The organism is Pseudarthrobacter sp. GQ63, assembly GCF_059758765.1.
This window is the reverse complement of sequence record NZ_JCAXEF010000018.1, coordinates 1-56,400: the sequence shown is the minus strand read 5'-3', so window position 1 is coordinate 56,400 and position 56,400 is coordinate 1. Positions and strand designations below refer to the sequence as shown.

The 56,400-nt window shown below is 66.8% G+C and carries 52 protein-coding genes (1 of these 52 only partly in view); 27 read left to right on the top strand and 25 right to left on the bottom strand.

Annotated elements, in window-relative coordinates:
* The 3 genes in view from AC6CHP_RS19430 to AC6CHP_RS19420 are tightly spaced (each overlapping or abutting the next) and all read right to left on the bottom strand, a layout consistent with a single transcriptional unit that may run on beyond the window.
* Nucleotides 1-2,040 carry the 5' portion of an ATP-binding protein gene (locus AC6CHP_RS19430; protein WP_498231693.1) on the bottom strand. Its footprint begins 1,449 nt before the window's first position, so the window shows 2,040 of its 3,489 coding nt (coding positions 1-2,040); its start codon is at nt 2,038-2,040; its stop codon lies beyond the left edge, outside the window.
* Nucleotides 2,037-2,795, bottom strand: a complete 759-nt coding sequence (locus AC6CHP_RS19425; RefSeq protein ID WP_498231691.1) for a DUF4194 domain-containing protein — start codon at nt 2,793-2,795, stop codon at nt 2,037-2,039. The genes AC6CHP_RS19430 and AC6CHP_RS19425 overlap by 4 nt, the downstream gene beginning before the upstream one ends.
* Nucleotides 2,788-4,245 carry a DUF3375 family protein gene (locus tag AC6CHP_RS19420; RefSeq protein ID WP_188732434.1) on the bottom strand — a complete coding sequence of 486 codons (1,458 nt, stop codon included), beginning with the start codon at nt 4,243-4,245 and terminating at the stop codon, nt 2,788-2,790. Before AC6CHP_RS19420 ends, AC6CHP_RS19425 begins: the two co-directional genes overlap by 8 nt.
* 240 nt (nt 4,246-4,485) lie before the next feature.
* Here AC6CHP_RS19420 and AC6CHP_RS19415 point away from each other — a divergent pair, with 240 nt between their 5' ends.
* From AC6CHP_RS19415 to AC6CHP_RS19405, 3 genes are all read left to right on the top strand, one after another.
* Nucleotides 4,486-4,788, top strand: a complete 303-nt coding sequence (locus tag AC6CHP_RS19415) for a hypothetical protein (protein WP_104189940.1) — start codon at nt 4,486-4,488, stop codon at nt 4,786-4,788.
* Between the two features lie 61 nt (nt 4,789-4,849).
* The gene (locus AC6CHP_RS19410) at nt 4,850-6,892 is read left to right on the top strand and encodes an acyl-CoA dehydrogenase family protein (RefSeq protein WP_498231688.1); all 2,043 of its coding nucleotides are present in this window, start codon (nt 4,850-4,852) and stop codon (nt 6,890-6,892) included.
* A gap of 64 nt (nt 6,893-6,956) precedes the next feature.
* The gene (locus AC6CHP_RS19405; RefSeq protein WP_188732433.1) at nt 6,957-7,793 is read left to right on the top strand and encodes a TIGR04086 family membrane protein; all 837 of its coding nucleotides are present in this window, start codon (nt 6,957-6,959) and stop codon (nt 7,791-7,793) included.
* On the opposite strand, the gene AC6CHP_RS19400 is transcribed toward AC6CHP_RS19405, so the two are convergent.
* A complete protein-coding gene (locus AC6CHP_RS19400) occupies nt 7,794-8,192 on the bottom strand; it encodes a YchJ family protein (RefSeq protein WP_188732432.1) in 399 nt (132 codons plus the stop codon).
* Nucleotides 8,193-8,356: 164 nt separating this feature from the next.
* Here AC6CHP_RS19400 and AC6CHP_RS19395 point away from each other — a divergent pair, with 164 nt between their 5' ends.
* From AC6CHP_RS19395 to AC6CHP_RS19370, 6 genes are all read left to right on the top strand, one after another.
* Nucleotides 8,357-9,142: a hypothetical protein gene (locus tag AC6CHP_RS19395; RefSeq protein ID WP_188732431.1), complete on the top strand. Its 786-nt coding sequence runs from the start codon at nt 8,357-8,359 to the stop codon at nt 9,140-9,142.
* Between the two features lie 27 nt (nt 9,143-9,169).
* On the top strand, nt 9,170-10,174 hold the full coding sequence (locus AC6CHP_RS19390; protein WP_188732430.1) for an aldo/keto reductase family protein: 1,005 nt from the start codon (nt 9,170-9,172) through the stop codon (nt 10,172-10,174).
* An 8-nt stretch (nt 10,175-10,182) separates the two neighbouring features.
* Nucleotides 10,183-11,052, top strand: a complete 870-nt coding sequence (locus AC6CHP_RS19385) for an SDR family oxidoreductase (RefSeq protein WP_498231685.1) — start codon at nt 10,183-10,185, stop codon at nt 11,050-11,052.
* A gap of 91 nt (nt 11,053-11,143) precedes the next feature.
* On the top strand, nt 11,144-12,271 hold the full coding sequence (locus AC6CHP_RS19380; RefSeq protein ID WP_377195771.1) for a sulfite oxidase: 1,128 nt from the start codon (nt 11,144-11,146) through the stop codon (nt 12,269-12,271).
* Nucleotides 12,272-12,350: 79 nt separating this feature from the next.
* Nucleotides 12,351-12,734 (top strand): RNA-binding S4 domain-containing protein, encoded by a 384-nt coding sequence (locus tag AC6CHP_RS19375; protein WP_498231683.1) that lies wholly within the window; start codon nt 12,351-12,353, stop codon nt 12,732-12,734.
* Nucleotides 12,731-14,194, top strand: coding sequence for an amidohydrolase (locus tag AC6CHP_RS19370; protein WP_498231681.1), 1,464 nt, complete (start codon nt 12,731-12,733; stop codon nt 14,192-14,194). The genes AC6CHP_RS19375 and AC6CHP_RS19370 overlap by 4 nt, the downstream gene beginning before the upstream one ends.
* Before the next feature lie 14 nt (nt 14,195-14,208).
* On the opposite strand, the gene AC6CHP_RS19365 is transcribed toward AC6CHP_RS19370, so the two are convergent.
* Nucleotides 14,209-14,715, bottom strand: a complete 507-nt coding sequence (locus AC6CHP_RS19365) for a hypothetical protein (RefSeq protein ID WP_188732427.1) — start codon at nt 14,713-14,715, stop codon at nt 14,209-14,211.
* 106 nt (nt 14,716-14,821) lie between these two features.
* Between AC6CHP_RS19365 and AC6CHP_RS19360 the strand changes: the two genes are divergently transcribed.
* The 3 genes from AC6CHP_RS19360 to AC6CHP_RS19350 all read left to right on the top strand — a co-directional run bounded on the left by AC6CHP_RS19360 (nt 14,822) and on the right by AC6CHP_RS19350 (nt 17,990).
* Nucleotides 14,822-16,234 carry an HNH endonuclease gene (locus AC6CHP_RS19360; protein WP_188732426.1) on the top strand — a complete coding sequence of 471 codons (1,413 nt, stop codon included), beginning with the start codon at nt 14,822-14,824 and terminating at the stop codon, nt 16,232-16,234.
* Between the two features lie 163 nt (nt 16,235-16,397).
* Nucleotides 16,398-17,015 carry a uracil-DNA glycosylase family protein gene (locus AC6CHP_RS19355; RefSeq protein ID WP_104189932.1) on the top strand — a complete coding sequence of 206 codons (618 nt, stop codon included), beginning with the start codon at nt 16,398-16,400 and terminating at the stop codon, nt 17,013-17,015.
* A gap of 15 nt (nt 17,016-17,030) precedes the next feature.
* Complete coding sequence (locus tag AC6CHP_RS19350; RefSeq protein ID WP_188732425.1) at nt 17,031-17,990, top strand: prenyltransferase/squalene oxidase repeat-containing protein; 960 nt, start codon at nt 17,031-17,033, stop codon at nt 17,988-17,990.
* Here the strand turns inward: AC6CHP_RS19350 and AC6CHP_RS19345 are convergent.
* Nucleotides 17,987-19,234, bottom strand: a complete 1,248-nt coding sequence (locus tag AC6CHP_RS19345) for a type II toxin-antitoxin system HipA family toxin (protein ID WP_498231678.1) — start codon at nt 19,232-19,234, stop codon at nt 17,987-17,989. The genes AC6CHP_RS19350 and AC6CHP_RS19345 overlap by 4 nt on opposite strands.
* Nucleotides 19,231-19,494, bottom strand: coding sequence for a helix-turn-helix transcriptional regulator (locus tag AC6CHP_RS19340; RefSeq protein ID WP_188732423.1), 264 nt, complete (start codon nt 19,492-19,494; stop codon nt 19,231-19,233). Before AC6CHP_RS19340 ends, AC6CHP_RS19345 begins: the two co-directional genes overlap by 4 nt.
* A gap of 346 nt (nt 19,495-19,840) precedes the next feature.
* Between AC6CHP_RS19340 and AC6CHP_RS19335 the strand changes: the two genes are divergently transcribed.
* The 5 genes from AC6CHP_RS19335 to AC6CHP_RS19315 all read left to right on the top strand — a co-directional run bounded on the left by AC6CHP_RS19335 (nt 19,841) and on the right by AC6CHP_RS19315 (nt 26,320).
* Nucleotides 19,841-21,397, top strand: coding sequence for an alanine/glycine:cation symporter family protein (locus tag AC6CHP_RS19335; RefSeq protein ID WP_188732422.1), 1,557 nt, complete (start codon nt 19,841-19,843; stop codon nt 21,395-21,397).
* Between the two features lie 130 nt (nt 21,398-21,527).
* Nucleotides 21,528-22,229, top strand: coding sequence for a FadR/GntR family transcriptional regulator (locus AC6CHP_RS19330; protein WP_188732421.1), 702 nt, complete (start codon nt 21,528-21,530; stop codon nt 22,227-22,229).
* Nucleotides 22,230-22,255: 26 nt separating this feature from the next.
* Nucleotides 22,256-23,326 (top strand): asparaginase, encoded by a 1,071-nt coding sequence (locus AC6CHP_RS19325; protein WP_188732420.1) that lies wholly within the window; start codon nt 22,256-22,258, stop codon nt 23,324-23,326.
* 6 nt (nt 23,327-23,332) lie between these two features.
* Nucleotides 23,333-24,772, top strand: coding sequence for an aspartate ammonia-lyase (locus AC6CHP_RS19320; protein WP_498231674.1), 1,440 nt, complete (start codon nt 23,333-23,335; stop codon nt 24,770-24,772).
* A 33-nt stretch (nt 24,773-24,805) separates the two neighbouring features.
* Nucleotides 24,806-26,320, top strand: a complete 1,515-nt coding sequence (locus tag AC6CHP_RS19315; protein ID WP_498231672.1) for an amino acid permease — start codon at nt 24,806-24,808, stop codon at nt 26,318-26,320.
* Nucleotides 26,321-26,411: 91 nt separating this feature from the next.
* Here AC6CHP_RS19315 and ggt read toward each other — a convergent pair whose 3' ends face one another.
* On the bottom strand, nt 26,412-28,259 hold the full coding sequence (gene ggt, locus AC6CHP_RS19310; protein WP_498231670.1) for a gamma-glutamyltransferase: 1,848 nt from the start codon (nt 28,257-28,259) through the stop codon (nt 26,412-26,414).
* Between the two features lie 166 nt (nt 28,260-28,425).
* On the opposite strand from ggt, the gene AC6CHP_RS19305 reads away from it, so the two are divergent.
* The 3 genes from AC6CHP_RS19305 (at nt 28,426) to AC6CHP_RS19295 (ending at nt 32,153) form a co-directional block, all read left to right on the top strand.
* On the top strand, nt 28,426-29,373 hold the full coding sequence (locus AC6CHP_RS19305) for an L-lactate dehydrogenase (RefSeq protein WP_188732450.1): 948 nt from the start codon (nt 28,426-28,428) through the stop codon (nt 29,371-29,373).
* 150 nt (nt 29,374-29,523) lie between these two features.
* Complete coding sequence (locus AC6CHP_RS19300) at nt 29,524-30,849, top strand: ATP-binding protein (protein ID WP_188732451.1); 1,326 nt, start codon at nt 29,524-29,526, stop codon at nt 30,847-30,849.
* Nucleotides 30,850-30,893: 44 nt separating this feature from the next.
* Nucleotides 30,894-32,153 carry a low temperature requirement protein A gene (locus AC6CHP_RS19295; RefSeq protein WP_498231667.1) on the top strand — a complete coding sequence of 420 codons (1,260 nt, stop codon included), beginning with the start codon at nt 30,894-30,896 and terminating at the stop codon, nt 32,151-32,153.
* Here AC6CHP_RS19295 and AC6CHP_RS19290 read toward each other — a convergent pair.
* Both AC6CHP_RS19290 and gluQRS read right to left on the bottom strand, forming a co-directional pair.
* Entirely contained in the window at nt 32,131-32,805 is a 675-nt protein-coding gene (locus AC6CHP_RS19290) for an HD domain-containing protein (protein WP_498231665.1), read from the bottom strand. The genes AC6CHP_RS19295 and AC6CHP_RS19290 overlap by 23 nt on opposite strands.
* A 9-nt stretch (nt 32,806-32,814) precedes the next feature.
* Entirely contained in the window at nt 32,815-33,696 is an 882-nt protein-coding gene (gene gluQRS, locus AC6CHP_RS19285; protein WP_498231663.1) for a tRNA glutamyl-Q(34) synthetase GluQRS, read from the bottom strand.
* 340 nt (nt 33,697-34,036) lie between these two features.
* Between gluQRS and AC6CHP_RS19280 the strand changes: the two genes are divergently transcribed.
* The gene (locus tag AC6CHP_RS19280) at nt 34,037-34,495 is read left to right on the top strand and encodes an Lrp/AsnC family transcriptional regulator (protein WP_104187029.1); all 459 of its coding nucleotides are present in this window, start codon (nt 34,037-34,039) and stop codon (nt 34,493-34,495) included.
* Nucleotides 34,496-34,546: 51 nt separating this feature from the next.
* Here AC6CHP_RS19280 and AC6CHP_RS19275 read toward each other — a convergent pair whose 3' ends face one another.
* Nucleotides 34,547-35,002, bottom strand: a complete 456-nt coding sequence (locus AC6CHP_RS19275) for an Lrp/AsnC family transcriptional regulator (RefSeq protein ID WP_498231661.1) — start codon at nt 35,000-35,002, stop codon at nt 34,547-34,549.
* 105 nt (nt 35,003-35,107) lie between these two features.
* Here AC6CHP_RS19275 and AC6CHP_RS19270 point away from each other — a divergent pair, with 105 nt between their 5' ends.
* Nucleotides 35,108-35,764, top strand: a complete 657-nt coding sequence (locus AC6CHP_RS19270; RefSeq protein WP_498231659.1) for a LysE family translocator — start codon at nt 35,108-35,110, stop codon at nt 35,762-35,764.
* A gap of 6 nt (nt 35,765-35,770) precedes the next feature.
* Here AC6CHP_RS19270 and AC6CHP_RS19265 read toward each other — a convergent pair whose 3' ends face one another.
* The 6 genes from AC6CHP_RS19265 to AC6CHP_RS19240 form a co-directional block, all read right to left on the bottom strand.
* Complete coding sequence (locus AC6CHP_RS19265; RefSeq protein WP_188732458.1) at nt 35,771-36,748, bottom strand: hypothetical protein; 978 nt, start codon at nt 36,746-36,748, stop codon at nt 35,771-35,773.
* A 71-nt stretch (nt 36,749-36,819) separates the two neighbouring features.
* Nucleotides 36,820-37,194, bottom strand: a complete 375-nt coding sequence (locus AC6CHP_RS19260; protein WP_498231657.1) for a nuclear transport factor 2 family protein — start codon at nt 37,192-37,194, stop codon at nt 36,820-36,822.
* Between the two features lie 41 nt (nt 37,195-37,235).
* Nucleotides 37,236-37,739 carry a DUF456 domain-containing protein gene (locus AC6CHP_RS19255; protein WP_188732460.1) on the bottom strand — a complete coding sequence of 168 codons (504 nt, stop codon included), beginning with the start codon at nt 37,737-37,739 and terminating at the stop codon, nt 37,236-37,238.
* A gap of 98 nt (nt 37,740-37,837) precedes the next feature.
* Nucleotides 37,838-39,037, bottom strand: coding sequence for an NAD(P)-dependent malic enzyme (locus tag AC6CHP_RS19250; RefSeq protein WP_427118360.1), 1,200 nt, complete (start codon nt 39,035-39,037; stop codon nt 37,838-37,840).
* Nucleotides 39,038-39,317: 280 nt separating this feature from the next.
* On the bottom strand, nt 39,318-39,926 hold the full coding sequence (locus tag AC6CHP_RS19245; protein ID WP_498231708.1) for a TetR/AcrR family transcriptional regulator: 609 nt from the start codon (nt 39,924-39,926) through the stop codon (nt 39,318-39,320).
* A gap of 138 nt (nt 39,927-40,064) precedes the next feature.
* On the bottom strand, nt 40,065-41,342 hold the full coding sequence (locus AC6CHP_RS19240; RefSeq protein WP_498231654.1) for an MFS transporter: 1,278 nt from the start codon (nt 41,340-41,342) through the stop codon (nt 40,065-40,067).
* 120 nt (nt 41,343-41,462) lie between these two features.
* Here AC6CHP_RS19240 and rraA point away from each other — a divergent pair, with 120 nt between their 5' ends.
* The 3 genes from rraA to AC6CHP_RS19225 all read left to right on the top strand — a co-directional run bounded on the left by rraA (nt 41,463) and on the right by AC6CHP_RS19225 (nt 45,366).
* Nucleotides 41,463-41,963, top strand: a complete 501-nt coding sequence (rraA, locus tag AC6CHP_RS19235) for a ribonuclease E activity regulator RraA (RefSeq protein ID WP_498231652.1) — start codon at nt 41,463-41,465, stop codon at nt 41,961-41,963.
* 106 nt (nt 41,964-42,069) lie between these two features.
* The gene (locus AC6CHP_RS19230; RefSeq protein ID WP_498231650.1) at nt 42,070-43,722 is read left to right on the top strand and encodes an MDR family MFS transporter; all 1,653 of its coding nucleotides are present in this window, start codon (nt 42,070-42,072) and stop codon (nt 43,720-43,722) included.
* A 204-nt stretch (nt 43,723-43,926) separates the two neighbouring features.
* Nucleotides 43,927-45,366: a sugar porter family MFS transporter gene (locus tag AC6CHP_RS19225; RefSeq protein ID WP_104187002.1), complete on the top strand. Its 1,440-nt coding sequence runs from the start codon at nt 43,927-43,929 to the stop codon at nt 45,364-45,366.
* Nucleotides 45,367-45,447: 81 nt separating this feature from the next.
* Here the strand turns inward: AC6CHP_RS19225 and AC6CHP_RS19220 are convergent, their stop codons facing one another.
* On the bottom strand, nt 45,448-45,939 hold the full coding sequence (locus AC6CHP_RS19220) for a GNAT family N-acetyltransferase (protein ID WP_498231706.1): 492 nt from the start codon (nt 45,937-45,939) through the stop codon (nt 45,448-45,450).
* 146 nt (nt 45,940-46,085) lie between these two features.
* On the opposite strand from AC6CHP_RS19220, the gene AC6CHP_RS19215 reads away from it, so the two are divergent.
* Nucleotides 46,086-46,370 carry a hypothetical protein gene (locus AC6CHP_RS19215; protein ID WP_498231648.1) on the top strand — a complete coding sequence of 95 codons (285 nt, stop codon included), beginning with the start codon at nt 46,086-46,088 and terminating at the stop codon, nt 46,368-46,370.
* Here the strand turns inward: AC6CHP_RS19215 and AC6CHP_RS19210 are convergent.
* The 7 genes from AC6CHP_RS19210 to AC6CHP_RS19180 form a co-directional block, all read right to left on the bottom strand.
* Nucleotides 46,358-47,116 (bottom strand): iron ABC transporter ATP-binding protein, encoded by a 759-nt coding sequence (locus tag AC6CHP_RS19210; protein WP_188732466.1) that lies wholly within the window; start codon nt 47,114-47,116, stop codon nt 46,358-46,360. The genes AC6CHP_RS19215 and AC6CHP_RS19210 overlap by 13 nt on opposite strands.
* A gap of 40 nt (nt 47,117-47,156) precedes the next feature.
* On the bottom strand, nt 47,157-48,212 hold the full coding sequence (locus AC6CHP_RS19205; RefSeq protein WP_498231646.1) for an iron chelate uptake ABC transporter family permease subunit: 1,056 nt from the start codon (nt 48,210-48,212) through the stop codon (nt 47,157-47,159).
* Nucleotides 48,205-49,212 (bottom strand): ABC transporter permease, encoded by a 1,008-nt coding sequence (locus AC6CHP_RS19200; RefSeq protein WP_188732467.1) that lies wholly within the window; start codon nt 49,210-49,212, stop codon nt 48,205-48,207. The genes AC6CHP_RS19205 and AC6CHP_RS19200 overlap by 8 nt, the downstream gene beginning before the upstream one ends.
* Nucleotides 49,213-49,238: 26 nt before the next feature.
* Nucleotides 49,239-50,186, bottom strand: a complete 948-nt coding sequence (locus AC6CHP_RS19195; protein ID WP_498231643.1) for a siderophore ABC transporter substrate-binding protein — start codon at nt 50,184-50,186, stop codon at nt 49,239-49,241.
* A gap of 261 nt (nt 50,187-50,447) precedes the next feature.
* Nucleotides 50,448-51,611, bottom strand: coding sequence for a mannitol-1-phosphate 5-dehydrogenase (locus tag AC6CHP_RS19190; RefSeq protein WP_188732469.1), 1,164 nt, complete (start codon nt 51,609-51,611; stop codon nt 50,448-50,450).
* Nucleotides 51,611-53,713, bottom strand: coding sequence for a PTS mannitol transporter subunit IICBA (locus AC6CHP_RS19185; protein ID WP_188732470.1), 2,103 nt, complete (start codon nt 53,711-53,713; stop codon nt 51,611-51,613). Before AC6CHP_RS19185 ends, AC6CHP_RS19190 begins: the two co-directional genes overlap by 1 nt.
* Before the next feature lie 79 nt (nt 53,714-53,792).
* Nucleotides 53,793-54,521: a TetR/AcrR family transcriptional regulator gene (locus tag AC6CHP_RS19180; RefSeq protein ID WP_174177640.1), complete on the bottom strand. Its 729-nt coding sequence runs from the start codon at nt 54,519-54,521 to the stop codon at nt 53,793-53,795.
* 162 nt (nt 54,522-54,683) lie between these two features.
* Here AC6CHP_RS19180 and ptsP point away from each other — a divergent pair, with 162 nt between their 5' ends.
* Nucleotides 54,684-56,369, top strand: coding sequence for a phosphoenolpyruvate--protein phosphotransferase (ptsP, locus tag AC6CHP_RS19175; RefSeq protein WP_498231641.1), 1,686 nt, complete (start codon nt 54,684-54,686; stop codon nt 56,367-56,369).
* Nucleotides 56,370-56,400 lie beyond the last annotated feature (31 nt).

The window sequence follows — 56,400 nt, the reverse complement described above, 5'->3', positions numbered from 1 at the left end:
GTCCTCAGCGATGCGGCGCAGGGCCTCAAGCTGCCGGGCCATGCCCTGGTGCGAGTCTTCCCGGCTCTGCGCCAGCTCTGCCGCCTTGGCCACTTCCTGCCGCAGGTCCTCCGCCTGCCCGGCAACAAGTTCCAGCTTGGCGGCGTTGTCGAACCCGAGGACGTAATCCTGCCGGCTGGTGAAACGGTCGTCCTTTTCCACGGTGTGGCGGTTGCGCTTCACCACGCCGCCCAGGCTGAGGCCGCGGTCCAGTGAGGCCAGCTCGTCCGGGTCCTCTACGCAGGGGTAGGCGAAGTCCAGTGCGATGCGCTCACGGATCCAGGAGCCTGCCTCGGCCGCGACGCCCGTGGTGAGGATGTCCAGCTTGGTCAGCAGGTCGCCGTCGCGCACGTCCTCAAGCGCCAGCGCGCCGCCGGACAGTGGCTTGGACACGTCCACGGCCCGCAGCGCGCCGCGCACGGCGTGACCGTTGAGGTACCGGGTGACTGCCGCGAAGTGCTCGCCCGGCACCAGCAGCGTGGTGGCCAGGTTGCGGAGCGCCCGCTCGGCGGCCGGGCGCCACTTCTCCTGCCCCTCGGCGAGGTCCATCAGTTCACCGGCGAACGGCATCCGGTCCTCCGGGATGCCGGTTGCGGCGGCAATCGCGGCCCGGTTTTCAATGCTCGACGGCGGCAGCAGCGACTTGCGCGTCTTCAGGGACACGAGTTCCTGCTCAGCCGCGGCCAGTTCGCGCTTCTTGGTTGCGTGCGCGTCGAAGGCCTCGAAGCGGAGTTCCTGGAGGGCCTGGGAGTCGCTGTTGAGCTCCGCGGACCTTGCTGCCGCCTGCTCGTGCGCCTGCTCCCAGCCGCCCTCGGTCCAGTCAAGCTGCAGGCCGGCGTCAGCCAGCGCCTGGCGCGCCGTCTCCTCCACCTGCTGGCGGAGCTTCAGCCCAACACGGGCGTTTTCCAGGGACTGCTCGATCGCGGAGATGGCGTTGCCGCCCTGGTTGTTGTAATCCGCTTCCAGCTGGCGCAGGTCCTTGGCCAGGCCGTCCCGGACAGTCCGCTCAGCACCCAGCTCCTTGGCCTTCGCCTGGGCCAATCCCTTGAAGCGCTCAAGCAATCCCTGGTGGACCGTGACGGCCAGCTTCTGCTTGTAGGCCTCGAACTCCTCGCCGGCGAGGTCCCGCAGCCTGTTTGCGTCCAGCAGCGCCTGCGCATACTCCCGGTTCAGCCCGGGAACCGGGGCCAGCTGGTCCCGCTGCTGCCGGACGTCCTCCAGCCGCTGCCGGATGGACATCAGGTTGCTGAATTCCTCCACCACGTCGTCCGCCGCCGCGAGGGTGGCCGGGGCGTCCAGGACCTGGTCGCGGAAGAACGTGTTGACGCTGCCGCCCAGGCCCTTGCCGGCCTGGATGACGCGCAGGAGCGGAAGGGCCTGGTCCGAGTTGATGCCCAGCAGCCGGCGGAACCGCTCGGCGAAGGCCTTGTGGACGTCGAAAACCTGCGCATCGGGAAAGATCGTCTCCAGCGCAGCCTTGGTGAACCGCTTGTCCGCGATGCCTTCGAGGGCTTCCAGGTCCAGCGGGTCATGGTCGATGACGTAGAAACGTCCGACGCTCGACTCCGTGCCGTTCTTGGGGAGATCGAACAGTGCCGAGACGGTCACCCGCGTGCCGGCCGCGTTATCGAACGTCAGGGCGACGGCGGACCACGTGGCGCCCGGTCGCTGGAAGGCACTCGCCGAGCCCTCACCCACAGCCTTGTCCCCCACCTTGCCCCGCATGTAGGTGAAGGTGGTCCGCTTGTCCTCAACGGCTCCGCCCGAACGCTGGGCAGCGGCCTCGTTGGACCTGGGCCGGGCATCGAAGACCCGCAGCATGGCATCGAACAGCGTGGACTTGCCCACGCCCGAATTACCCGTCAGCAGCGTGCCGTTGCGGTCCACGTGCATCGTGTGGGCTCCGTGGAACGTGCCCCAGTTGACCACCTGCACCAGGGCAAGGCGCATCTGGCCGGGATTTATCAGCTCACCCATCGGGAGCATGGAAGCGATGCTCACTGGGCGTCCTCCGTGTCCGTGTCGCTGTCCGGGGACGCGGCTGCTCCGTTGTCGAACTCCAGGAGCGCCTCCGTGCCCGCGGGGTCTGTGGTTGCTGCCACCAGGGCCTCTATCTGGGCGGGGATGTCGCCGATGTTCTCGAACGGGAGGGCCAGGGGCAGGGCGTTGGAGATGGTGTAGACGTCGTCCAGTCCTGTGGGGAGGAGGAGCTGGCGGGCCAGGAGCTTGGTGATGGCCCTGTTCACCACGTCCGAGTCCCGCAGGGCGTCCTGCTGGCCGGCGGGCTGGTAGTGCGCCACCAGGTCGGCGATTTCCTCGCGGGTGATGGTGGGGTCGGTCTGCGCGGTGACGTGGCGGTCCAGCAGCAGGCGCAGGCGGAGCAGCACGATGGTCTCCACCCGGCTGAGGGCGCGCTGCTGCCGCAGGATGCTGGAGCGGGTGCTGCCGCCGATTGCGTCGGGGTCCACCGGGCGCAGGACGGCGATCTTGCGCTCATGGTCCAGCTCCATGGTGAGGAACAGCTCGGACAGCCGGCTCCGCAGGATCACCTGGTTGTCCAGCAGGACAGTCCAGAGCTTTTCGTCCCGGCCGCCGTCCACATAGGGGCCCTTGAGGAGCTTCACCAGCGCCTGCCGCACCTTCATGAACAGCACTCCGGTATCGCCCGGGAAGAGCGCGGCGCCGTCAACGAACGTGTCGCGGGGCATGACGGCGAAAGGCCGCTCCGCCGTCGTCGTCGTTGTCTCTTCAGTCATCAGGATCCTTTGGAAGCGTGACCAGCGGCAGGTAGGCCCTGCGCGTGGTGCCGTCTATCTGTTCGTAGTCCAGTGCCTCAAGGCCCTGCTTGTCGAAGCCAGCGCCGGCGTGGAGGGCGTGCGAGAGGAGCGCGCGGATGGTGTTGATGTGCTGTTCCCCGGGCGGCAGCTGCTGCCACGCCTCGGAAAGGGTGGAAGCGCCGGCCAGGGCGGCCCGCACCACTTCCGGCTTCGCCTTGCCGGTCCTCGGCGAGCGCACCCGGTCGGAGTCGCTGAAGGCGATGGGATCGGCCAGTTTGGGCGGGGCGGCGAACTCGTCGGGATCGAAGAGCTTCACCATGGACAGCGATTCGAACCCCGCGTTGAACAGGACCGGACCGGGGACCAGGCCAGGGCGTTCCCGCTCATACGGAAGGGACCTGATGGCCTGCTCGGCCTCCCGCAGGACCTGGCGGAGCCGGACGGACTGGCGGAAGTCGTCACTCTGGACGTAGGTATTGAGGCTTTCGCTGAGCTTGCCGTAGATCCGCTGGATCTGGCTGTGCTGCTGGCGCAGTTCCGCCACCAGGTTCTTCAGGGTTTCCCGGTCCTCCGGCGACAGGTCGTCGGCGAACTGCCGGCCCAGGACCTCCCCGATGGCGGACCTAAACCGCAGTTGCTGCTGCGGATCCTCGAGGAAGGCGGTGAAGGACCGGAACGTCCTGCCCTCCGGACTTTGCCGGAGGCGTTTGTCCGCCTCCAGCACCTGGGCCATGGTGGCGCCCTTGGTCAGCGACTCCTCGATGATCTGGTTGCGCAGTTCGCCCACCAGTTCCTCGATCCGGTCACGCATCTTCTTGTAGTCGGCGGGCAGGCTCGCCGCCAGGTCCAGAATGTTTCCCGCGGCCTCCACCGCCTCGTCGTCATCCAGCAGTCCGTCGAACTCGCCGCTGCTGATGTCCTGGATCAGCTGCTGGCGTTCTTCGATCTCCTCTTCCAGGGACTCCAGCCGGGCGCTCTGGTCCGGGTTGGTCTCGTTGGCAAGCTTTTCGACGTCCCCCAGCAGCGTGCCCAGGCGGGACCCGTTGAGCGTGGACCGTTCGCTGGAGAGGCTGTCCAGGAACGCCAGCACGCGTGCCGCGGGTTCCGTCACCTCGTAGACGATCTGGCCGGACTGGTTGCGCCGCGTCAGGAACTGGCGGCGCGTCCATTCGTCGCCAAAGGACTTCCCGTTCGCCCCTCCACCCAGCCCGGGGTCCTGGCGGCGGAGCTCCTCAAGGAAGGAGTCGACGTCGGCATGGAATTCCTCCAGCGGCAGCTGCGGCCGGGTGCGGGTAAAGGATGCCTGCAGTACCGCGATCACCCAGGGGGCCGAGCGCGTCAGCGCCCAGGCAGGTCCTTTAGTGAGGAGTTCGAGGTCCCGAAGCCGGGCGCTGATGGCATCAGCGGATGACCTGGCGGAGCGGGGCACGCACTCTCCTTGGACTGTTTGCGGGGGCTGGGCGGCGGCCTGGATCGGAAAACCGCCAACTACAAGGTTAACGCAGGCGCCGCGACCACTCCGTGACCTACTTGGCGGTAGTGTTTCGATCCCATATCAACAGGGCTTCCGGGCGGCTGTGGCTCTGGCTGGAAAGGGAGGCTCCCCCTACGCTCGTGCTACTGGTCTCAACCAACTCTTAACACATGCAACGTCGCAGCAGGGGGACTCATGCCGTTCGATCTGACAGCAGTGGACAACGCCACTTTGGTGTTCGTGGGCACGCTCGTATTCGGGTTTATCCTGGCCGCTTTCGTCCTGGTCTCGGGACTGGTGGCACTAGTCCTTCTGGGGGCCGGAAAGTTGAGCTGGACGCTGGCGTCCAAAACGCTCCTGGCCGTGGTCCACGGGATCAATGCAGGGTGGGACAGGCTGGTGCACCACGCTGCCACGGTGGACGTTGCAGGCGATTTCCAGGCCCAGGCATCCCCTAGCACCGGAACCTACCCGCGGGTAATCTTGAGGGACAGCTGAAGGGTTCTCCAACCCGGCGGATCCATGGCTACACCGGCCAATCCGGCCAAGGAGATGACCCATGAGCTCCGCCACTGACAGCCCCGCAACAAGCCCTGCCACCGGCCTCCCCACCTCCACAGGTCCGGCAACAGACTCCCCCGCAGAGGAAACCCCCGTACCCGCCGGCAAGATCGGCGCCGGCGTCACGGCTGATGAGGCCCGCGCCGTGGCCGAGGCCGCGCGGGAATCCGGCTGGGAGCGGCCCAGCTTCGCCAAAGGCCTCTACCTGGGCAGCTTCGACCTCAGCCTGGTCCACCCCTGGCCCACCCCGGACCCGGCCTCCGTGGAACGGGGCGAAGCGTTCATGGCCCGTTTGCTGGAGTTCGCCGGCACCTTGGACGGGCGGGTGATCGAGCGTGAGGACAGGATCCCCGACGACTACATCCGGGGCCTGGCGGACCTGGGTGTTTTCGGGATGAAGATCCCCCGGGAATATGGGGGCCTGGGCCTGTCCCTGGTGTACTACGGCCGCGCACTGGCGCTGCTGGGCAGCGTGCACCCGAGCCTCGGCGCACTCCTCTCGGCACACCAGTCAATCGGGGTGCCCGAACCGGTGAAGGTATTTGGCACCCCGGAACAAAAGCGCGAGTACCTGCCACGATGCGCCGCCGGTGCCATCACCGCCTTCCTGCTGACGGAACCTGACGTGGGCAGCGACCCCGCCCGGCTGGGCAGCACTGCAACGCCCACGGACGACGGCGAGGCGTACCTTCTGGACGGCGTCAAGCTGTGGACCACCAACGGGGTGATTGCGGAACTGGTGGTGGTGATGGCCGTGGTGCCGGCCCACACGGATGCTGACGGCACCCGCCACAAGGGCGGCATCAGCGCCTTCGTGGTGGAAATGGACTCGCCGGGCATCACGGTGGAAAACCGGAATGCGTTCATGGGCCTGCGGGGCATCGAAAACGGCGTGACCCGGTTCCACCAGGTCCGGGTGCCGGCCGCCAACCGGCTGGGCCGCGAGGGGCAGGGCCTGAAGATCGCGCTTACCACCCTGAACACCGGACGGCTCTCCATTCCGGCGCTGTGCGTGGCGTCGGGCCGCTGGAGCCTGAAGATCGCCCGGGAATGGTCCAACGCCCGGACCCAGTGGGGCAGGCCGGTGGGCGAGCACGAGGCCGTGGGCAAGAAAATCGCATTCATCGCCGCCTCCGCCTTCGCCCTGGACGCGGTCTTTGAGCTCTCCGCCGAACTCGCCGACGCCGGCCAGAAAGACGTCCGGATCGAAGCCGCCCTGGCCAAGCTCTGGGCCACGGAGATCAGCTGCCGCATTGCCGATGAACTGGTCCAGATCCGGGGCGGCCGCGGCTATGAGACCGCGGAATCGCTGGCGGCACGCGGCGAGCGCGCCGTTCCGGCGGAGCAGCAACTGAGGGACCTGAGGATCAACCGGATCTTCGAGGGCTCATCGGAAATCATGCGGCTGCTGATCGCCCGGGAGGCGGTGGATGCGCACCTGGCCGCCGCGGGCGACCTTGCGTCGCTGGACGCGAGCCTGTCCGACAAGGCGAGGGCCGCCGTCGGGGCTTCCGGCTTCTACGCCCGGTGGCTTCCCAAGCTGGTGGCCGGTGCCGGCATGGACCCGCGCTCCTACAGTGAGTTCGGGCGGCTGGCCAAGCAGCTGCGCTTCGTGGAGCGTTCGTCACGGCGCCTGGCGCGCCAGACGTTCTACGGGATGGGCCGCTGGCAGGCGAAACTCGAACGGAAGCAGGCGTTCCTGGGCAGGGTGGTGGACATCGGCGCCGAGCTGTTCGCCATGACCGCCTGCTGCGCCCGGGCAGAGATGCTGCTGCACACCGCACCCGAAAAGGCCGCCAGTGCTTATGAGCTCGCGGAAGCATACTGCGAGCAGGCCAGGGTGCGTGTGGACGAGTACTTTGACCAGCTGTGGCGGAACACGGACGACGCGGACCACTCCCTCACGCGGAAGGTCCTCGCCGGGGACTACGCCTGGCTGGAGGAAGGCGTCCTGGACCAGTCCGAAGGGACCGGTCCGTGGATCGCTGACGCCTCCCCCGGGGCCTCCCGGCGGGAAAACCTGCACCGTAAATACCGGTGACGCCACAGGTCACGACATAGTAAGCATCCTTGCTATCACTGGTGGGTGATGCTTGAGTGGAGCCATGAGTAGCTCAACAGACCCAGAGAACCTGCCCCCGAGGCGTGCCCGCGAGGATGTTGACCGAACCGGGAACCGCCGCGACGATGCCGTTGGCGGCGAGCCCACCCGCTCCTACCCGCAGGTGCCGGCAAGCGATGCCACGCCGACCTCCACCTATGACCGGGTGCCGGACCGCACAGGGCGGGCCGGTGCCTCCGCCGAGCGGGAGTACGTTCCCACAGCTTCCGCGCCGGCTGTTGATCCCAACCTGACCGACCGGCAGACCGCCGTGGCCCGGGAAAAGGAACAGTTCGGCGGCATCAAGGTGGGGTCCGCGTTCTTCGGCTGGCTGACTGCCACCGGCATGGCCGTCCTGCTCACCGCCTTTGTAGCGGCGGCGGGAACGGCTGTAGGCCTGGCCACCAACACCGATGTCAATGAAGCTGTCAGCCAGGCAGCCCAGAACCAGGGCACGGTGGGACTGGTGGGCATTATCGTCCTCCTGGTGATCCTGTTCCTGTCCTACTACTCCGGCGGGTACGTGGCAGGCAGGATGGCGCGCTTCAATGGCGCCAAACAGGGCCTCATGGTGTGGATCTGGGCGCTGATCGTGGCGATCCTTGTGTCCATCCTGGGCCTGGTGGCAGGGCAGCAGTTCAACGTGCTGGCCAACCTCAACAGCTTCCCGCGGATCCCCATCAACGAAGGGCAGCTGACCACCACCAGCATCATCGCCGCCGTTGTGGTGGCTGCGGTTGCCCTCATTGGCGCCGTCCTCGGCGGACTCGCAGGCATGCGGTTCCACCGCAAAGTTGACCGGGCCGGCTTCACGCCGGACAGTGCCTACGACGACGAGTAGTCAGGCGTGGACGTCTCCGTCCACGTAGAACCAGCGGCGGTTTTCCCGCACGAACCGGCTGGTCTCGTGGAGGACCCCGCGGCTGCTGCCGTACCGGTAGTGCGCTGTGAACTCCACGATGCCCTCGGTATCCAGCGGTCCTCCGCCAGATGTGGAGAGGATGTCCAAGCGCCGCCACTCCATCCCCGGATCCAGCTCCAGCTCCGCAGGCACTGTACGGGGGTGCCAGGTGCGCATCAGGTAGTCCGCGTCCAGCAGTGCGAAGGCACTGTAGCGGGAGCGCATGAGTTGCTCTGCGGTGGCAGCATCCGCCGCACCCCGGTGGAAGCGTCCGCAGCACTGCCCGTATTGCTCCCCGGACAGGCACCGGCAGTTTTCCTGGTCCATGGATACCGTCATGCAAAAGATGCTGTCACACGCGGTAACAGCTTTGCTACAACCCGGGGCGCGCCCCTGCGTCCGGCGGCACTGCACCCCAAAAATCCGTAAGGTGGAGAGGGAGCGGGCGCTTTGGCGGTGATGGGCCCGGGTGGGCCCTGCTGCCGGCAGAGAGGAGAGATGACGTGGAGAATCCGGATACGCTCATCCTCAACCTGACGTTCCTGGGCACCGTGGGCGTTGCATTCCTGATGTTCCTTGTCCTCTTTCTGCTGGGGGTCATCACCCTGGTCCTGGCGGGGCTTGGCCGCCTGGCGGCCGCGGTGCTGATGGCCTTGTTCGGCCGGCGCTCGCGAAAAGAATCCCTTCCCCTGGTGCGCTTCACCGGACCTGCCGGGAGCCAGCAGCAGGCGTCCGACGACGGCGCTGGCGCGGCGTCCGCAGCAGGCCCGGCACGCGCCGGGCTGCTTGCACGCGCCTTCCGCAAGCGGGCCGGGAAGACTCCCCGTGACTGGCGCGCGGCGCTGCAGCCCACACACCTGAAAACGACGCTGCGCACCGCCGTCGAACACCACCCCGCGCTGACCGCCGCCCGCCGCGAACCGCCGGCCCTCGCGGAGGACTGGGCCAACGCCGTTGCGGACGCGGACGCCCGGGCAAAGGCCAAGGCACGCGCGGCTGCGCCGGACATCAAGCTTTCAGTGCGGGATTTGCCCGATCCCCAGGTACCGGCAGAAGAAGTTGCGGAAGTGGCCCCGCTGGTGGAGTCCGCACTGGATAACAGCCGCCCCTCGCGGGAGCTGCCCCGGTCATTCAAGAAGCCACAGGTCCCCCACGTCCTGGCGCCGCTGGACACCGGATCGCTGGTGTCCCTGTCCGGCCCGGCGCAGATCAGCAGGGCCGCAGCGGAGGCAGCCAGGGAAACCGGTTCCAAAGGGTCTGCTTCGAAGGGCAGACAGCCCTTACCCTGAGCAACCATCTGGGTTAGCGTGAAACCCATGGAATTCAGATACCTCGGAAACAGCGGATTCAAAGTCTCGGAAATCACGTTCGGCAACTGGCTGACGCACGGGTCGCAGGTGGAGAACGACGTCGCCACCCAGTGCGTGCGGGCAGCGCTCGACGCCGGCATCAGCACGTTCGATACAGCTGACGTCTACGCCAACACGGCAGCGGAAACGGTCCTGGGTGCAGCGCTGAAGAACGAACGGCGTGAATCCCTGGAAATCTTCACCAAGGTCTATGGACCCACCGGCCCCAAGGGCAAGAACGATCTTGGCCTGTCCCGCAAGCACATCATGGAATCCATCAACGGCTCGCTGCGCAGGCTGCAGACGGATTATGTGGACCTCTACCAGGCCCACCGGTACGACTTCGAGACGCCGCTGGAAGAGACCATGCAGGCGTTTGCGGACATCGTCCGGCAAGGCAAGGCCCTGTACATCGGTGTCAGCGAGTGGACCGCAGACCAGCTCCGGGAGGGGCACAAGCTGTCCAGGGAGCTAGGTTTCCAGCTGATCTCCAACCAGCCCCAGTACTCCATGCTGTGGCGGGTTATCGAGGCCGAGGTCGTGCCGGCGTCGGAGGAGCTGGGCGTGTCCCAGATTGTCTGGTCCCCCATGGCGCAGGGCGTGCTCAGCGGCAAGTACCTGCCCGGCCAGCCTGCACCTGAAGGCAGCCGCGCCACGGATGGCAAGGGTGGCGCGAAGATGATCGAGCGCTGGATGCGCGACGACGTCCTGGCCGGCGTGCAGGACCTCAAGCCCATCGCCGAGGAAGCGGGCCTGTCCATGCCGCAGCTGGCCGTGGCGTGGGTGCTGCAGAACCCGAACGTTGCCTCGGCCATCGTCGGCGCCTCGCGGCCGGAGCAGATCGCGGACAGTGTGGCGGCGGCAGGCGTGAAGCTTGAACCGGAGATCCTGAAGAAGATCGACGACGCCATCGGATCGCTGGCTGAGCGGGACCCTGCACAGACCAAGTCCCCCGCTGCGCGGGAAGCCTAGGACGGCCTGTGACGTCCGCAGCGGAACTGCCTGACTTCACTGGCCTCGGCGTCACCGGGTCCACCGGCGGACTGGGCGGGATGGTGGCTCGGGAACTGGCCGCGCTGGGTTCCGCCCAGCGGCTGCTGGTCCGGGATCCTGCCCGCGCACCCGAGTTGGACGGTGCCACGACCGCCGTGTGCAGCTACATGGACTCCGCGGCGGCCCGGCAAGCCCTGGACGGCGTGAAAGTCTTGTTTATGGTGTCCGCCGCAGAAACGGAGGACCGCGTGCAGCAGCACACCACCTTCATCGACGCCGCGGCAGGCGCCGGGGTGCAGCATGTGGTGTACACGTCCTTCTACGGCGCGGCGCCCGATGCCACCTTTACCCTGGCCCGGGACCATTACGCCACGGAGGAGCACATCCGGGCGTCCGGCATGGACTTCACGTTCCTGCGGGACAACGTCTACCTGGACTTCCTGCCGCTCCTGGCCGGGGAGGACGGCGTGATCCGCGGACCTGCCGGCAAGGGCGCCTTCTCGGGGGTGGCCCGCGAGGACGTCGCCCGCTGTGCGGTGGCCGTCCTGCGCGACCCCGCCATCCACAAGGGCGCCACCTACAACCTGACGGGCCCCGAGGAACTTACCCTGGCCCAGGCCGCGGACATCATCACGGAGAGCACGGGCCGCACCGTCACCTACCAGCCGGAGACGGTGGAGGAGGCCTACGCTTCGCGGGCCTCCTACGGCGCACCTCCCTGGCAGGTGGACGCGTGGGTAAGTACCTATACCGCCATCGCGGCGGGGGACATGGCGGGGATTTCACCGGATGTCCACGGGCTCACCGGCGAGGACCCCATCAGCCTGCGCGAGTTCCTGGCCAGGCCTGTCCTCTGACTCCCCCGGGAGGGGCGTTGACGTGCCGGCAGGGCGGGCGTAGACCTGTGGACAGGGGACGTTCGAGCCGGCCGGCAGGAGTGGCACCACCATGAAACAGATCTTCACGCACCAGCAGTCCGCGGGCCCAGCCGCAGCGGCGGAAAGCCCCGCTGGGCACACGGCCGGGCCCACCACCGGCCCGATCACCCGGGAGGAACTCCAGCTGGGGGCCCGCAACCACTCCATGCCGCTCGAGGCCCTCCGCCGGGACATCACCCCACCGGGGCTGCACTACGTCCTGACCCACTTCGACATCCCGGACATTGACGAGTCCTCCTGGCACCTGCGGATCAGCGGTGCGGTGGACATGGCCATGGAGCTGACCATGGCCGCCCTGCGCAGGGACCCCGTCATCACCGTGCCCGTCACCCTGGAGTGCGCCGGGAACGGACGGTCGCTCCTGGAGCCGCGGCCGGTCAGCCAGCCGTGGCTCCTGGAAGGCGTGGGCACCGCGCACTGGACAGGCGTACCCCTGGCCTACCTCCTGGGAAAGGCGGGCGTCCACCCGCACGCCGTCGAAGTGGTGTTCACCGGGGTGGACGAGGGCGTCCAGGGCGGCGTCCCCCACCGCTACGCACGCAGCCTGCCGATCCATGAGGCGCTGCGTCCCGACGTCGTCCTTGCCTACGCGATGAACGGCAGCGAACTGCCGCCCCAGCACGGCTACCCGCTGCGGCTGGTGGTACCCGGCTGGTACGGCATGGCCAGCGTGAAATGGCTGCAATCCATCGAAGTGGTGACCACCCCGTTCAAAGGCTTCCAGCAGGAGGTCGCCTACCGCTACCAGGAATCAGCGGACGACGCCGGCACGCCGGTTTCGCGGATCAGGGTGCGTTCGCTGATGGTTCCGCCGGGCATCCCGGACTTCCTGACCCGCAACCGGATGCTGAAACCCGGGCCGGTGCTGCTGCAGGGCAGGGCGTGGTCCGGCGGGGGTGCCGTCACGTCGGTGGAGGTGGGCGTCGACGGCGCGTGGCTGCCGGCCCAGCTCGACAAGCCTGCGGGCGGATACGCGTGGCGGAAGTGGACCATGCCGTGGGTGGCGGACGCGGGCGAGCACGTGCTGTCCTGCCGTGCCACGGACTCAACCGGTGCCACCCAGCCCCTGGAGCAGAACTGGAACTACCAGGGAATGGGCAACAACGTGGTGCAGCGCATCAGTGTAACGGTTGGGTAGCCGGGCGGCCCGGCTGGTGCTGGAGCCGCCAACAGGTCCGGCGCCGGGAAAGCGGGCCGGGCTATACTCGGTGCCAGCCATGACCAGCCTTCCTTCCTCCCCCGCCAGTGTCCGCATCGACGCGTGGTTGTGGGCTGTGCGCGCCTACAAAACCCGCTCCGCGGCTACCGCTGCCTGCCGGGCGGGCCACATCCGGCTCAACGGCAGCCCGGCCAAGGCATCCGCGACGCTGGTCACCGGCGACACGGTCACCATTCGGATGTCAGGCTACGAACGCATCCTCGAGGTGCGCCGGCTGATCAACAAGCGCGTCGGGGCTGAACCGGCTTCGCACTGTTTCACCGACCACACGCCGCCGCGCCCGGTCGCCCCCGCGCTTGGCCTGCCGCAACGCGACCGGGGTGCCGGCCGGCCCACCAAGAAGGACCGCCGCGAGATGGAACGGCTCCGCGGTTCGGCGTGACGGGCCTGGTCCTTGCCAACGTGCGGATACCCGGGGGCGCCGCACTGTACAGCGTGCACATCAGTGACGGCCGTGTAAGCCGGCTCGGCGCAGGTGGTGAGGCCCCGGGCGGCGCGCACGTCATCGACGCCGGTGGACGCTGCCTGATTCCGGGGCTGTGGGACGAGCACGTCCACATGACCCAGTGGGCGCTGCATGCGAACCGCATTGATCTCTCCGGTGCCGTCAGCGCCCAGGATGCGGCCGCCGTCGTACGTTCTTCGATGCCCGGCGCCGATCCGGCGGTGACCGCCGTTGGCGTCGGCTTCCGTGACGCCCTGTGGCCGGACACGCCCTCCCTGGCGCTGCTGGATGAGGCAACCGGCAGCCGGCCCACCGCACTGGTCAGCCACGACCTGCACAGCGTGTGGCTCAATACCGCTGCGGCCAGGCGGTACGCGGTTCAGGTGGACGCCTCCGGGCTGCTGCGCGAGGACCCGGCCTTTGCCCTGACCCGGGAGCTGGGCCGCCTGCCCGACGCCGTGGTGGATGCCTGGGTGGCCGGAGCCGCCAGGGCGGCTGCTGCCCGCGGCGTGGTGGGCGTGGTGGATTTCGAGATGACATGGAACCGGGACCCGTGGCTTCGGCGCATTGCCGGCGGCTTCGATGCCTTCCGGGTGGACGCCGGTGTCTACCCTGCCGACCTTGAGCGCGCCGCGGCCGTGGGCATGAGGACCGGGCAGGAGGTCGACGGCGGCAAGGGGCTGCTGCGGGTGGGGCCGCTCAAGGTGCTTATTGATGGGGCGTTGAACACCCGCACCGCCTATTGCGTGGATCCCTACCCCTTTGGCGGGCATGGGCTCCTGACGGTGGAGCCGGAGGAGCTCCTGGCGCTGCTGGAGCGGGCCAGGGACACCGGATTCCTTCCCGCCGTCCACGCGATCGGGGATGCGGCCAACCAGGTGGCCCTCGACGCTTTCGCACGGGCCGGGGTTGGCGGGCGGATCGAGCACGCCCAGTTTGTCCGCCGGGAGGACCTGGCGCGTTTCGGTTCCTTGGGGGTGCTGGCCAGTGTCCAGCCTGTCCATGCCCTGGATGACCGTGATGCCGCGGAGACCAACTGGCCCGGGCGGACTGACCGCGCCTTCCCGCTGCGTTCCCTGCTCGACGCCGGGGCATCGCTGCTGCTGGGCTCGGATGCACCCGTGGCCCCGCTCGATCCTTGGGCTGCCATGGCGGCGGCCACCGTGCGGGCCCGCGATGACGGGCGCGGGCCGTGGCATCCCCAGGAAGCCATTACCCGCCGGCAGGCGCTGCTGGCTTCGAGCCGGGGGCGTTCGCGGGTGCGCGTGGGTGATCCTGCCGACCTGGTACTTCTTGACGAGGATTCCATTGCAGCGCCGACCGACGTGTTCGCTGCGATGCCGGTGGCTGCCACGCTGGTCGCCGGGCGTTTTACGTACGACGGCGGCCTGGCGTAGGTCGGGCTGCGGGCTCACGCCTTGGTGCGTGCCCTCACGAGGTTGGCAAACGGGAGCCTTCCGTGTTCCTCAACGAAGGCCGTGTGGTAGTCCGCTTCTGCCTTGGTGAGGTGTTCCGCCGGCAGTTCCTTCCAGGCGATCAGCAGCTGGTCCGCGTCCGCGAGCTGCCAGACCAGCCGGCCGTCCCAGTGCCCCGGCGGCTTGCCCTGCCCGAAGTCCAGGAACTCCTGGACCTGCCGCCGGAGGCCGCGGTTGCCCTTGCTGCCGGGACCTGCCTTGCCCAGGTAAAGGACGACGGCGGCGTCCACCCATTCGGCGGCGAGGGCGGGCCCGGGCAGCGACGGGTCCTTCTTCTTGAAGACGCCCGCGGTGCTCTTCTTCAGGAAGCGGGGCTGGAACCCTTCCGGCGCCAGGACGGCGAAGACGCCTGTACCCTGCGGGATCCGCATGGCCTCGAGCGACCCGACGGGACGGAAGCCCGCGAACCCCTCGGCTTTCAGGCCCTTTCTGGTGAACTGCATTCCCTCATTCAACAGCACGCGTGACGGCCACTTGGCTTATCCCGGCTTATCCACATACCGCCCTTGGCAGCGGGTCATTGTCAGACCGTGCTGGAAGACTTTGCTTATGGAAGCGGTTCAGGGGCTGTCAGAGGCACTGCCAACAGCGCAGGTGGCGGGAAGCCCCGGGGTGCCACCGGTTTCTGGAGTCCTGTCCGTGGCTGACGTCTCGCGCTCCTTGTCTTCGGTTCCGGTTGCGGCTGACGGCCCCGGGATGATTGACCAGTTGCGAGAGCTTGAGGATCTGAAGTCCCTGGCGGCTGCGAAACAGGCCCGGATCGCTGTGGCTTTTGATCTATCCCAGCGGCGGGAGCAGGCCGCTGCCGGTGTCCCGGCCAAGGAACAGGGCGCCGGTGTGGGAGCTGAAATCGCGTTGGCGCGGCGGGAGTCCCCGGCCCGCAGCGGCCGGCTCCTGGGCCTGGCCAAAGCCCTCGGCACCGAGATGCCCCGCGCCCTGGCCGCCCTGGAGTCCGGGGAGCTGAACGAATGGCGCGCCACCCTGATCGTGAGGGAGACAGCGTGCCTGTCCGCCGAAGACCGGTGTGCGGTGGACGAGGAACTCGCCGCCGACGCCGGCACCCTGGCAGGGGCCGGGGACCGGGCCATCATTGCCGCGGTCCGGGCTGCCGCGTACCGGCGCGACCCGCACTCGGTGGCCAAACGCGCCAGTCATGCGGTGAACGACCGGACCGTGACGCTTCGCCCGGCGCCGGACACCATGGCCCGCCTGACCGCCCTGCTGCCGGTCGCGCAGGGCGTCGCCGTTTACGCTGCCCTGACCCGCCACGCCGACACCGCCCGATCAAACGGTGATGAACGCTCCAGGGGTGCGGTCATGGCCGACCAGCTCGTCGAAAACATCACCGGCACCCCCGGAGGGGTCAGCAGCATCGAAGTCCAGCTGGTCATGACCGACCGCACCCTCTTCCAGGGCGACAGCGAACCCGCACGGCTCGCAGGCTACGGCATCGTCCCCGCCCACTGGGCACGACAAACAGTCCTCGGAGAAGAAACTGACACCGCGGAGCCCACCACGTGGCTCCGCCGGCTCTACACAACCCCCGGCACCGGCGAACTCCTCGCCATGGATTCGAAAGCCCGGATCTTCCCTCCCGGGCTCCGCCGGTTCCTTCAGGTCCGCGACGACACCTGCCGCACCCCCTACTGTGATGCGCCCATCCGGCACCACGACCACATCATCCCCTGGCACCAGGACGGGCCCACCACCAGTCACAACGGCCAAGGCCTCTGCGAAGCCTGCAACCACACCAAAGAAACACCCGGCTGGACAGCCCGCACACTCCCAGGCCCCCGACACACGGTGGAACTCCAAACCCCCACCGGCCACACCTACCACTCCACCGCACCACCACCACCCGGCACGGGTACTCCGTCCCGCCGCCGTGAAAAACGCCCAAAGCACCTGCGGCAGGCCAAAGCACGCAAATGCGCGCGCCTCCGGCATTCCCTCGCGGCCTGAGGACAGAAGCCGCTTCGGGAGTATCGGCTGCCCGGGTTCCAGCTGACCCAACTGCCGATCCAACAGAAGGGAGAGAGAACTTCACCTGCCCACCCATCAGCGTGGAAGCGTAGAGTGGCCTAAGACGCCTGATTCTGGACGCCTTGCTGCTGAGGGAGAAATCGTGACGATTGATTGGGACGAGAAAAAGGCCCTGCTACAGGAACCGAACATTGCGAAGGTCACCCAGCTTTGCGATGAACTGATGGAGAAGAAGCCAGGGTCTGTCGTCCCTTATATCGACCCTGTGCACGACGAGGATGAGTGCCGGATCGTCAGCCTGCAGGTCAGCCCCGGCAAGGGCACCGTGTCCGGCTTTGTCTCGCACTACAACGACGATGAAGCCGCCCGCCGCGCCACCCAGATCTACGAGTTGGCCGAACTTGATCCCCGCTACGTGATGCCGTGGCACGCCTACCCCTGGGTCCGCGATGCCGATATGCCGTCCGCCCTGAACGTGCAGGAGAAAACTGACGGCCTCCGACCTTTCCGGCAGTTCCTGAAGATCAACTCCCGGGTGTCCGCGGTCATCGCCCACGGCACCGACGCTTCCACTTTCCTCACCCTCTTCGAGAAGACCTACCACCAGTCGCTGAAGAACAGCGGCATCAAGGTGTACAAGGCCACCGCGCTCGGAGGCCGGGCCTTCGCCGTCTCGGAAGCGAAGCAGGAAGAGCTCCTGGCCAAGAACGTGGACATCTACAAGGACGCCATGCAAAGGGCAGGAATCCAGCACCTCTAATATTCCGTCCAAGGCATGGATGTCATCGCTTGGCTGCTCGAGTCCGATCCAGCCCTCCGCTGGCAGGTCCTGCGCTACCTGACCGGCGCGGCACCTGAGACAGTGATTGCTGAACGGAACCTGGTTGCCACCAGCGGCTGGGGCGCCCGCCTTCTTGCGCTGCAGGGAGCAGACGGGCAATGGGACGGCGGCACCTACTGGCCGGACCATGACGACGACCCCCACGGCCAGCCTTGGACCGCAACCACCTACACCCTTCTGCTCCTGCGTGATTTCGGCCTGAACCCTGCCAGCCGGGAAGCCCGGCGGGCGGTCAGCCTGGTGAGGGACAACAGCCGCTGGGAGGAAGGCAACCAGCCTTTCTTCGACGGCGAAACAGAGCCCTGCATCAACGGCATGGTGGTGGGGCTGGGCGCCTACTTCGGAGAAAGCGTTGACACTGTGGTGGAGCGGCTGATCAGTGAACAGCTTCCCGACGGCGGGTGGAACTGCGAAGCAGAACGGGGATCCGTCCGTTCTTCGTTCCACACCACCATCTGCGTGCTGGAAGGACTGCTGGAGTACGAACAGGCCACCGGCGGGACCGGCTCATCACGGGAGGCCCGCCACCGCGGCGAAGAATACCTGCTGGAACGGAGGCTGCACCGGCGGAACAGCACGGGAGCGGAGGTCAATCCTGAATGGCTGCAGTTCTCCTACCCCACCCGCTGGTTCTACGACGTACTCCGCGGGCTGGACTACTTCCGCTCCGCCGTCGGCTCGCCCGACGAACGGCTGGAAGAAGCCGCAGAGGCAGTCCGCTCAAGGCAGCAGCCGGACGGCTCATGGCTGCTGGAAAACACCCACCCCGGCAAGGTGCACTTCGCGCTGGAGGACGGCGACGGGCAACCCAGCCGGTGGAACACCCTCCGCGCACTCCGGGTCCTCAAGTGGTACGGGGGCCACCAGAAGGGACCGGCCACTGAACCGGCTTAGCCCTCAAGCAGCCGCCGCCGGTGCTTCAACTCCTTGACCCATGCCCTGGTGACCATGTCCGGGAAGGGAGAGCCGCCGTCGTCCGTCCTTTGCCCGGACCCGCCCAGACCGCCGAAGGCGGTCCCGGACTCCAGGTCCGCCAGCAGCGGACCCGCCGCTTTCAGGGCAATCTCCACCACCTGGGCGGCCGCGCGCTCCGTCAGCCCGAGTCCCGTGGCCCAGCCCACGAAATGGCGGCGTGAGACGCCGGTCCGTTTGCCGTCCATGGCCAGCGCAAGCGTCTTGTCGCCGTAGACCACTGTGGAGGGAATGTCGTAGACCGGCGCGATGGTCCACTCCCCGGACGGTTGCTGGACCATGGACACGTTCTTGGCGTGCAGGTCACCGTTGCCGGCAAGCCATGCATAGGCTCCCTGGATGGCAAGGTTCCTCAGGGCAGGAAGGGGCGCAGCACAGTGGTCCGCCAACGCATGGCAGACCTGCCCGTAGCCCACGTTGCACTTGTCCGCCGGATAAAGCTTCAGCACCTGCGCCCCGTCCTCGACCGCCAGCCGCTGCACCCTGCCCGGCTGGCCCGCGCCCGTGGGAACCCGGTCGAAACGCTCAACCAGCAACCCGGGCCTGCCGGCAACGTCCCGGATCAACCTGACCTTGCCCAGCGGGATCCTGAGCTTGGCCGCGTAACGGAACATCACCAGCTCGTTCTCCACCACATGAGGAAATTCTGGAGCGTTGAGCTTAAGGATGAATTGCCGCCCGGTACCGGTCACAGGAACCGAGATCATGCCGGCGGAGAGCTTGTCCTGCACGCCGGCCAGGGCCACCGGGTCAATCAGGTCGGGGTCCCCCAGCAGCTGGTCGAAGTCCACCGGCTTTTTCGGATCGAGCCGGACCGCATGATCATCCGGGTCCAACGGCTCCCCGTGGCCCACGATCTGAACGTCGCCCACAGGATTCGCGCCGGCGGCGATGAGCAGGGACAGGTCGTCATCAGCGCTGGTCTTGATGGAACGCCGCAGCGCATTAAGCCGGCGGCCCTCAGGCAGCAGCCCGGTGAAATAGGGCGGCGCGGCCCCCGCGGCGGACAGCACCGGTTCGCGGCTGAGCGGCAGGGAAGTCGCGACGGCGGGCCCGGCCGCTTGGAAGTAGGCGGGCAGGTAGCTGAAGCGGGTACCGCCATCGTGCCGCTCCAACCGTGCTGCCAGAACGCCCACTTTGTAGATGTCCGCGATGCGGTGCCTCATTGTTCAGGGCTGTTCTCAGCCGGCTGCCCGGCCGCGCGGGCCGCCTGGCTGGTCCGTGCGGCGACCTTCAGTTCCAGGCCCAGTGTTTCAAGGACGGCGACCAGGGAATCCAGCTGGACGCTCGGCTTGCCCTGCTCGACGAAGCGGACAAAGCGCTCGGAGACGCCGGCCAGCTGGGCGAGATCGTGCTGCGTCAGGCGGAGGACTGCGCGGCGGGCGCGCACTTCGCCTGCCAGCACCGCTGCAAAGCCCTGGGCCATAGGACTCCCCTAGGTACGATCGTGCCGTTTCATGCTTAATGGCAAGTGTAACGACGGCCAAGGACCAATGACTAGTGGGGAATCGGCACGAACCTACCGATGTCGCAGCAGGGACTCCCCGCCGACTCCAAATCCGGCGCCCTCCGGCGCAGCCCCGTCAGCGCGCAGGCGCGTTCCATAGCAGATTAGTCCGGCAAGCCCAAGGTCGAGTTTTCAGCCCAGTTGACATAAGTTGGGTCGCATATGTCGCAGCTCACATCCGTGCGGGGGGTCAGGCAGCATCTTCGGTTGTCCTGAAACAGAGGCGGGCAGAACGCAGGCCCTCAACGAAAAGAGTATGGAACCAATGCAATCAATTCCTATGGCCGTGACGGACGACGTCGGCTGGCTCGCATCAATAGAAGAAGCGATCGATGCGGTGTTCCGCCCGGTCGCTGAGGTATTTTCGACGATCGTCTTCTTCCCCATCACGATTGGCGATGTCAGCTTCCCGGCTGTGGTGGCCTGGCTCATCGCCGCCGGTGTCATCATCAGCATCTACTTGGGCCTGATCCAGTTCCGCGGCCTCAAGGTGTCCTACGAAGTGGTGCGCGGACGGTACTCCGCCCACCACGATCCCGGCGAGGTGCCGCACTTCCATGCACTGACCTCCGCCTTGTCCGGCACTGTCGGCCTGGGAAACATCGCTGGCGTGGGCGCCGCCATGGCACTTGGCGGACCCGGCGCCACTTTCTGGATGATCCTGGCCGGCCTGCTGGGCATGGCTTCGAAATTCGCTGAGTGCACGCTCGGCGTCAAGTACCGCCAAATCCATGAGGACGGCACGGTAACGGGCGGGCCGTTCAAGTACCTGCCCGTCGCCTTCCATAAGTTCGGCAAATGGCCCGTGAAGATCCTCACCGGAATCTTCGCCGTTTCCATCCTCATCTTCGCGGTGGCCGGTGGAAACATGTTCCAGGCCAACCAGACGTTCGCCCAGATGCGGAACGTCACCGGCGGTGACGAAGGTTTCCTCGGCAGTGCCGGAGCGGCCCTGATCTTTGGCCTCATCCTCGCGGCACTGGTCGCCGCCGTAATCCTCGGCGGGATGAAATCCATCGGCGCCACCACCAGCAAACTCGTTCCGGCGATGGCAGCCGTCTACGTGCTTGCCTGCCTCTTCGTGATCTTCGTGAACATCGGCCAGGTTCCGGCCGCGTTCAACGCCATCATTACCGGCGCCTTCAACCCGTCGGGCATGGCCGGCGGCCTCGTGGGCGTCATGATTGTCGGCTTCCAGCGCGCAGCGTTCTCCAATGAGGCAGGCTTGGGATCTGCTGCCATCGCGCACTCAACCGTGAAGACCCGCCGCCCTGTCAGTGAAGGCTTCGTTGCCATGTTTGAACCCCTCGTTGACACAGTCATCATCTGCACCATGACCGCCCTTGCAATTGTTATCGCAGGTGCACCGAGTCTGCAGGCAGGCATCGACCAGGTGCAGGCCGGGGAGGGCGCACCCGACGGCGTCATCCTCACGTCCGACGCCTTCGCCACAGTCCTGCCCTGGTTCCCCGTGGTCCTGGCCGTAGCTGTGGCGCTGTTCGCCTTCTCCACCCTGATCACCTGGTCCTACTACGGCCTGAAGGCATGGGAGTACCTGTTCGGTCGCAGCAAGGCCTCTGAAATTTCCTACAAGTTCGTCTTCCTGTTCTTCACCGTTGTTGGAACCGTCCTGACGTTCGGACAGGTGCTGAACTTCGCCGATGCTGCCCTGTTCATTTGCGCATTCATTAACTTGCTGGGCGTCTACATGTTGCTGCCGGTGATCAAGCGCGAGATGAAGGCCTATCTTGCGGAGCGGAAACGCGGCGACCTTCACAAGCTGGGCGCTGAGATTGACGAGGTGGAGAGCCCCCGCTCCTAGCACTGGAGCATCAGTAGAGGGCTTCTTCCCTCCACCCGGAGGCCAGGGAGGTTGGCGCCGTCACGGCGCCAACCTCCCTTTTGCGTTGATCCGCATTGACACCGCGTGTGACGCCTGCCATATTTAAAGCGTGAACCTGTCAGACAGCCGGACAGCAGGACAGCCTGCACCCCTCGCGCGGCTCAGTGCCGCCGAAGCGGTCTTCAATGCGATCCGGCAGGACATCGAGTCAGGTGCCGTTCCCGTTGGCAGCAAGCTCAGCTCCGAGTCCACGCTGTCCCAGCAGTACGGGGTGAGCCGCTCGGTGATCCGCGAGGCCCTCCGCTCCTGCACGGCCCTGGGGCTGACCGTCACCAAAACCGGCAAAGGCACGTTCGTCGTGGCGGACAAGGTGGCCAACGACCTCTCCCTCGGCCAGTACTCAGCACGGGACCTCACGGAAGCCCGCCCCCACATCGAGGTTCCCGCAGCCGGCCTGGCCGCGGAGCGGCGCAGTGACGGGGAGCTGGAAACACTCCGCCACCTCGTGGCCGCCATGCGCACCGAAACCGATCCCGAATCCTGGGTTGCCCTGGATTCCAGTTTCCATGCAGCCATCGCCCGGGCCAGCGGCAACAGGGTGTTCGCCAGCGTGGTGGCGGACATCCGCGGCGCCCTGGCCCACCAGTCCGAAACCCTGAACATGGTGGCGGACAGGCAGCACGCCTCGGACATCGAACACCAGGACATCCTCGCCGCCATCGAGGCAGGCTCCGCCGAGGATGCACGCGCCGCGATGGCCCACCACCTGCAGGCCGTGGGCCTGGCCCTCGATTCCATCCTCAATACATAGCCCCGCCAAATCCAGCCAAGGAATCCATGCTTTCCCCTGCCCTTTCACCTGCACTCAGTGCTGCCGCCCTCCCGCAGCACACACCCCTGGTCGCTGCCACCCGCGACGGAATGGTGGAAAGCATCCACTACGGATCAGCCATCGCGCTGGACGCTGACGGCACCACAGTGGCAGCCGCAGGTGATCCGCTTGCACCGTTCTACCCCCGCTCCTCGCTCAAGCCGCTGCAGGCCGTGGCCATGGTCCGGGCCGGGCTCGAACTTCCCACGGAGCTCCTCGCCCTGGCTGCCGCAAGCCACTCCGGCAGCGCAAAGCACCGCCAGGGAGCCCTGCGGATCCTGGAACTGCACGGGCTCAGTGTCAGCGATTTCGAGAACAGCAGGGACCTCCCCTACGGCCCGGGCGAACGGGAGGAGTGGCTGCGCAACGGGGGCCGTTCCACCCAGCTCACCCAGAACTGCTCTGGCAAGCATGCCGCCATGGCGGCCACCTGCGCTATCAACGGCTGGCCGGTCAAGGGCTACCTGGATCCCTCGCACCCGCTGCAGCGGCTCGTGGCCACGACCGTCACCGAGCTCACCGGCGAAGAACCCCTCGCCCTCAGCACCGACGGCTGCGGCACTCCCCTGTATGCCCTGACCCTGCCGGGCATGGCCCGCGCCTTCGGTGCGATCGCCCGCGCCGCCGCGGACAGCAGCGGCAGGAACGACGACGACGGGCCGGCCCAGCTGGGCGCGGAAGCCGCCGTCGGCCTCGCCATGCAGCAGCACCCGGACATGGTGGCCGGGGAAGGCCGTGACGTCACCGAGCTGATGCGCCTGCTCCCGGGCGCGGTGGCGAAGGACGGCTTTGAAGGCGTCCAGCTGGTGGGCCTTGCGGACGGCCGCTCGGCAGCCGTGAAGATTTCCGACGGCGGCGACCGCGCCCGGATGCCCGCCACCGTCAAGCTGCTGGAGGCGCTGGGCGTGGACACCGCCCCGCTCGCCGGCATTGGAACGGCGCCCGTCCTGGGCGGCGGCCATCACGTGGGCCTGCTGCAGGCCACGGATTTCCTGACCCACACTTTCCCGTCCGCACCCGTCAACGAAGCCCTGTAAGGACACATGACCATCATCGATACCCCCGCCTCCGCAGCTGCAACCACACCTGCGCACACCCGGTCCGAGCACGACCTGCTCGGCGACCGCGACATCCCCGCCGTGGCCTACTGGGGTGTGCATACGCTCCGGGCCGTGGAGAACTTCCCCATCACCGGCCAGAAGCTGTCCTCCAACATGCACCTGGTCCGCGGCCTCGCTGCGGTCAAGCTGGCCGCCGCCCGCACCAACCGGGAACTGGGCCTGCTGGACGCGGAACGCTCGGACGCCATTGAGCAGGCCTGCCAGGACGTGCTCGACGGCAAGCTCGCCGACCAGTTCGTGGTGGACGTCATCCAGGGCGGTGCCGGGACGTCGTCGAACATGAACGCCAACGAGGTCATTGCCAACCGCGCCCTCGAAATCCTTGGCCACCCCAAGGGCGACTACGCCCGCCTGCACCCCAACGACCATGTGAACCTCAGCCAGTCCACCAACGATGTCTACCCCACCGCGGTGAAGCTGGGCACCATCTTCGCCGCGCGGGAACTGCTGGATGCCCTGGCTGAACTGGAGGAAGCCTGCGCAGCCAAGGCGCTGGAATTCCGCACGGTGGTGAAGATGGGCCGCACGCAGCTGCAGGACGCGGTGCCCATGACCCTGGGGCAGGAGTTCGGCAGCTACGCCATCACCATCGGCGAGGACCGGCTCCGCCTGGCTGAAGCAGATCTGCTCATCCACGAGATCAACCTCGGCGCCACCGCCATCGGCACCGGCCTGAACGCCCCCGCGGGCTATGCGGAAGCTGCCTGCCGGCACCTCGCCGAAGTGACCGGCCTGCCGCTGGTGACCGCGCCGGACCTGATCGAAGCGACCCAGGACGTTGGCGCCTTCGTGCACCTGTCCGGCGTGCTTAAGCGGGTGGCCGTGAAGCTCTCCAAGATCTGCAACGACCTGCGCCTGCTCTCCTCCGGACCGCGCGCCGGCTTCGGCGAAATCAACCTGCCGGCCGTCCAGTCCGGCTCGTCCATCATGCCCGGCAAGATCAACCCGGTGATCCCGGAAGTGGTCAGCCAGGTGGCCTACGAGGTCATCGGCAACGACGTCACCATCACCATGGCGGCCGAAGCCGGGCAGCTCCAGCTGAACGCGTTCGAGCCGGTCATCGTCCACAGCCTCCACAAGAGCATCTCCCACCTGGAAGCCGCCTGCCGCACCCTGACGGCGCGCTGCATCCGGGGCATCACCGCGAACACCGAGCACCTGCGCCGCACAGTGGAGCAGTCAATCGGCCTGGTCACAGCCCTCAATCCCCATCTGGGCTACGCCACCGCCACCGCCATCGCCAAGGAAGCACTGGCAACCGGCAAGGGCGTGGCCGAACTCGTCCTGGAACACGGACTCCTCACCAACACGCAGCTCCAGGAACTCCTCAGCCCTGAGCGCCTCGCCAACCTGAGCAAGTAATCCCCCATGCCAACGGATACCCCTAGGACCCCCATGTCTAATCCCACGCTCCCTGACCACGTGATCGACGGTGGTCATGCCCATGCTTCTGAGTCGGCGTTGCATGCCGAGGACCAGGGCTACCACAAGAATTTGAAGCCCCGGCAGATCCAGATGATCGCGATCGGCGGCGCGATCGGTACCGGCCTGTTCCTGGGCGCCGGCGGCCGGCTGAACGCCGCGGGCCCGTCCCTGGTGATCGCCTACGCCGTGTGCGGGTTCTTCGCGTTCCTGATCCTCCGCGCCCTGGGCGAACTGGTCCTGCACCGGCCATCCTCGGGCTCGTTCGTCTCCTACGCCCGTGAATTCTTCGGCGAAAAAGCCGCGTTCGTCTCCGGCTGGTTCTACTGGATCAACTGGGCCACCACCACCATCGTGGACATCACCGCCGCCGCCCTCTACATGAACTTCTTCGGCAACTACATCCCCTGGATGGCAGCCGTCCCGCAATGGGCCTGGGCCCTGACCGCCCTCATCGTGGTCCTCGCCCTGAACCTCGTCTCGGTCAAGGTCTTCGGCGAAATGGAATTCTGGTTCGCCCTGATCAAAGTCGCAGCCCTGGTCATCTTCCTCATCGTCGGCACCTACTTCGTCATCTTCGGCACCCCCGTCGAGGGCCAACAAGTCGGCCTCAGCCTCCTGACGGACAACGGCGGGATCTTCCCCAACGGCCTGCTCCCCATGATCATCCTCATGCAGGGCGTCCTCTTCGCCTACGCCTCCATCGAACTCGTCGGCACCGCCGCCGGCGAAACCGAAAACCCCGAAAAAATCATGCCCAAAGCCATCAACTCCGTCGTCTTCCGCATCGCCGTGTTCTACGTCGGCTCCGTCATCCTCCTGGCCCTGCTGCTGCCCTACACCTCCTACGAAAAAGGCGTCAGCCCCTTCGTGACCTTCTTCGGCTCCATCGGCATCCAGGGCGTGGACGTCATCATGAACCTCGTCGTCCTCACCGCCGCCCTCTCCTCCCTCAACGCCGGGCTCTACTCCACCGGCCGGATCCTGCGCTCCATGTCCGTCAACGGCTCCGCCCCCCGCTTTGCCTCCCGCATGAACAAAGCCGGCGTCCCCTACGGCGGGATCGCCATCACCGCCGGCGTCTCCCTCCTCGGCGTCCCCCTGAACTACCTCGTCCCCGCCCAAGCCTTCGAAATCGTCCTCAACGTCGCCTCCGTCGGCATCATCATGACCTGGGCCACCATCGTCCTCTGCCAGATCCAGCTCCACCGCTGGGCAGACAAAGGCTGGCTGACCCGCCCCTCCTTCCGCATGATCGGCGCCCCCTACACCGGCTACCTCTCCCTCCTCTTCCTCGCCGGCGTCCTCATCATGGTCTTCATCGAATCCCCCCTCACCATGCTCGTCACCGCCATCGCCTCCATACTGATGGTGCTCGGCTGGTACGCCTGCCGCACCCGCATCCGCGACATCGCCCAAACCCGCGAAGGCCACACCGGACTCTCCCCCGTCATCGCCAACCCACCAGCAACCACCTTCATGAAATAGCCCCGCTTTAACGTTCGACGGCGGCACCCGGGTTCTGTGGCTGCAGAACCCGGGTGCCGCCGTCGGGGTTTAACGAAAGGTCCGGCGTTGGCTACTTCCGCGAAGGTTTGACCACCATCGCCGATCCACCGCCGCGGCGCGTCGGTTCGGCGACGGCAGTGACCTTCTTCCCGTCCTCGCTGAACTCGATGGCCGTCGCTGCGCCGATCTCCGCTGCAGAGGTGAACGCATCACCGGCCGGCACCAGCTTGTGGCCATACTTCGTCCCCAGCGTCGGGAAGGCGTCGATGAACGCCGGCTCGGCCGTTACGTTCGCGGTGTTCCGCTGGGACGCGCGCGGGGCGGCGAGCGCCTCCTCGATGGCCATGCCGAGGTCGATGCGGTTGATCAGCGTCTGCAGCACCGTGGTGATGATGGTGGAGCCGCCCGGAGAGCCAAGGGCCAGGAACGGCTCGTCGTCCTTGAGCACGATGGTGGGTGACATGGAGGACCGCGGCCGCTTGCCGGGCTGGATCCGGTTGGGATCTGTTTCGCTGAACACGGGCGAAAAATCGGTGAGTTCGTTGTTCAGGATGAACCCGCGGTCCGGCACAACGATTCCCGATCCGCCGGTCTGCTCGATGGTCAGGGTGTATTCCACCACGTTGCCCCACCTGTCCGAGACCGTGAGGTTGGTGGTGTTAATGTTCTCGGTGTCCTTCTCATCGGCGAGTGCCGCGGGCTCAATGTCACAGGTGCCGTCGTAGTCCGCTGCGTCACCTGCCGCCACAGGCTTCGTTGCTGCCTGGAGCGGGTCGATTTCACAGGCCCTCTCCTTGCCGAAGACCGGATCCAGGAGTTTTTTGGTGGGAACCTTGACGAAGGCAGGGTCCCCCACGTACTTGGCGCGGTCCGCGAACGCCAGCGCAGTCGCCTCGAGATAGTGGTGCAGGGCGGCAGGCTGGTCTTTCTTCAGGCTTGGAAGGTCGAAGACCTCCAGGATGTTCAGTGCCTCTCCCACGGTGGTGCCGCCGCTGCTGGAGGGCGCCATGCCGTAGACGTCGTAGCCCCGGTAGTTCACATGGGTGGGGTCCTGGTCCAGTGCCTCGTAGTCGTCCAGGTCCTCGGTTGTCATCACGCCTGCGGGGCCGGGCAAAGCATCCGTTCCGGGCGCTGAGGGGGCGTTCCGCACTGTCCGCACAATGTCCTCGGCCAGTTTGCCCTCATAGAAGGCGTCCATGCCCTTGCGGGAAAGAAGCTTGTACGTTTCGGCCAGGTCCGGGTTCTTGAAGACAGTTCCGACGGCCGGAGGGGCGCCACCGGGCAGGAACAGCTCCCTTGTTGCCTCGAACGGAGCAAAACGGTCCTGGTTGTCCGCCGTTTGCTGGCGGAAGGTCTCGTCCACCAGGAACCCGTCCGTGGCCACGTCTATGGCGGGTTCCAGGACGTCGTCGAGGCTGAACCGTCCCCAGCGCTCCAGAGCCCGCTCCCACGTGGCCGGTGTTCCCGGGACGCCCACAGAGATTCCGCTCGTGGCCTGCTTCTTGAACGCATACGGCTTGCCGTCGGCCGGATTGATGAACGCGTCTGTTGGCATCGCCGCCGGGGCAGTCTCCCGGCCGTCGATGGTACTGACTTTTTCCTTCTTGGCGTCGTAGTACACAAAGTAGCCGCCGCCCCCGATCCCGGCGCTGTACGGCTCGGTGACGCCCAGTGTTGCGGCCGCGGCGACTGCTGCGTCGACGGCGTTGCCTCCCTTGCGGAGGATCTTGATGGCGGCCGCGGATGCGTCCAGGTCGACGGTACTGACGGCACCGCCGTAACCGGTCGCGACCGGGGTCTTTTTCATGTCGTCGCCCTGCCCGGTACCGGCAGATGCCGGGCTGGTCAATGCACCGGTGGTCACGCTCATCGCCAGCGCTGCAGTGACCGCAGCGAACCGGCGTCCCAGATATGGCATGGTTGCTCCTGAAAAGGGTGCGAGTGAGGTGGATCACACGCTACTCCTCCCGTAATGGACACTCAACGCTCCCGCCTACCCTTGCTGCCTCGGTAGCATGAAAGCCACTGCCGGCAGTTGCACCACCACTACGGGCCCCGTCCGGGCCGGGGAAACGAGGTACCTCATGTCAGGATCCAAACTCGCCGTTGTGGGAGCCGGGAGTGTGGGAACCTCCCTTGCGTACGCCGCCCTGATCCGTGGTTCGGCCAGCAACATCGCCCTGTTCGACGTCAATGCCGCCAAGGCTGACGCCGAAGTGCTGGACCTCGCCCACGGCACCCAGTTCGCTGCCGCCGCTGCGTCCATGACGGGCGGCGGCGACATCGCCGTGACGGAGGGCGCCGACGTCGTGGTCATCACGGCCGGAGCCAAGCAGGCGCCCGGCCAGACCCGGCTGGACCTTGCCGGAACCAACGTGCGGATCCTGGAAGAGCTCATGCCCCAGCTCCTCAAGCACTCCCCCGATGCTGTCTACGTCCTGGTCACCAACCCCTGCGACGTACTCACCGTGGCAGCGCAGAAGATCTCCGGGCTCCCGGCGGGGCGCATTTTTTCCTCCGGCACTGTCCTGGACACCTCCCGGCTGCGCTGGCTGCTGGCCCGCCGGGCGGGAGTGGCCGTGCCCAGCGTCCACGCCAGCATCGTGGGCGAGCACGGGGACACCGAATTCCCCGTGTGGTCCACGGCAACCATCGGCCCCATCCCGGTCCGCGACTGGACGGTGGAGGGGGAGCGCGTCTTCACCCCCGAATACCTGGCCGAGACGGCACGCGAAGTGACGCAGGCGGCATACAAGGTCATCGCCGGCAAGGGCGCAACCAACTACGCGATCGGCCTCTCCGGCGCACGCATCGTGGAAGCCCTGCTCCGCGATGACAAGGCGGTGTTGCCGGTGTCCACGGTGCTGGACGGACAGCATGGGATCTCCGGGGTTGCCCTTTCCCTGCCGAGCGTCGTGGGGCGGGGCGGTGTCCACACCGTGCTGGAAATGCCCATGGACGACGGCGAGCTGGCAGCCCTGCAGCATTCCGCCGACACCCTGCGGCACACGCTGGGCACCCTGGGCATCTGAGCGCCTCCGCCGGCACCCGGCCGGCCGTCATGCAACGCCCCCGCAACTCTTCTGCCCCGGCTGATCGCCTATGCTCAGCAGAGCGCTGCACTTCGGTGCTCTGCAGAGTACAGCGACGCAGTTCAATGACGAACGACTTGGGAGACACGCATGACCAACTGGCGCATCAGGGATTTCCATTCGGCGGACCTGGACGGGATCCTGCACCTGTGGGAAAGCCTCAAGGCAAGCAATGTGGAACCTGTCTACGCCCTCTCCGAGGTACTGGCCTCCTGCGAGAAGGACCATGCCGTGGTGGCGGTGCAGGGCGAGCAGGTGGTGGGGGCCGCCGTCGGACGCGCCGCCCACGACCAGGGCTGGATCGTCTTCCTGGCCACGCTGCCCGAATACCGCGGCCGCGGGATCGGCACCTCGCTGCTCGCCGCCGTCGAGAACCGCATGGCACCCCACGGCCTCAACAAGCTCTCAGCCCTCATGCCGGAGTCCGAAACCCGGGTGGAAGCGTTCCTCAGCCGGGGTTTCGCCCTGAAGAAGAACCTGCGCTACTTCGAACGCACCATCCCCGTCCAGCGGCAGGAACTCGGTGCGCTGGGCCAGCTCGGTGGACGCGTCCTGGCCCGGGATCTCTGGGAAAACGTGGCCGGTATGCGCAAGGAAAAGGAACTCCTGGAACGCCGCCTGGTCCTTCCGCTCGCCGAAGCGGACCTCGCCGACGAGTTCGGCGTGGTCCCGCCGCGCGCCGTCGTCCTTTTCGGCCCGCCCGGCACCGGCAAGACCACCTTCGCCAAAGCCATCGCCTCCCGCCTGGAATGGCCGTTCGTCGAGGTGTTCCCGTCCCGGCTCGCGGCCGACCCGCAGGGCCTGGCCGGGGCCCTGCGCGAGACGTTCCTGGAGATTGCCGAACTTGAGCACGCCGTGGTGTTCATCGACGAGGTGGAGGAGATCGCGTCCCAGCGCTCCGGTGAGCCGCCGTCCCCGCTGCAGGGCGTTACCAACGAGCTGCTCAAGATCATCCCGGCCTTCCGCGAACAGCCCGGCCGCCTGCTGGTCTGCGCCACCAACTTCATCCGCGCCCTGGACTCCGCTTTCCTGCGCCATGGCCGCTTCGACTACGTCATTCCAATCGGCCTTCCGGACAGGCAGGCCCGCGAAGCCATGTGGCAGCGCTTCATCCCCGCGCCCGTGGTAGACACCGTGGACGTGGAACTGCTCGTGGAGCGGACCGAGGGCTTTTCCCCAGCGGACATCGAGTACGCCGCGCGCAGTGCGTCGCAGCGGGCGTTGGAGAACGTGGTCTACGGCAAGGACGACGACGGCGGGCTGGGCTCCGGAGGCCCGCTTTCCGTCCGCGGGGCGGTGCGGAAGGGCCCGTCCACCGAAGACTACCTGGACGCCATCGCTGACACCCGGACCACCGTCAGCGCCGAAGTGCACCAGGAGTTCCTGGAGGACATCGACGCCCTGGGCCGCGTCTAGGACATAACTTTCGGGCGGGAACGGCGGGGCGTAATCTTTGACCCATGTCCTCCAATCCCCTCCGTCATGCCATGGCGCGCATGGGCGGCCGAGACCCGCACGAGGCACACCGGGCCGCCACTCCGCTTGAACTCTTCTTCGACCTGACCTTCGTCATCGCCTTTGGGGTTGCAGGCAGCCAGTTCGCCCACGAGATCGCGGAAGCCCACGTCCTGGCCGGGCTGCTGGGCTTCTCTTTCGCGATGTTCGCCGTGATCTGGGCATGGATCAACTTCACCTGGTTCGCCAGCGCCTATGACACGGACGACTGGATCTTCCGCGTGGTCACCATGATCCAGATCGTGGGGGTCCTGGTCCTGGCGATGGGGATTGAGCCCATGTTCCACTCGCTGGTGGAGGGCGACCATGTGGACAACGCGGTGATGGTGGGCGGCTACGTGGTGATGCGGCTCGCCCTGGTATCGCAGTGGCTCAGGGCAGCCCGGCAGGACCCGGCCCGCCGTGAAACGTGCCTCCGCTACGCGCGGTATCTCGCGCTGGTGCAGCTGGGGTGGATCGCGGTGGCCGTGATCGAGGCTGACGTGCCCACCACGCTCATCATGATTGCGCCACTGATCGTCCTCGAAATGGCCACCCCCTTCGCCGCCGAACGGAAAACCAGGACACCCTGGCACGCGCACCACATCGCCGAACGGTACGGCCTGCTGGCCATCATTGCCCTCGGTGAGTGCCTGATCGGCGCCATCGAGACGCTCCGGGCCATCGTGGCCAACCACGGCTGGAGCGTCGACGCGGCGCTGGTGGGTTTCGGCGGGACGGCTCTGGCATTTGCCATGTGGTGGATCTACTTCATGCTGCCGGCCGGACGGGCCCTGCACCTGCGCCGGCACCGGTCCTTCCTCTTCGGCTACGGCCATATCCCCATCTTCGCCGCCATTGCGGCCACCGGCGCGGGCCTGCACGTCGCCGCGTACTACATTGACCACGAAACCCACATCAGCGCAGCCGCCGCGGTGGCCAGCATCGCCATCCCGGTGGCACTGTTCAAGGGCTCCGTGACGTGGCTGTACAGCATCATGGTGGGCCCGGACCGCACGGTGATCACGGTTGCCGGCGGCGTGCTGGCCGCCATGGCCGCTTCAGTCGGACTGGCTGCGGCGGGCACATCGGTCCCCGTCTGCCTGCTGGTCATTGTGCTGGCGCTCGGCGCCTCCATCGTGATCGATGACCGCCGCGGGTCCGGCCGGCTGCATCTTGCCCTGCAGAAGCTGGAAGCAGCAGCTACCGCTCCCCGGGGGATGTAGCGCCGGGAGCCTCACTGCCGGCAGCATCCCGCTCCGGCGCAGCAGGACCGCCGTCGTCGTAGGACAGGTTCTCGTAGTCCGTGGTGTCCTCCTCGTCCAACCGGTCATCCAGTTCCTCCAGCAGCCACGGATTCACGCGGGCCAGGATCTTCCGGATCTCCTCAACCTCGACGGCGGCGTACAGCACCGGGCGGGCGTCCCGGTACTTGGTGACAGGCGGCCTGTCCGGCCATTTGTCCGCCAGCGCCTGGACGCGCTCAGGCAGCGAGTTGTGCGCGTTGTCCGCGATCTTGACCAGGGCGGCATCGTGGTCTTCGGCGATCTCGTGGATCCCTGCCTGGTAGTCGTCCGGGTTGCTGTGCAGCCGGTTGGTGACCCGTTCAATGATTTCAACGGCCCGCTCGGATACCCCCATGTCCAGCAGGGCCTGCCGGGTCATGGGGGTGTCCTCGGCGATGTCGTGCAGGTAGCCGGCGATCCGGATGTCGTCGTCGAAGTCAGCCAGCGCGTCCCCCACGGCGAGGACATGGTCCTTGTAGGGCCTTTTCAGCTTGTCCTTCTGGCGGTTGTGGGCCACCTCGGCCAGGACCTTCGCGGTCTCTACAGTGAATGAGGGCGCCGGGGTCTGCTCCGCAGCATGCTGGTCTGACATGCCCTAAGCCTACGGGCCGCTCCACACCCAGGGCTCCCTCGGCAGGGCATCCGGGTCGAATGTAGCCAGCGCGTTCCCGAGCGGCCCTGCCGGGAGCCCCAGCGATTCCAGCAGCCGGTCCCGCACGGCAGCGGGGGGACTCCCCGCAGCCGCAAGGTCCTGCAGCGTCACGGCCCCGTCGCGCTTTGCCAGCCGGGCGCCGTCGTTGTTCACCACCAAGGGAACATGCCCATATTCCGGAGAGGGAATATTTAGCAGGGACGCCAGGTAGGCCTGCCGGGGGGTGGAGGGAAGAAGGTCGTCGCCGCGTACCACCTGGTCGATGCCCTGCTCGGCATCGTCAACGACCACTGCGAGGTTGTAGGCGGTCACGCCGTCATTGCGGCGCAGCACGAAGTCGTCCACCACTCCAGTGAACTCACCGTGCAGGAGGTCCCGCACCGTGTACTCAGCCGCGTCAGCGCGGAGCCGGATGGCGGCCGGCCTGGTGGAGCGCTTGAACTCCAGTTCAGCGGGATCGAGGTTCCGGCACGTTCCGGGGTAGGCCCCCTGGGGCGCGTGCGGAGCGGACGGCGCCTCCTGGATTTCGCGACGGGTACAGAAGCACTCATAGGTGAGGCCTGCCGCCTCCAGCCGTGAGATCGCCCCGGCGTACAGCGGGCCGCGGGCGGTCTGGCGCACCACGCCGCCGTCCCAGGTGACCCCTATCGCCTGCAGGTCCCGAAGCTGCCCGGCCTCTGCGCCGGACCGGGCACGGTCAAGGTCCTCCACGCGGAGAAGGAACGTCCGGCCGGTGGAGCGGGCAAACAGCCAGGCGAGGATTGCCGTGCGCAGGTTTCCTACGTGGAGCTCCCCGGAAGGACTCGGGGCGAAGCGGCCGGCGGAATTCATGGTTCAACACTATGCGCGGGACGCGGCGCCCGGGGACAACACAAGGGCCCCTCAGCTACCGATGACTTCGGACATCCGACGCCGGTAGTTCAGGGGCCCTTGCCGTGTATACAGAAAGACCATGGTGTGAACAAGAGTCAATCAGGGCAGCCTCCTTGCGGGAAGCGGTGTCCAGTTTCCGGGTGGTGTGCCGGTAGCCTGTGAGCCTGCGGGGATCAGCGGTAGCTTTGCCCTCATTGCCAACATTTCACCAGCATCCGTACAGTTGGTGCAACAGGCGCAGTCGCTGTTGATCAGTTTGACTACTCTCAGCGGCGCAGAACGGCAGGAAGTGATCAGATTGCAGGAACTGGACTCCACCGACAAGCGGATCCTCGGGGCGCTGGACGAGGATCCACGGGTTCCCATCATGGTGCTGGCCCAGCGGCTGGGCCTGGCCCGCGGCACCGTCCAGTCCCGGCTGGAACGCATGACGGCGTCGGGCGCCCTTCGCCCCAACAGCAGCAGGGTGCTGCCTGCCGCGCTCGGACGCGGGGTAGCCGCTTCCGTCAGCGCCGAACTGGACCAGAGCCACCTCAACGAGGCCATTGCCGCCCTCCGGGAGATCCCGGAGGTCCTCGAATGCCACGCTCCCGCCGGCGACACGGACCTGCTGATCCGCGTGGTGGCCACCAGCCCTGACGACCTCTACCGGGTGTCAGAGGAGATCAGGCTCTGCCCGGGCATTGTGCGCACCTCCACCAGCATGTTCCTGCGCGAGGTCATTCCGTACCGCACCACGGGGCTGCTCAAAGATTAGGGTGCGGGAGCGGTTGCAACATCTTGTCCCCGGCAGCATCCCAGCCCAGGCCTAGACGGGAGGGCCCGCGTTGGACTTCAGGTTCTTCATCACCAGCGTGGACGTCAACCGCTCGACGCCGGGCAGGGACGTAAGTTCGGCGTCGTAGAAGCGCTGGTAGGCGGGCAGGTCCTCGGCGATGACCTTCAGCAGGTAGTCGGGGGAACCGAAAAGCCGCTGGGCCTCCACAATGTTGGGATTGTCCGCCACGCGGCTTTCGAAGATCTCCATGGTTGCCTGGTCCACCTGGCGGAGCGTGACAAAAACGATCGCCTCGAACCCCAGGCCCACGGCAGCGGGGTCGATGTCCGCTTTGTAGCCCCGGATGACGCCTGCCCGCTCCAGGTCGCGCAGCCGCCGGTGGCAGGGAGCCACCGTCAGGCCCACTTTTCCGGCTAGCGCCGTGGCGGTCATGCGGCCGTCCTCTTTGAGATGCCGCAAAATGTTCCTGTCAATATGGTCAATCACGCAAGAATCTTACCGTTTCGGGCATACGGCCAGCGAAAAAGGACAGCACTTCCGCGCTCAAAGTATCTAGTGTTTCCCCTGTTGGATCGCGCAGCAGGAGAAACCATGAACCCCGAGCTCTTTTTGGCCTTTGTACTGGTGGCCGCCGCCCTTGCCTGCACCCCCGGCGTGGACTGGGCATACTCCATCGCTGCCGGCCTCAGGCAGCGCAGCTTTGTGCCGGCGGTGGCGGGGCTCTGCGGCGGATACGTCCTGCACACGGTCCTGCTGGTGGCGGGACTGGCGGCGGTCCTCACGGGCGCGCCGGGGGTTCTCGGCTGGATCACCCTGGCCGGAGCCGGGTACCTGATGTGGCTCGGTGTCAGCACCCTCCGCTCCTGGCGGGCGGCGAGCTTCACGGCCGGGGACGGCAGCGGCGGCAGCACGGGGGTCCGCACCTTCCTTCAGGGGATGGGCACCAGCGGCATCAATCCCAAGGGGCTGCTGTTCTACGTGGCGCTCGTTCCCCAGTTCGTCAGCGCGGATGCTTCCCTGCCGGTCCCGGTGCAGTCGGGCCTGCTGGGCATGACGTTCGTGCTGCTCGCGGGGCTCGTGTACACCGCCGTCGCTTTGCTGTCCCGCACCCTGCTGCAGACCCGCCCCGGCGCCGCCCGGACGGTGACCCTGGCCAGCGGCATCATCATGGTGGTCCTGGCGCTGGCGCTGCTCGCCGAGCAGCTGTTGCCGGTCCTCACGGCCAGCAACTTCGCCGCAGCCGGGTAGGCCACCCTAGTCGTCGCTGAGCTTCTTCCAGTCCTGTTCCCAGATCCGGCGCATCTCCTCGTCCTTGCGGATGGGCACCGGCGCGGCGATCTCCCTCTGCGGCACCGGGTCCTCGTGCCGCCGTCCCCAGTCCCGCGGGTTAAGCGACCTCCGGCTGGATTCAAGGAGCAGCAGCGCCCTGTCCGTGAGGGCGTCGTTACGCAGCGTCAGGTGCGTCTTCCGCCGGCGCAGGACCTCGGCGAGGGTCTGGTTCGCGGCCTCCAGGCGCCCTTCCCGCCGCAGTGCCCGGGCCCGGACCAGCAGCAGCGCAGCGGAGAGATCATCCGCGTTGAGCAGCCCGTCGGTCCAGTCGATGACTGTCCGGCTCCTGCCCAAGGTCAGCGCCAGCGAACAGCGCGCCAGGGCCATGGGAAGCGACGGCGGCAGTCCCGAGAGGGCGTCCAGAGCAGCTTCCGTGCGCCCCGTCTCCCGCAGTGAGTGCGCCAGTGCCAGAAAGACCGACTCCTCGCTGAACAGGACCGGGATTTCCACACGCTCGACCAGCTCGATCCGCGTAACGATCCTGGTGAGGTAGGTGGACGAGTAGCGGTTGGCTTCGTCCTCGTTCCTGGTGGTGAGGCCGCGCTGGAGAAGCTCCGATGCGCGCAGGTAGCCGCCCTGCTTGTAGACCAGCAGTCCGGACATGAGGTAGCAGAGCCCGGCCCACCCCGGGTAGGCCCGGGCGAGCGTGATCAGCTGCTCAGGCTGCCGGCTGGTGAACACGGCGTCGTGCACAGCCCTGGCCGGCTTGGGCATCATGCGCTTCAGGCGGGGGATCTCGCCGTCCACGGAGAGCAGCGACGGGTGGCGTCCGCCAAGCACGCCGGTGAGCAGTTCGCCCACTCCCCCGGCGAGGTCATGGACGGGCGTACGCAGCTGTGGCTGGCCGAAGGGTGTGAGGTCGCGGCTGTCCCAATAGATCGGTGCAGTGTCCCCGGCGGTCATCTTTCCATGCTAGCCGTGCACCGCCGCCCACGCCGAGGCCCGGCTGCCGGACGGACGGTGCAGAGGCAGGCCTACGCCCGCTCCATGAACCATTCAGTGAAGGCTGCGGCACGGCCTGCCCCGTCGAACCGGATAACCCACAGGTTGTCGTAGGAAGGCCGCCCGGCGGAGTAGGTGGTCACGCCCTGGATGAAGGCGGTGTCCGCGTCCGCTCCGAGGAGCTTCCACGTGAAGGTCCAGTCTGCCGGTTCGTCCCGGGCCGCGAGCCAGCCGTCCACGATGCCGACCCGGCCCAGCCACGGCTCCGGATCGCCCGGCCGCCTCTCGTACCGCGCGTCCTCCGTGAAGAGGTCCCGGATGTCCCCGGGCTGGTTGCTGGCCCAGGCGGCCTGGTATTTTTCCATCCAAGCGTGCACATGGTCCCGGGCTGAAGGTTGGTCCGTCATGGTGCCGTTGTACGCCCTGCGCCGTGCAGGCGCAAGCACTTTCAGCCGTTGGCGGCGGCCACCCAGACGCCGATCACCCAGGTGCTGGCGGCGAGGCAGGCCAGGCCGAACTCTGCAAGCATGCCCAGCCCGGTAGCTTTGAGGGCGGCCCAGCTGGAGGTTGTTGCGGAGCCGATGTTCCGGGTGCGCAGGAATTCACTCAGCAGCAGTCCTGCGGCAAAACCCACAAAGAGCCCCACCACGGGAATGATGAACATGCCCACCACACCCGCAACCAGGGCAACGGCGATGCTTCGGCTCGGAATGGCGTGCTCCTTGAGCTTCCTGCCGGTGAGGACTGCGCTGGCGGCCATGCCTGCCACCACGAACACCATGGCAACAGCGAATACCACCCAGCCCGCCGTCCCGGCCCCGCCCCAGATGGCCCAGGCGAGCAGGCCCGCGCCGATGAGCATGCTTCCCGGGAGGACCGGAATCACCGTTCCCGCCACGCCCACAAGGATTGCCAGGCCGCACAGGATGGTTACCACGGTTTCCGAGTTCATGGGTCCCAGTCTATGGTTGGCGCCCGCTTAACCCCCGACGGCGGCGCCTCCCGCGCAGGGGAGGCACCGCCGTCGTACGTTCGTGGAGGGAAGGGGCGCTACTCGGCTACCACCGCGGCGGCCACTGCCGCCGTCACGGCGGGGGCAACCCGCGGATCCAGGGGGCTGGGGACGATGTAGTGCGCCGACAGGTCCTCCGCCGCAAGATCGGCGATGGCATAGGCTGCGGCGAGCTTCATGGCCGGGGTGATGCGGCGGGCTCCGGCGTCCAGGGCACCACGGAAGATCCCGGGGAAGGCCAGGACATTGTTGATCTGGTTGGGGAAGTCGCTGCGGCCGGTGGCCACCACGGCTGCGTACTTCACGGCGACCTCGGGCAGCACCTCCGGGTCCGGGTTGGAGAGTGCGAACACAATGGCGTCCCGGTTCATGAGCTTCAGGTGCTCCTCGTCCAGCTTGGAGGAGGAGACGCCGATGAAGACGTCGGCGCCGTCGAGGGCTTCGGCCGGACCGCCTTCCACGCCGCGGGGGTTGCTGCGTCCGGCAATGTCCGCCTTCTTGCTGCCGGTGTCCGCGGCAAGATCCCCGCGTGCACTGTTGATGACGCCCCGGGAATCCAGCAGGACGACGTCGGTGATGCCGGCCGCGAGCAGGATCTCGGCGACGGCGATGCCCGCGGCGCCCGCGCCGGAAACCACCACGCGCAGGCTCTCCAGGCCGCGGCCGGTCACCTTGGCGGCGTTGGTCAGGGCGGCGAGGGCAACGACGGCGGTGCCGTGCTGGTCATCGTGCATGACGGGGCAGTCCAGCGCCTCGATCAGCTTTTCCTCCAGCTCGAAGCAGCGGGGCGCGGAAATGTCCTCAAGGTTGACGGCGCCGAAGCTGGGGCGCAGGCGGACCAGGGTCTCCACGATTTCGTCCACGTCGGTGGTGTTGAGGACCAGGGGGATCGAGTCGAGGTCGCCGAAGGTCTTGAACAGGGCGGACTTGCCCTCCATGACGGGGAGCGAGGCGCTGGCTCCGATGTTGCCCAGGCCCAGGACAGCTGTCCCGTCACTGACCACCACGACGAGCCGCTCGGCCCAGGTGAGCGTACGGGCAAGCTCGGGCTTGGCGTGGATGGCCCGGCTGACCTCTGCTACGCCCGGCGTGTAGGCGATGGACAGGTCCCGCTTGTTGGAGAGCGGGACGGTGCTGGCGATGGAGAGTTTGCCGCCCTGGTGGGCGTCAAAGATCTCGGCTTCGGTCAGGGCGGTGGCTGCGGAATTGTCAGTTGCTGCAAGTGCGTCAATGGACACGTCGTTGTCTCCTGGTGCTGGCCGTGGGCACACGGCTCGTGGGGCATGAGCCAATGGCTCGGGCGGTGGCTGGGGTGCGGCCGGATACCCAGGGGTGGCGGGCCCGTGGGAGCTTGGGGGATTGGTCCCCGCTGCTCCGTTTGGACAATCGTAGGGCCCGCCACACGGGGCATCCTCCGGTTTGACACAGGCCAGCAGCTGCCTAAGCGTTTTACCGCGTGGAGATGTGATCCACGTCACGGCATTATGGCTGATTTAAGGCCTGATTGGTCTAGACCTGTTACGCGCTGTGGTGGAGTGTGTAGCCGGGTTCACTGGCCGGCGAGAGGCGCGCGCACGCCTTTTTGAGGTCCTCCTCCGCCTCGAAGAGGGACAACCGGCGGTTCCGGACGGACTGGACCAGACCAGTGATCGCCAGCAGCAGCACACGGGCGGCAGTGGCGTCACCGGAGGCTGAAGCAACCGCTTTTTCACTCAGCGCGTCGATTTCACGCAGGAGTCCGGTGGTGTCCCGGTCCGGGAGGTAGACACCGCGGCTGAGGCACTGTTCCACGGCAGGCTGCATCACGCGCATGTGGAACATTTCCATCACCAGGTTTCCGAGGGCCCTGCCGCGGAAGCGGGCCGCCGTGGTCCGTCCGGTTCCCTGGAGTTCCTCCAGCTGGTGGCGGTAGAGCGCGAGCATCAGGTGCACCGGGGAAGGAAAGTACCGGTAGAGCGTCCCCAGTGGCACGTCCGCCCTCGCCGCCACTTCCGCCATGTCCACGGACTCCAGTCCCTTGCGCGCAAACCCTCCTGCAGCCTCCAGGATCTTGGTATACCTGTGCCTCTGGCGCGGTGCGGAGGGCCTCGGGGCCATGGGCGGATGGTCTGGAATGGTGTCGGGCATCAGCGTTCCGGGGTTGTGTTCCAATGGTGCAGCAGCCACGATCGTCCCCTGCCGGACCGCCGCCAAATCCGGATCAACTATACGGCACGGCTGTGTGGCGTAATTAGTCAGCGGCCTTAGTTCCGGGCCACCGGCAGGTCAGCGGACGCTCTTGATCTTCACCACAAAGACGGCACCCAGCAGGCCAATGACGGCCGCCGTGGTGAAGAGCGTGCCGTACCCGCCGAATTGCGTCACCGCGAGGAAAGCGAGGCCCGTCGCGAACACTTGCGGCAGCGAGGCGGCCACGTTGATGACCCCCATATCCTTGCCACGGTCCGCGGCCTGCGGGAGCACCTGCGTCAGCAGGGCGAAGTCAACGGCCTGGTAGGCGCCGTAGCCGATGCCCAGGATGCCGGCCCCAACCAGGGCGCCGGTCCACACGGGGAAGAACGCCATGGTGAGGCCTGCCATGGCGATCATGACCGAGGAGGCGATCACGAATGGCTTGCGCTTGCCCACCCGGTCGCTCCATGGCCCCGCGATCACCGCAGTAATCATCACCAACACCGCATAAATGCCGGTAAGGGTCAGGACCCCCAGCGCCGGGTTCTCATGCTTGATGACGTCTGCGAGGAAAAAGATCAGGTACACAATGGTCAGCTGGTTGCAGACGTTGACCAGGAAGCGGGTAAGCCAGGCCCACGCGAAATCAGGGTACAGCCGCGGGCTGATCCAGAAGCCGCGGAGGAAATTGCCCCACGAGAACGGCGGGCGGAGCTCCCTGGGCAGCGCGGGGTCGTTGCGGTGGAACAGATAGGGCAGCACGGAGAGCAGCAGGGACCCGGCACACAGCCAGTAACCCACCATGAAGTTGCCGGAAACCACAGCCCCGAAGACCGCGCCGAGGAGGATCCCCACCGTCTGGCCCAGGGCCGCCAGTCCCCCCACGCCACCGCGCTGCAGCACCGGCACGCGGTCCGGAATGGCGGCGGTGATGGCCGCATAGGCCGCGTTGGCGCCCAGCTGCACCAGGCACCAGAACAGGACCATCAGGGCAACAGCCGTGGCCCCGGACATTGCCAGCAACGCTGCCGTGGCCAGAATGGCACCCGCCAGGACCCAGGGGGAACGCCGGCCGAAACCCGAGACCGTCCGGTCGGACAGCGCACCGAAGAGCGGATTGGCAACCAAGGATACGGCGGCCCCGCACCCAAGTACGAGGGAGGCGATGGCTTCTTTGTTGGCTTCGTCGATGCCAATGGCCTGCTGGGCGATAAAGATATTGATGGGTCCGAAGAACGCGGCGTTGATGCCCACGTTGACCAGCACCAGGCCGGTGACCCACCGCGGGCTGACCCGCTGCGTGGGTTCGGCGAGCGCCGCCGTCGTGGTCCGCGGAAGGTCCGGCGGGACCGGCGTGTTGGACTGGCTCATGGCTGGTTTCCCCCGGCTGCGGCTAAATGGCGACGGAGTCAGACTATCGTGGGCGGTACCGGGCCGCCTTGTAAGGCGGCCGCAGTCACCAGGATGGCCACGAGCACCGAGGAGAACACCATGAGCGCAGCGCCAACGCCGGCGGAGGGCACCGCCGCCGTCAACACCGCGGACCTGTACGACGAACGCGGAGACGAGCTGGCGTCCGTATCGCTGCAGTTCCAGACCCTGGGCGGCCGCTCCCACTTCAGCGGACAGGTGCGGACCATCCGTTGCTTCCAGGACAACGCCCTGGTGAAGTCCACGCTGGCCACGCCCGGCAACGGCAACGTGCTGGTGGTGGACGGCGCAGGCTCGCTGGGCACCGCCCTGATGGGGGACATGATCGCCGAAAGCGCCGTGGCCAACGGCTGGGCCGGCGTCGTCATCAACGGCGCAATCCGCGACCGTCAGGCAATCGCCGCACTGGACCTTGGCGTGAAGGCCCTGGGCAGCAACCCCCGCAAGAGCGCCAAGGCCGGCGCCGGCGAGGTGGATGTTGACGTGGAGATCGACGGCGTGACCATCCGCCCCGGGTCCATGATCTGGTGCGACCCGGACGGGATCCTCGTGGAGCGGTAAGTCAGGCCCGGAAGAATTCTCCGTAGGGAGGAATAGGACTGCACCTAGGATAGTTACTGAAAGCAACTATCAACGCGTGATCCCTTTCCTTCCCCCTGGAGTACCCATGTCCACAGCACCCGCCGCGCGCGCCGCCGGAGAAACCCTGACACAGCGCCAGATCGTCACCGTGATGGTGGGCCTGATGCTGGGCATGTTCCTGGCATCGCTGGACCAGACCATCGTGTCCACGTCCATCTACACCATCGCCAACGACCTGGACGGGCTCTCGCTCCAGGCCTGGGCAACCACTGCCTACCTGATCACTTCCACGGTCAGCACCCCGCTGTACGGCAAGCTGAGCGACATTTTCGGCCGCCGCCCGCTGTACCTGACCGCCATCGTGATCTTCCTGGCGGGCTCGCTGTACGCAGGGTCGGTGCACTCCATGACCGAGCTGGCGCTGGCCCGCGGTGTCCAGGGGCTCGGGGCGGGCGGCCTGCTGGCCCTCGCGCTGACCATCATCGGGGACCTTGTCTCGCTCAAGGACCGGGCAAAGTACCAGGGCTACTTCATGTCCGTGTTCGGTGTCTCCTCCGTGCTGGGCCCGGTGGTGGGCGGCGCGTTTGCCGGTTCCGCCAACATCCTCGGTTTTGAAGGCTGGCGGTGGGTGTTCTTCATCAACCTGCCCATCGGCCTGGCCGCGCTCACCGTGGTGTTCCTGTTCCTGCACCTGCCCGCCAAGCACGTGAAGCAGAAGATCGACTACTTTGGCGCGGCGGCCATCACGCTGGCCATCGTGCCGCTGCTGCTGGTGGCGGAGCAGGGCCGCAGCTGGGGCTGGGCGTCCTTCAACTCCTTCCTCTGCTATGGCATGGGCGTGGTGGGCATCGCCTGGTTCCTGCTGGCCGAGAAACGTGCCGGCGATTACGCCCTCATTCCCCTGCGCCTCTTCCGGAACGTCACGTTCGGCCTGTCCTCGCTGCTGAACTTCATCATCGGCATCGGCATGTTCGGGGCCATCGCCATGCTCCCGCTGTACCTGCAGCTGGTGAAGGGCCTCACGCCCACGGAAGCGGGCCTGATGATGATCACCTTCACCGTGGGCATCCTCACCGGCTCCATCACGGCGGGCCGCACCATCTCGGCGTCCGGCACGTACCGGATCTTCCCCATCATGGGCACGGCCATCCTCACGGCGGCCGCCACCGCCATGGGGCTCTCCCTGGGCGTGGACACGGGCCTCTGGGTTCCCGGCGTGATCGCGGTGTTCTTCGGAATGGGCCTGGGCTTCTGCATGCAGCCGCTCACCCTGGCCATGCAGGTGTCCGTGCCGCGCCGCGACATGGGCGTGGGCACTTCCTCGGCTGCGTTCTTCCGCTCGATGGGCGGCGCCGTGGGCACGGCCGTGTTCATCTCCATGCTGTTCAGTTTGGCGGCGTCCCGGATTGCCGACACCATGAAGTCGGCAATGGGAAGCCCGGAGTACCAGGCCGTCCTGCAGGACCCGGCCGTCGCAACGGACCCGGCCAACGCCAAGCTGTACGAGTTCTTCCAGAACGGCGCCTCCAACGAATCCCTCAATGACACCAGCTGGCTCCACACAGCCAACAGCACCCTGACGCGCCCCATCACGGAGGGCTTCGCGTACGCCATCGACGCCGTCATGCTCACGGCGGCCGTGCTCACCGGCGTCGCGTTCCTGATCAGTTTTGCGCTGCCCAACAAGAAGCTCACGGACTCAAAGGCGGCCTCCCAGGAGTCGGTGCCGGCCCACTAAGCCGCCCCGCTCCACGCCTCAGGACGACGACGGCGGCGCCTCCCGCCGTCGTCGTCCCCTGTTTGCGGACAACCGGGCCCGGCCAACTGGAACGACGCTCCGTGGCATGGAACACTGTGTAACGCGTGTGCGCCGGCCCAGGGCCGGTTCCGCAGCCGACGACGTCCGCACCGCATCCACCAAAACCCAGACCTAGGGAGACCCATGCCCACTGCACAGGAGCAGACAACCGCCCAAATACCGCAGCGGGTGATCTGGCTGGCGCTCGCGGGTGCGGTGGGCGGATTCCTGTTTGGCTTCGATTCGTCGGTGGTCAACGGCGCCGTGGATGCCATGAAGGACGAGTTCGCCCTGTCAGAGGCCGTGACCGGCTTCGCGGTGGCCGTCGCGCTGCTTGGCTGCGCTGCCGGCGCCTACCTCGCTGGCAAGGTGGCAGACCACTACGGGCGCATCCCTGCCATGAAGCTGGGTGCGCTGCTCTTCCTGGTCAGCGCCCTGGGCACGGGCTTCGCCTTCGGCGTCTGGGACCTGGTCTTCTGGCGGCTGGTGGGCGGGCTGGGAATCGGCCTCGCCTCGGTCATTGCCCCCGCCTACATCTCCGAAATTTCGCCGCGGCACGTCCGCGGCCGCCTGGCCTCGCTGCAGCAGCTGGCCATCACCACAGGCATCTTTGCCGCGCTGCTGTCCGACGCGCTCCTGGCCACCAGCGCCGGCGGCGCCGACCAGGCCTACTGGCTGGGGATCGAGGCGTGGCGCTGGATGTTCCTGGCCGCGGCCCTGCCCGCGGTGGTGTACGGCTGGATCGCCTTTACCCTTCCCGAATCGCCGCGCTTCCTGGTGTTCCAGGGCAAGGAAGACGAAGCGCGGAAGGTCTTCGACTCCATCGTCCCCGCCGGAGAAACGGACCGCCACATCCGCGAGATCCGGGATGCCATCGAGGAGGACAAGCTGGCCGGCCAAAAGGGCTCGGTGCGCGGCAAGACGTTCGGCCTGCAGGCAGTGGTGTGGGTGGGCATCATCCTGTCCGTCCTGCAGCAGTTCGTTGGCATCAACGTGATCTTCTACTACTCCACCACCCTTTGGAAGGCCGTGGGCTTCCAGGAGAAGGACTCGCTCACCATCTCCGTGGCCACGTCCGTCACCAACATCCTGGTCACGCTGGTGGCGATTGCCCTGGTGGACCGCATCGGGCGCCGGCCCATCCTGCTGGCCGGCTCCGTGGGCATGGCCGTGTCCCTGGGTGCCATGGCCGTGGCCTTCTCCACCGCCGTTGGTTCCGGTGAGGATATTTCCCTGCCCGGCGCCTGGGGGCCGGTGGCACTGGTGGCGGCCAACGTCTTTGTGGTCAGCTTCGGCGCCTCGTGGGGTCCGCTGGTGTGGGTGCTGCTGGGTGAGATCTTCCCGTCCCGGATCCGTGCCCGGGCCCTGGGCCTGGCCGCGGCAGCCCAGTGGGTGGCCAACTTTGTGATCACGCTCAGCTTCCCGGTGATGGCCGCCGGCTCGCTGCCGCTCACCTATGCCATGTACGCCCTGTTTGCCGCCGCGTCCTTCTTCTTCGTGATGTTCAAGGTGCCGGAGACCAACGGGATGTCCCTGGAGCAGGCCGAAACGCTGTTCGTGGCCAAGGGCTCGAAGAAGGCCTAGCGCCCGCCTCCGTTCTACACCCTTCAACGGGCACTGCACCCCGGAACTCCCGGGTGCAGTGTCCGTTTGTGGGTGCAGCGGTCAGAGCGGAAGCTTCATGCCTTCGTGGTCCGCCGTGAAGCCGAGGCTCCCATAGAAACGGTGCGCAGCCGTCCGCGATTTGTGGGTGGTCAGCTGCATCAGTGTGCAGCCGCGGCGCCGGGACTCGTCGATGGCCCACTGCATCATGAGGTTGCCGAGGCCCTGGCCCCGGACGCCGGCCGCCACCCGAACGCCCTCGATCTGCGAGCGCCAGGCGCCGCGCCGCGAGATGCCGGGCAGGAAGCTGACCTGGAAGGTGGCCACCACGTGACTGTCCGCTGACCCTTGAGGCACCAGCTCCCCCACGACGAGCAGGTGGCGGGGGTCGGCGTCGATCGCTTCAAAGGCCCGCTCATACGGTTCCATGTCCCCCTCGCTTTCGCGCCCGGCACTCATGGAATCGTCCGCAAGGAGCTCCACGATGGCAGGCAGGTCTCCGCGTGTGGCGGGGCGGAGGCGGAAGGTTCCACTGCCGACGCCGGCAGTCAGCAAAAAGGGCGGGGTACTGGAAGGAGTGGGTTTCGTTGTCACTGAACCAGCATTCCACGGCCTCGCCTGCGTCCTTGCCTTCAGCCGCGCCCCATGTTTGGCTGGGGGACCAGCGTTGGAATGAATTACCTGATTGGGGGAGGTCCGCCGTGGATCAGAAAACTTTGTCAGCCCTGCCGAAAACAACCCTGCGGGCAGGAATCATCATTGGTGCGGCCGGCGCGGTCGCGGTCATCCTTGCTCCCCGGATCCTCCAGTCGCTGCAGTTGGGGCCGTCCTACTCGCAGGCAGTGGGCGCGCTCCTCAGTGTGGTGTTCCAGCTGGTCACCCTGTTCTTCCTGCCGTTCTCCGCGGCGCTGATAGCCGGATCCCTGGTGATGCGGTACGTGGGCTCAGTGCTCACCGGGGCCGCAGCTGCTGGTCAGGCGAAGTAGACGCCGATCCGGTTGCCATCGATGTCCTCGATGCGGATGTCGATGTCGTAGACGTCGCGGAGCATGGCCTGCTGCATGATCTGCCGGGGGCTGCCCTGGTGGACCAGCCGCCCGTCCTTCATGGCCAGGATGGTGTCCGAATAGCAGGATGCGAAGTTGATGTCGTGGACCACCAGGACGATTGTCTTCCCGAACTCATCAGCCAGGCGCCGGAGGAGCCGCATCATCTCCACGGAGTGCTTCATGTCCAGGTTGTTCAGCGGTTCATCGAGCAGCAGGTAGCGGGTGTCCTGCGCGAGCACCATGGCAATGAAGGCCCGCTGGCGCTGGCCGCCCGAGAGCTCGTCCACGAACTTGTCCGCCATGGGGGTCAGGTCCAAGTGGCCGATCGCCTCCTCCACCTTGGCCAGGTCCTCCACGGTGGGCCGGCCGCCGGAGTGCGGGAACCGGCCGAAGGCCACGAGATCCCGGACCGTGAGGCGCATGGTGAGGTGGTTCTCCTGCCGCAGGATGGCCATGGTCCGGGCGAGTTCCCGGCTGTCCGTGGCTGCGACATCCAGTCCGGCAACGGAGACGGAACCGGACTCAAGGGGCTGGAGCCTGCTGATGAGCGAGAGCAGCGTGGATTTCCCTGCCCCGTTGGGGCCGATGATGGAGGTGATGCCGCCGGCGGGAATGACGCAGCTGACGCCGTCCAGGACGGCCTGGCCGCCGTAGGTCTTGGAGACGTTCCGGACGTCGATCATGGCCGGACTCCCCCGGCCATGATGTCAGGAGTTGGGCGGGTCATTTCAGGGAGCCTTTCAAAAGGAGGTAGAGGAACAGGATGCCGCCCGCGAACTCGATGACCACGCTCAGGGCGGTGCTGAAGCCGAACACCTGCTCCAGCAGCAGCTGCCCGCCCACCAGGGCCACAGCGCCGATCAGCACCACGATGGGCAGCAGCCAGGCATGGCTGAACCCGCGGCACATCTGGTAGCCCAGGCTCACCACCAACAGGCCGAAGAACGTCACGGGCCCCACCAGCGCGGTGGACACGGCCACGAGCAGCGAGCATCCCAGCAGCACGCGCATCACCACCTTCCGGTGGTCGACGCCCACGTTGATGGCTACGTCCCGCCCCAGCGCCAGCACGTCCAGCGCGTGCCGTGCCCGCCACACCACAGCACAGACAGCCGCAACAATCACCGCCGAGAAACCCAGCAGTGCCGGATCCACGTTGTTGAAGCTTGCGAAGAACAGGTCCTGGAGGATGATGAACTCGCTGGGTTCCATGAGCCGCTGCAGCAGGGAGGACAGGCCGCGGAAGAGGCTGCCGAGGACCACCCCCACCAGCAGGAGAAGATGCAGCGAACGGGTGGCACCGGTAAACATCCAGCGGTACAGCAGCGCACTGAACGCCACCATCAGCAGCACTTCGACGCCGAACTGCAGCGTGGGCGGAGCGGCCACCACTGCGGCGGCTCCGAGGGTGAATGCCAGCACCGTCTGGACCAGGATGTACAGCGAATCGAAGCCCATGATGGACGGCGTCAGGATGCGGTTGGCCGTGACGGTCTGGAACAGGAGCGTGGATACGCCCACGGCAACGGCCACCAGCAGCATGGCGGCCAGCTTGATGGCCCGGCGCGGCAGGATGTAGCCCACGTTGCCCTTCAGGTCGAAAAACAGGAAGAAGCAGACGACGGCGGCAGCCACCGCGAGCAGGATGCCTGCCACCATGCGGGGCGGGGCATTGCGGATGGCGGCTTTGAGTTTCCGGGGAACCGGGCGCTGCACTGCGGCCGGCCGCTGGGCGTCGGCAGGATTTTCCGGCGGCCGCAGTGTTGTGCTCTCAAGCATTGCGTTTCCTCAGGATCAGGACGAGGAACAGGACAGCGCCCAGCACGGACATCACCATGCCCACCGGGACCTCGTAGGGGTAGCGGATGGTGCGGCCGATGATGTCGCACACCAGCACGAAGGCGGCGCCGAACAGGGCTGTCCACGGAACGGCACGGCGGAGGTTGTCGCCGAAGATGAGGGACACGATGTTGGGCACCACGAGTCCCAGGAAGGGTACGGCCCCCACGGTGGTGACCACCACGGCAGAGATCAGCGAGACGATGATGAGCCCCAGCTGCATGGTCCTGCCGTAGTTCAGGCCCAGGTTGGTGGTGAAGTCCTGCCCCATCCCGGCCACCGTGAACCGGTCCGCGGCCAGCAGCCCCAGGAGCATCAGGAGGGCGACAATCCACAGCAGCTCATACCGGCCCCGGAGGACACCGGAGAAGTCGCCGATCATCCAGTTACTCAAGGTCTGCAGCAGGTCATAGCGGTAGGCAAAGAAGGTGGTGACGGCGGCAATCACCCCGCCCAGCATGATGCCCACCAGCGGGATGAGGAGGGTGTTGCGGGCCGGCAGGCGGCGCAGGATGGCCAGGAAAAGGGCCGTCCCCAGCATCGCGAAGGTGCTGGCCACCAGCATTTTGGCCAGCACCGGGGCCTGCGGTGCGAAAACCGTCACTACCAGGATTCCCAGGGTGGCGGACTCGACAGTACCTACGGTGGAGGGCTCCACGAAGCGATTGCGGGCCATGAGCTGCATGATGAGCCCGGCAACCGCCACCGCCATCCCGGCCAGGACCACGGCAAGTGTCCTGGGAACGCGGGAAATCCAAAAAACGTCAGTCGTCGCGGGATCGCCGGATAAAAGGCCCGGCAGGGAGACGTCGCTGACGCCCACGAACATGCTGGCGATGGCAAGGGCAAGGACGGCAGTTGCGGCCGCAGCCAGGCCGGCACTGTGGCGGGCCCGGCTGCGGGTTGCCGGCGCAAGCGGGCGCACGGCGGTGGCGGTCATGGGTGTGTGGAGCCCGGTTGGAGGCTCTAGGCCACGGAGTCGGCAACGGCGTCCACCATTGCTTCGACGTTGTTGAGGCCGTAGCCCACGATGTACCAGCCGGCAGGGTCAAGGTTGATGACCTTGTTGTTCTGGACGGCGTTGGTGGACCGGACGAGTTCGTTGTCCAGGATGGGGTTGGCGTCGGCGCCTTCGGTGCCCACCGCGGTGTCGCGGTTGATGACATACAGGATGTCCGGGTTGACCTGCTTGATGTACTCGAAGGACACAGCCTCGCCGTGGCTGCCCTCAACCTTGACGTCTGCCGCGGTGGGGACGCCCAGGACGTCGTGGATGATGCCGAACCTGGAGCCTGCGCCGTAGGCGGTGACCTCGCCGCCGGACGTCAGGACAATGAGACCCTTCCCGGCGCCGGCCGCCTTGGTTTTGGTCTCTTTGATGGTGGCGTCCACCGCGCCCAGCTTCTCCTCCACCTCGGCGGACTTGCCGAAGATGGTTCCCAGCTTCCCGGCCTGCTCCTTGAAGCTTTCCATCGGCCCGGCGGCGTCGATGGACAGGTCGATGGTGGGGGCGATCTTGCTCAGTTCCTCGTAGGCTCCGGCGGTCCGGCCGGAGATGATGATGAGGTCGGGGTCGCCGGCGCTGACGGCTTCGAAGTCGGGCTCCTTCAGGGAACCGATCTTGGTGTACTTCGCGTCGGCGTACTTGTTGAGCGCGTCCGGGTAGGCAGCCTCGGGCACGCCGGCGGGCTCAACGCCCAGCGCGTCAAGGGTGTCCAGGACTCCGAGGTCGAACGTGAAGACCCTCTCCGGGTTGACGGGAACGTTGGCGGTGCTGCCCTGGGCATGTTCCACGGTGATGGTGGCCGCCTCACCAGCGGGCGTCGCCGTCGCGCTCCCGCCGCACGCCGTCACGGTCAGTAGCGCCGCTCCCGCCGTAAGTGCCCCCAGGTAGCTCGACAGCCTCTTCTTCACTTTGTTCTCCGCTCGGATAATACGTCACAAGTTTGTTGCCTAATAGCCCAGAGCCTATAAGTAAGGGAATGCTAACTTCAAAGCGGGAGGGGCAGTATTCCGTCACAAGTGGGGGACATCACAACGCACGACGCCGGCACTCAGGTGAGTGCCGGCGTCGTGCGTTTGCAGGAGGGTTGGGGAAAAAGCCGCATCAACTGCGAGAGGGTCCCCGGAAAGGCTGCAGCAAGTGCAAGAGGGTCGCAGTCAGTACGGGAGGGTTTAGGCCGGGGCCTTGGCCGCCTCCGCCTGCCGCTCCTCCACCAGGGTTGCCACCGCGTTGAACAGTGGATGCTCGGGCTCCAGCCCGGTGATGCGGGCAGTGGCGTCCGCCGGACTGGAGGAGGCCAGGATGCCGGCCAGCTCCGTTGCCTCGGCGTCGGCCGGATCGGTGAAGCGCAGGGCCGCGGCGATGGCGCCCAGGAGCGCCTCCGGCACAATGCCCCGTTCCGCCAGTTCAGCGGCCGGACCGATGAACCGTTCATGCCGGCTCAGCTTCCGCAGCGGTGCGCGGCCCACCCGGTTCACCGTGTCAGGAAGGTAGGGGTTGGAGAACCGGACCAGGATCTTCTGGACATAGGCCTCCTGCTCGTCGTTGCTGAAGCCGTGCTTGGAGACCAGCAGCTGTTTGGTCTCCTCCAGCACCGCCCGAACGTCCTCGGCCACGTCCTGGTCGGCCATGGCCTCGGAGATCTTCTCCAGGCCCGCCTCGAACCCGAAGTACGCTGCCGAGGCATGGCCGGTGTTCACCGTGAACAGCTTCCGCTCGATGTACGGCGAGAGATCGTCCACGAACGTGGCACCCGGGATGGCCGGTGCCGCCCCTGCAAAGGCGGTGCGGTCGATGACCCACTCGTAGAAGGTCTCCACGGTGACGTCCAGGCCCTGTCCGGCTTCCTGGTTGGGAACGATCCGGTCCACGGCGGTGTTGGCGAACACAGCCTTCCCGTCCAGCGTGCTGGCGGCAGCCCCCGGCTGGGAGGCCACCTCTTTGGCCAGGATGTCCGTGGCGTTGATGGCGTTCTCGCAGGCCATGACCTGCAGCGGGGCCAGGCCCGCGTCCCTCGCCGCGATGCCTTTGGCGATGGCAGGGGCCACGAACTTCAGGATATGGGGGCCCACGGCGGTGGTGACGATGTCCGCCGTCGCAATCTCCTCGATCAGTTCCGCTTCCTGCGTGGTGGAGTTCAGCGCCCGGAAGTTGTTGACCGTCCGCACTGCAGGGTTCTCCCCCACCTCGTGCACGGAGTAGCTGTCCGCGGCTGCCAGCTGGGCGATGAGTTCCTCCGCCACGTCGGCGAACACCACCTCATACCCGGCGTCATGCAGGAGGAGGCCCACAAAGCCACGTCCGATGTTTCCGGCCCCGAAATGAACAGCCTTCACTATGCATTGACCTTTCCGAAGAGTTCCAGGACTTCATCCACCGAGGTGGCCGCCTCCAGCCGGGCAACCTGCTCCTTGCTGGTGAAGACCTTCGCGATGGAGGACAGGATGTGCAGGTGCTCGTTGTTGACCCCTGCCACGCCCACCACGAACTTGACCTGCTTGCCGTTCCAGTCGATGCCCTGGGGGTAGCGGATCACGGACACCGCGGACTTCCGGATGTGGTCCTTGGCGGCGTTGGTGCCGTGGGGGATGGCCAGGAAGCTGCCCATATAGGTAGACACGGATTCCTCGCGCTCGTGCATGGCGGCAATGTAGCCCTCATCCACGGCGCCGCGGGCCAGCAGCAGCCTGCCGGCTTCGTCGATTGCGGCGTCGCGTGTTGTGGCTGAACCGTCCAGCACCACGCTCTCACGGGCCAGGATCTCCGGCGCGCCGGCGGTTCCGGCGGCGGGAGCCGCGTCCACGGGGGCGTCGGCCGCGTGGGCGCCGTGGCTGGCCGCGGCAGCCCCTGCCCCTGTTGCAGCGGCAGTTGCGGGCCCGGAGGCGGATGCCCCGCCGGGTGTTCCGGCTCCGGCGTCCGGACCTTCCGCTGTCACACCACCCTCGGCATTGCTCTCCCTGACCAGCTCCACGATTTCGTCGTAGCGCGGGCTGCTCATGAAGTTGTCAACGGAGTAGTGGACGGCACTGGACGTGGCGGGCTTGGCCCGTTCCGTCAGGTCCTGGTGGGTGATCACGACGTCGTAGTCGTCGCGAAGGTTGGCGATGGCCGCGTTGGTGACCTTGACGTCCGGGAAGCCGGCCGCCTTGATCTTGTTGCGCAGCACCGAGGCGCCCATGGCACTGGAGCCCATGCCGGCGTCGCACGCGAACACGATGTTGCGCACCGGCCCGGCCAGGACGCCAACACCGCCGCCCGCGGCAGCACCTGCCCCGGCGCCCGTCAGGGTGGAGGCCACAGAGCTCTTCTTGCCCTTCATCTGCTCCATCCGTGAGGTGGCATCGTTGAGGTCCACCTCATCGCTGTGCTTGGTGGTCTTCATGATGACCGAGGCCACCAGGAAGGAGGCGGCCGTCGCCAGCAGGACCGCCAGGATCACTCCGAGGTAGCTGTCCCTGGAGGTCTGGGCGAGCACGGCGAAAATGGAGCCGGGGGCGGCCGGCGCCACCAGGCCCGCACCAGTGATGGCCAGGGTGGCGATGCCGGTCATTCCGCCGGCGATGGCAGCGAGGATCAGCAGCGGGCGCATCAAAACGTAGGGGAAGTAGATCTCGTGGATACCGCCGAGGAAGTGGATGATGGCGGCACCCGGGGCGGACGCCTTGGCGGCACCGCGGCCAAACACCATATAAGCGAGCAGGATGCCAAAGCCGGGTCCGGGGTTGGCCTCAAGCAGGAACAGGATGGACTTTCCCTGCTCCAGCGACTGCTGGACACCCAGCGGGGTGAGCACGCCGTGGTTGATGGCGTTATTCAGGAAGAGCACCTTGGCCGGTTCGATGAAGATGCTGGTGAGCGGCAGCAGTCCGTTGTCCACCAGGAACTGGACCACGTTGCCGGCGCCTGTGCTGAACGCCGAAACCAGGGGGGCGATGCCATAGAAGCCCAGCATGGCCAACAGGGCACCCCAGATGCCGGCGGAAAAGTTGTTGACCAGCATTTCAAAGCCGGGACGGATCTTGCCGTCCCAGATGGAGTCGATCTTCTTCATGGTCCAGCCGCCCAGCGGGCCCATGATCATGGCGCCGATGAACATCGGGATGCCGGCACCCACAATCACGCCCATGGTGCCGATGGCACCGACAACGCCGCCGCGGACGTCATAAACCATCCGGCCACCGGTGTAGGCGATCAGGAGCGGCAGCAGGTAGGTGATCATCGGCCCCACCAGGCCGGTGTTCGCCACCCCGTCCGTCTCCCCAAAGCCGCCCAGCTGGGGAACGGGGAACCATCCCTTTTCAATAAAGAGTGCGGTAATGAGGCCCCAGGCGATAAAGGCGCCGATGTTGGGCATGATCATGCCGGACAGGAACGTCCCGAACTTTTGGACGTGCACGCGTGCGCTGGTGCGGGGTTTTGCAACTGTCTCTGTTGCCATGTGATTTCCTAACCGTCATTCCTGCGGCTCCGCAGGATGGTCCGATACTTACGACGACGTACTGCCGGAATGTGCGGGTTCAGCCCGCCGGGCTGGTGGAGATGCGGTGAAGCCATTCGAGGAAAAGCTTGAGTTCCGAGCTTGAAAGCTGGTCAGAGTGCGAGGCCTGAAGTGCGGCGTTCAGGGCGATCGCGGCCACCACTACCGAGGACTTCCCGGCGTCGCCCGGAGCCGCGCCGCTGGCGGGCTCGGCGGACACCGCAAAGATCATGGCGTCCCGGGTCATGGTGGACAGTTCGAGGTTCCGTTCGGAGGCGGGCTCCGCAATCAGCATCAGCGTCACGCCCACGTTGGCTGCCAGGATGGACCTGGCCGCTTCCCGGGGCTGGACGTTCAGCTGGCCCGCCACCGCTGCCTTGTTCAGCATCTCCTCCATGAGCGCCTCGGCATCTGCGACGATTGCCGGGCGGCTTTCCGGGCGGATGTTGCCGAACATCACCAGGTACAGCTCCGGCTGGTTCAGCCCGAACTGGACATGGTTGTCCCACATTCTCCGGATATCCTCGAGCGGCTGCCCGGAGGGGGCGAAATCCCTTTCGCCCGCAACATACTCTTCAAACCCTGCGGCGACGACGGCGTCGAACAGACCTTCCTTGTCACCGAAGTGGTGGTACAGCGTGGGGGCTGTGACCCCCGCCAGCTGGGTGATCTGGCGGGTGGAGACGGGAGCTCCCCCGGAGTTTGCCAGCAGCTCCGCGGCAGCACGGAGCAGCCGCATTTTGGGGGGAAGCTGGCCATCCAAACTCATAACCGCTACCCTAGCACCTATAGCATTGCTATATGAACTGAATCACATACAATTTTTTTCAGGCACGTTTCACGCCTCCGGACGCAGCAGTCTTCCGGCGGACCGGCATGGCGCCGGACATATCGGGCGGGCCTGGCAACCGGCAGAGAATGAGGACCTTCAGTGCAGAACTTCCCAGGAGTAGGCGTCAGCCCAGGCCGCGTCATCGGCACCGTCCGGCAGATGCCCAAACCCATCAGCGAACCTGCCGCCGGCGAGCAGCTGGCGCCAGGGACCACCGCCGAGGAAGCAACCGCAGCGCTGAAGGCAGCCTCCCAGGCGGTGCACGATGAACTGAAGGCCCGCGCCGCCCACGCCACCGGAGACGGCAAGGCTGTCCTGGAAGCCACCGCACTGATGGCCAAGGACACCATGCTCATCAAGGGCGCGGCAAAGCTTGTGGCACGCGGCATGTCCGGCGAGCGCGCCATCTGGGAGTCCGGCTCCTCAGTGTCAGAGATGCTCCACAACCTGGGCGGCTACATGGCCGAACGCGCCACCGACGTCCTGGACGTCCGCGCCCGGATCGTTGCCGAACTGCGGGGCGTGCCCGCCCCCGGCATCCCCGCCTCCAGCACCCCGTTCGTCCTGGTGGCCGAGGACCTGGCCCCCGCTGACACCGCCACCCTGGACCCCAACAAGGTCCTGGCACTCGTCACGGCCGGCGGAGGCCCGCAGTCCCACACCGCCATCATCGCCCGGTCCCTGGGCCTTCCCGCCGTTGTTGCCGCAGTGGGCGTGGACGAGCTTCCCGACGGCACCGAAGTCTATGTGGACGGCGCCGCCGGCAGCATCAGCTCCGAACCCGACGAATCCCTGCGCGCAGCTGCGGAAGCGTGGGCTGCCACCGCGTCCCTACTGGCCGACTTCAGCGGAACGGGAGCGACGGCGGACGGCCACCTGGTGCCTTTGCTTGCCAATGTTGGCGGCGGCAAGGATGCCGAGGCGGCCGCCAAGCTGGGCGCCCAGGGCGTGGGCCTGTTCCGCACCGAATTCTGCTTCCTCGAGCGGGACACCGAGCCCAGCGTCGAAGAGCAGGCCGCAGCCTACAAGAGTGTTTTTGATGCCTTCCCGGGCAAGAAAGTGGTCCTGCGAACGCTCGATGCCGGCGCGGACAAGCCGCTTCCGTTCCTGACTGATTCCACCGAGCCCAATCCGGCCCTTGGCGTCCGCGGCTACCGCACCGACTTCACCACCCCCGGGGTCCTGGACCGCCAGCTGGAGGCCATCGCCCTGGCGGAAAAGCAGTCCGAGGCGGACGTCTGGGTCATGGCGCCCATGATCTCCACCGCAGAAGAAGCCGCACGCTTTGCCTCGATGTGCGCCGATGCGGGCATCAAGACCCCCGGCGTCATGGTTGAGGTTCCCTCCGCCGCCCTGACCGCGGAAGCCATCCTTCGGGAGGTGGCCTTCGCCAGCCTCGGCACCAACGACCTCACCCAGTACGCCATGGCCGCGGACCGCCAGCTCGGCCCGCTCGCCAACCTCAACACCCCGTGGCAGCCGGCCGTCCTGCGCCTCGTGGGACTGACAGTGGAAGGCTCCCGGGCGGAAGGCAACAACAAACCCGTAGGCGTCTGTGGCGAGGCAGCCGCCGACCCCGCCCTCGCCGTCGTCCTGACCGGCCTTGGCGTCAGCACCCTGTCCATGACGGCCCGCTCCCTCGCTGCCGTGGCCGCGGTCCTGAAGACCGTCACGCTCGAGGAAGCGCAGCAGCTGGCCAAGCTGGCACTGTCCGCTCCCAGCGCCACGGAAGCGCGGGCGTGGGTTCGGGAGAAGCTGCCCGTCCTGGACGAACTCGGACTCTAGGGGCGACGCCCGCCTGGGCTGGCGACGCGCG

Bases quoted from the DNA above. Each gene is read 5' to 3' on its own strand.
- AC6CHP_RS19225 (WP_104187002.1), top strand. From the start codon at position 43,927: ATGCCCACTGCACAGGAGCAGACAACCGCCCAAATACCGCAGCGGGTG.
- AC6CHP_RS19400 (WP_188732432.1), bottom strand. From the start codon at position 8,192: ATGACGGTATCCATGGACCAGGAAAACTGCCGGTGCCTGTCCGGGGAG.
- AC6CHP_RS19315 (WP_498231672.1), top strand. From the start codon at position 24,806: ATGTCTAATCCCACGCTCCCTGACCACGTGATCGACGGTGGTCATGCC.
- rraA (WP_498231652.1), top strand. From the start codon at position 41,463: ATGAGCGCAGCGCCAACGCCGGCGGAGGGCACCGCCGCCGTCAACACC.
- AC6CHP_RS19260 (WP_498231657.1), bottom strand. From the start codon at position 37,194: ATGACGGACCAACCTTCAGCCCGGGACCATGTGCACGCTTGGATGGAA.
- AC6CHP_RS19270 (WP_498231659.1), top strand. From the start codon at position 35,108: ATGAACCCCGAGCTCTTTTTGGCCTTTGTACTGGTGGCCGCCGCCCTT.
- AC6CHP_RS19380 (WP_377195771.1), top strand. From the start codon at position 11,144: ATGAAACAGATCTTCACGCACCAGCAGTCCGCGGGCCCAGCCGCAGCG.
- AC6CHP_RS19410 (WP_498231688.1), top strand. From the start codon at position 4,850: ATGAGCTCCGCCACTGACAGCCCCGCAACAAGCCCTGCCACCGGCCTC.
- AC6CHP_RS19290 (WP_498231665.1), bottom strand. From the start codon at position 32,805: ATGTCAGACCAGCATGCTGCGGAGCAGACCCCGGCGCCCTCATTCACT.
- gluQRS (WP_498231663.1), bottom strand. From the start codon at position 33,696: ATGAATTCCGCCGGCCGCTTCGCCCCGAGTCCTTCCGGGGAGCTCCAC.
- AC6CHP_RS19200 (WP_188732467.1), bottom strand. From the start codon at position 49,212: ATGACCGCCACCGCCGTGCGCCCGCTTGCGCCGGCAACCCGCAGCCGG.
- AC6CHP_RS19295 (WP_498231667.1), top strand. From the start codon at position 30,894: ATGTCCTCCAATCCCCTCCGTCATGCCATGGCGCGCATGGGCGGCCGA.
- AC6CHP_RS19425 (WP_498231691.1), bottom strand. From the start codon at position 2,795: ATGACTGAAGAGACAACGACGACGACGGCGGAGCGGCCTTTCGCCGTC.
- AC6CHP_RS19230 (WP_498231650.1), top strand. From the start codon at position 42,070: ATGTCCACAGCACCCGCCGCGCGCGCCGCCGGAGAAACCCTGACACAG.
- AC6CHP_RS19240 (WP_498231654.1), bottom strand. From the start codon at position 41,342: ATGAGCCAGTCCAACACGCCGGTCCCGCCGGACCTTCCGCGGACCACG.
- AC6CHP_RS19210 (WP_188732466.1), bottom strand. From the start codon at position 47,116: ATGATCGACGTCCGGAACGTCTCCAAGACCTACGGCGGCCAGGCCGTC.
- AC6CHP_RS19320 (WP_498231674.1), top strand. From the start codon at position 23,333: ATGACCATCATCGATACCCCCGCCTCCGCAGCTGCAACCACACCTGCG.
- AC6CHP_RS19375 (WP_498231683.1), top strand. From the start codon at position 12,351: ATGACCAGCCTTCCTTCCTCCCCCGCCAGTGTCCGCATCGACGCGTGG.
- AC6CHP_RS19325 (WP_188732420.1), top strand. From the start codon at position 22,256: ATGCTTTCCCCTGCCCTTTCACCTGCACTCAGTGCTGCCGCCCTCCCG.
- AC6CHP_RS19415 (WP_104189940.1), top strand. From the start codon at position 4,486: ATGCCGTTCGATCTGACAGCAGTGGACAACGCCACTTTGGTGTTCGTG.
- AC6CHP_RS19345 (WP_498231678.1), bottom strand. From the start codon at position 19,234: ATGAGGCACCGCATCGCGGACATCTACAAAGTGGGCGTTCTGGCAGCA.
- AC6CHP_RS19340 (WP_188732423.1), bottom strand. From the start codon at position 19,494: ATGGCCCAGGGCTTTGCAGCGGTGCTGGCAGGCGAAGTGCGCGCCCGC.
- AC6CHP_RS19335 (WP_188732422.1), top strand. From the start codon at position 19,841: ATGCAATCAATTCCTATGGCCGTGACGGACGACGTCGGCTGGCTCGCA.
- AC6CHP_RS19350 (WP_188732425.1), top strand. From the start codon at position 17,031: ATGGATGTCATCGCTTGGCTGCTCGAGTCCGATCCAGCCCTCCGCTGG.
- AC6CHP_RS19245 (WP_498231708.1), bottom strand. From the start codon at position 39,926: ATGCCCGACACCATTCCAGACCATCCGCCCATGGCCCCGAGGCCCTCC.
- AC6CHP_RS19300 (WP_188732451.1), top strand. From the start codon at position 29,524: ATGACCAACTGGCGCATCAGGGATTTCCATTCGGCGGACCTGGACGGG.
- AC6CHP_RS19305 (WP_188732450.1), top strand. From the start codon at position 28,426: ATGTCAGGATCCAAACTCGCCGTTGTGGGAGCCGGGAGTGTGGGAACC.
- AC6CHP_RS19390 (WP_188732430.1), top strand. From the start codon at position 9,170: ATGGAATTCAGATACCTCGGAAACAGCGGATTCAAAGTCTCGGAAATC.
- AC6CHP_RS19265 (WP_188732458.1), bottom strand. From the start codon at position 36,748: ATGACCGCCGGGGACACTGCACCGATCTATTGGGACAGCCGCGACCTC.
- AC6CHP_RS19405 (WP_188732433.1), top strand. From the start codon at position 6,957: ATGAGTAGCTCAACAGACCCAGAGAACCTGCCCCCGAGGCGTGCCCGC.
- AC6CHP_RS19365 (WP_188732427.1), bottom strand. From the start codon at position 14,715: ATGCAGTTCACCAGAAAGGGCCTGAAAGCCGAGGGGTTCGCGGGCTTC.
- AC6CHP_RS19180 (WP_174177640.1), bottom strand. From the start codon at position 54,521: ATGAGTTTGGATGGCCAGCTTCCCCCCAAAATGCGGCTGCTCCGTGCT.
- AC6CHP_RS19185 (WP_188732470.1), bottom strand. From the start codon at position 53,713: ATGGCAACAGAGACAGTTGCAAAACCCCGCACCAGCGCACGCGTGCAC.
- AC6CHP_RS19205 (WP_498231646.1), bottom strand. From the start codon at position 48,212: ATGCTTGAGAGCACAACACTGCGGCCGCCGGAAAATCCTGCCGACGCC.
- ggt (WP_498231670.1), bottom strand. From the start codon at position 28,259: ATGCCATATCTGGGACGCCGGTTCGCTGCGGTCACTGCAGCGCTGGCG.
- AC6CHP_RS19360 (WP_188732426.1), top strand. From the start codon at position 14,822: ATGGAAGCGGTTCAGGGGCTGTCAGAGGCACTGCCAACAGCGCAGGTG.
- AC6CHP_RS19255 (WP_188732460.1), bottom strand. From the start codon at position 37,739: ATGAACTCGGAAACCGTGGTAACCATCCTGTGCGGCCTGGCAATCCTT.